The sequence below is a fragment of the Pseudoneobacillus rhizolycopersici genome, from assembly GCF_054786815.1.
Map to the genome: position 1 here is coordinate 115,343 of NZ_JBTOOE010000004.1, position 57,671 is coordinate 173,013.

The 57,671-nt window shown below is 45.2% G+C and carries 55 protein-coding genes (2 of these 55 running past the window's edge); 6 read left to right on the forward strand and 49 right to left on the reverse strand.

Annotation, left to right across the window (positions count from 1 at the left end; translation table 11 throughout):
• The 29 genes from ACX9YW_RS06280 to ACX9YW_RS06420 form a co-directional block, all read right to left on the reverse strand.
• Positions 1–405, reverse strand: partial view of a F0F1 ATP synthase subunit delta gene (locus tag ACX9YW_RS06280; protein ID WP_460343496.1) — the 5' portion only. It extends 132 nt beyond the left edge of the window; 405 of the gene's 537 nt are visible here — the first part of the coding sequence; it begins with the start codon at positions 403–405; its stop codon lies off the left edge, out of view.
• Entirely contained in the window at positions 402–932 is a 531-nt protein-coding gene (gene atpF, locus ACX9YW_RS06285; protein WP_460343499.1) for a F0F1 ATP synthase subunit B, read from the reverse strand. The genes ACX9YW_RS06280 and atpF overlap by 4 nt, the downstream gene beginning before the upstream one ends.
• A 139-nt stretch (positions 933–1,071) precedes the next feature.
• A complete protein-coding gene (gene atpE, locus ACX9YW_RS06290) occupies positions 1,072–1,284 on the reverse strand; it encodes a F0F1 ATP synthase subunit C (protein WP_053368380.1) in 213 nt (70 codons plus the stop codon).
• Positions 1,285–1,331: 47 nt separating this feature from the next.
• Positions 1,332–2,042 (reverse strand): F0F1 ATP synthase subunit A, encoded by a 711-nt coding sequence (gene atpB, locus ACX9YW_RS06295; RefSeq protein WP_460343503.1) that lies wholly within the window; start codon positions 2,040–2,042, stop codon positions 1,332–1,334.
• Between the two features lie 23 nt (positions 2,043–2,065).
• A complete protein-coding gene (locus tag ACX9YW_RS06300; RefSeq protein ID WP_460343505.1) occupies positions 2,066–2,440 on the reverse strand; it encodes an ATP synthase subunit I in 375 nt (124 codons plus the stop codon).
• Positions 2,441–2,446: 6 nt separating this feature from the next.
• Positions 2,447–2,665, reverse strand: coding sequence for an AtpZ/AtpI family protein (locus ACX9YW_RS06305; protein WP_460343508.1), 219 nt, complete (start codon positions 2,663–2,665; stop codon positions 2,447–2,449).
• A gap of 394 nt (positions 2,666–3,059) precedes the next feature.
• Entirely contained in the window at positions 3,060–5,330 is a 2,271-nt protein-coding gene (locus tag ACX9YW_RS06310; RefSeq protein ID WP_460343511.1) for a S8 family serine peptidase, read from the reverse strand.
• Positions 5,331–5,801: 471 nt separating this feature from the next.
• The gene (wecB, locus tag ACX9YW_RS06315) at positions 5,802–6,944 is read right to left on the reverse strand and encodes a non-hydrolyzing UDP-N-acetylglucosamine 2-epimerase (protein WP_460343514.1); all 1,143 of its coding nucleotides are present in this window, start codon (positions 6,942–6,944) and stop codon (positions 5,802–5,804) included.
• Between the two features lie 97 nt (positions 6,945–7,041).
• On the reverse strand, positions 7,042–7,671 hold the full coding sequence (gene upp, locus ACX9YW_RS06320; RefSeq protein ID WP_460343517.1) for a uracil phosphoribosyltransferase: 630 nt from the start codon (positions 7,669–7,671) through the stop codon (positions 7,042–7,044).
• Between the two features lie 323 nt (positions 7,672–7,994).
• The gene (gene glyA, locus ACX9YW_RS06325; protein ID WP_460343911.1) at positions 7,995–9,236 is read right to left on the reverse strand and encodes a serine hydroxymethyltransferase; all 1,242 of its coding nucleotides are present in this window, start codon (positions 9,234–9,236) and stop codon (positions 7,995–7,997) included.
• Between the two features lie 129 nt (positions 9,237–9,365).
• Positions 9,366–9,953 carry a TIGR01440 family protein gene (locus ACX9YW_RS06330; RefSeq protein WP_460343520.1) on the reverse strand — a complete coding sequence of 196 codons (588 nt, stop codon included), beginning with the start codon at positions 9,951–9,953 and terminating at the stop codon, positions 9,366–9,368.
• 13 nt (positions 9,954–9,966) lie between these two features.
• Complete coding sequence (rpiB, locus tag ACX9YW_RS06335; RefSeq protein ID WP_460343523.1) at positions 9,967–10,407, reverse strand: ribose 5-phosphate isomerase B; 441 nt, start codon at positions 10,405–10,407, stop codon at positions 9,967–9,969.
• 141 nt (positions 10,408–10,548) lie between these two features.
• On the reverse strand, positions 10,549–11,844 hold the full coding sequence (locus ACX9YW_RS06340; protein WP_460343526.1) for a methyl-accepting chemotaxis protein: 1,296 nt from the start codon (positions 11,842–11,844) through the stop codon (positions 10,549–10,551).
• A 32-nt stretch (positions 11,845–11,876) separates the two neighbouring features.
• The gene (locus tag ACX9YW_RS06345) at positions 11,877–12,311 is read right to left on the reverse strand and encodes a low molecular weight protein arginine phosphatase (RefSeq protein WP_460343529.1); all 435 of its coding nucleotides are present in this window, start codon (positions 12,309–12,311) and stop codon (positions 11,877–11,879) included.
• 202 nt (positions 12,312–12,513) lie between these two features.
• Complete coding sequence (locus ACX9YW_RS06350) at positions 12,514–13,062, reverse strand: manganese efflux pump MntP (protein ID WP_460343532.1); 549 nt, start codon at positions 13,060–13,062, stop codon at positions 12,514–12,516.
• 135 nt (positions 13,063–13,197) lie between these two features.
• Positions 13,198–14,244 carry an L-threonylcarbamoyladenylate synthase gene (locus tag ACX9YW_RS06355; RefSeq protein WP_460343535.1) on the reverse strand — a complete coding sequence of 349 codons (1,047 nt, stop codon included), beginning with the start codon at positions 14,242–14,244 and terminating at the stop codon, positions 13,198–13,200.
• A gap of 178 nt (positions 14,245–14,422) precedes the next feature.
• Positions 14,423–14,869, reverse strand: coding sequence for a GNAT family N-acetyltransferase (locus tag ACX9YW_RS06360; protein ID WP_460343539.1), 447 nt, complete (start codon positions 14,867–14,869; stop codon positions 14,423–14,425).
• A 235-nt stretch (positions 14,870–15,104) separates the two neighbouring features.
• A complete protein-coding gene (spoIIR, locus tag ACX9YW_RS06365; protein WP_460343542.1) occupies positions 15,105–15,926 on the reverse strand; it encodes a stage II sporulation protein R in 822 nt (273 codons plus the stop codon).
• A 336-nt stretch (positions 15,927–16,262) separates the two neighbouring features.
• Complete coding sequence (gene prmC, locus ACX9YW_RS06370; RefSeq protein WP_460343545.1) at positions 16,263–17,138, reverse strand: peptide chain release factor N(5)-glutamine methyltransferase; 876 nt, start codon at positions 17,136–17,138, stop codon at positions 16,263–16,265.
• Positions 17,131–18,204 (reverse strand): peptide chain release factor 1, encoded by a 1,074-nt coding sequence (gene prfA / locus ACX9YW_RS06375; RefSeq protein WP_460343548.1) that lies wholly within the window; start codon positions 18,202–18,204, stop codon positions 17,131–17,133. The genes prmC and prfA overlap by 8 nt, the downstream gene beginning before the upstream one ends.
• Positions 18,205–18,416: 212 nt before the next feature.
• A complete protein-coding gene (locus ACX9YW_RS06380) occupies positions 18,417–18,866 on the reverse strand; it encodes a hypothetical protein (RefSeq protein ID WP_460343551.1) in 450 nt (149 codons plus the stop codon).
• 103 nt (positions 18,867–18,969) lie between these two features.
• Positions 18,970–19,599, reverse strand: coding sequence for a thymidine kinase (locus ACX9YW_RS06385; RefSeq protein ID WP_460343554.1), 630 nt, complete (start codon positions 19,597–19,599; stop codon positions 18,970–18,972).
• Between the two features lie 321 nt (positions 19,600–19,920).
• A complete protein-coding gene (rpmE, locus tag ACX9YW_RS06390; RefSeq protein WP_460343557.1) occupies positions 19,921–20,121 on the reverse strand; it encodes a 50S ribosomal protein L31 in 201 nt (66 codons plus the stop codon).
• A gap of 320 nt (positions 20,122–20,441) precedes the next feature.
• Positions 20,442–21,707 (reverse strand): transcription termination factor Rho, encoded by a 1,266-nt coding sequence (gene rho, locus ACX9YW_RS06395; protein WP_460343914.1) that lies wholly within the window; start codon positions 21,705–21,707, stop codon positions 20,442–20,444.
• Between the two features lie 280 nt (positions 21,708–21,987).
• The gene (gene glpX, locus ACX9YW_RS06400; protein ID WP_460343560.1) at positions 21,988–22,950 is read right to left on the reverse strand and encodes a class II fructose-bisphosphatase; all 963 of its coding nucleotides are present in this window, start codon (positions 22,948–22,950) and stop codon (positions 21,988–21,990) included.
• Positions 22,951–23,028: 78 nt separating this feature from the next.
• Positions 23,029–24,318, reverse strand: a complete 1,290-nt coding sequence (gene murA / locus ACX9YW_RS06405) for a UDP-N-acetylglucosamine 1-carboxyvinyltransferase (protein WP_460343563.1) — start codon at positions 24,316–24,318, stop codon at positions 23,029–23,031.
• A gap of 236 nt (positions 24,319–24,554) precedes the next feature.
• Positions 24,555–25,205: a fructose-6-phosphate aldolase gene (gene fsa, locus ACX9YW_RS06410; protein WP_460343566.1), complete on the reverse strand. Its 651-nt coding sequence runs from the start codon at positions 25,203–25,205 to the stop codon at positions 24,555–24,557.
• A 128-nt stretch (positions 25,206–25,333) separates the two neighbouring features.
• Entirely contained in the window at positions 25,334–26,191 is an 858-nt protein-coding gene (locus tag ACX9YW_RS06415; protein ID WP_460343569.1) for a class II fructose-bisphosphate aldolase, read from the reverse strand.
• Between the two features lie 350 nt (positions 26,192–26,541).
• Positions 26,542–26,928: a response regulator gene (locus tag ACX9YW_RS06420; protein ID WP_460343917.1), complete on the reverse strand. Its 387-nt coding sequence runs from the start codon at positions 26,926–26,928 to the stop codon at positions 26,542–26,544.
• Between the two features lie 191 nt (positions 26,929–27,119).
• Here ACX9YW_RS06420 and ACX9YW_RS06425 point away from each other — a divergent pair, with 191 nt between their 5' ends.
• The gene (locus ACX9YW_RS06425; RefSeq protein ID WP_460343572.1) at positions 27,120–27,650 is read left to right on the forward strand and encodes a DUF2529 domain-containing protein; all 531 of its coding nucleotides are present in this window, start codon (positions 27,120–27,122) and stop codon (positions 27,648–27,650) included.
• A gap of 299 nt (positions 27,651–27,949) precedes the next feature.
• Here the strand turns inward: ACX9YW_RS06425 and pyrG are convergent, their stop codons facing one another.
• The 9 genes from pyrG to ACX9YW_RS06470 all read right to left on the reverse strand — a co-directional run bounded on the left by pyrG (position 27,950) and on the right by ACX9YW_RS06470 (position 42,171).
• A complete protein-coding gene (pyrG, locus tag ACX9YW_RS06430; RefSeq protein WP_460343575.1) occupies positions 27,950–29,551 on the reverse strand; it encodes a CTP synthase in 1,602 nt (533 codons plus the stop codon).
• A gap of 260 nt (positions 29,552–29,811) precedes the next feature.
• A complete protein-coding gene (rpoE, locus tag ACX9YW_RS06435; protein WP_460343578.1) occupies positions 29,812–30,411 on the reverse strand; it encodes a DNA-directed RNA polymerase subunit delta in 600 nt (199 codons plus the stop codon).
• Between the two features lie 446 nt (positions 30,412–30,857).
• Positions 30,858–34,121: a fused isobutyryl-CoA mutase/GTPase IcmF gene (icmF, locus tag ACX9YW_RS06440; RefSeq protein ID WP_460343581.1), complete on the reverse strand. Its 3,264-nt coding sequence runs from the start codon at positions 34,119–34,121 to the stop codon at positions 30,858–30,860.
• Between the two features lie 96 nt (positions 34,122–34,217).
• Complete coding sequence (locus ACX9YW_RS06445) at positions 34,218–34,838, reverse strand: TetR/AcrR family transcriptional regulator (protein ID WP_460343584.1); 621 nt, start codon at positions 34,836–34,838, stop codon at positions 34,218–34,220.
• 161 nt (positions 34,839–34,999) lie between these two features.
• Entirely contained in the window at positions 35,000–36,139 is a 1,140-nt protein-coding gene (locus ACX9YW_RS06450) for an acyl-CoA dehydrogenase (protein WP_460343587.1), read from the reverse strand.
• A gap of 192 nt (positions 36,140–36,331) precedes the next feature.
• Positions 36,332–37,462, reverse strand: a complete 1,131-nt coding sequence (locus ACX9YW_RS06455; RefSeq protein WP_460343590.1) for an acyl-CoA dehydrogenase — start codon at positions 37,460–37,462, stop codon at positions 36,332–36,334.
• Positions 37,463–37,552: 90 nt separating this feature from the next.
• Complete coding sequence (locus ACX9YW_RS06460) at positions 37,553–38,404, reverse strand: 3-hydroxybutyryl-CoA dehydrogenase (RefSeq protein ID WP_460343593.1); 852 nt, start codon at positions 38,402–38,404, stop codon at positions 37,553–37,555.
• A gap of 156 nt (positions 38,405–38,560) precedes the next feature.
• On the reverse strand, positions 38,561–39,748 hold the full coding sequence (locus ACX9YW_RS06465) for an acetyl-CoA C-acetyltransferase (RefSeq protein ID WP_460343596.1): 1,188 nt from the start codon (positions 39,746–39,748) through the stop codon (positions 38,561–38,563).
• Positions 39,749–40,071: 323 nt separating this feature from the next.
• Complete coding sequence (locus ACX9YW_RS06470; protein WP_460343599.1) at positions 40,072–42,171, reverse strand: (Fe-S)-binding protein; 2,100 nt, start codon at positions 42,169–42,171, stop codon at positions 40,072–40,074.
• A gap of 185 nt (positions 42,172–42,356) precedes the next feature.
• Here ACX9YW_RS06470 and cls point away from each other — a divergent pair, with 185 nt between their 5' ends.
• Positions 42,357–43,562 (forward strand): cardiolipin synthase, encoded by a 1,206-nt coding sequence (gene cls, locus ACX9YW_RS06475; RefSeq protein WP_460343602.1) that lies wholly within the window; start codon positions 42,357–42,359, stop codon positions 43,560–43,562.
• A 184-nt stretch (positions 43,563–43,746) separates the two neighbouring features.
• Here the strand turns inward: cls and speD are convergent, their stop codons facing one another.
• On the reverse strand, positions 43,747–44,127 hold the full coding sequence (gene speD, locus ACX9YW_RS06480; RefSeq protein WP_460343604.1) for an adenosylmethionine decarboxylase: 381 nt from the start codon (positions 44,125–44,127) through the stop codon (positions 43,747–43,749).
• A 244-nt stretch (positions 44,128–44,371) separates the two neighbouring features.
• Here speD and ACX9YW_RS06485 point away from each other — a divergent pair, with 244 nt between their 5' ends.
• Positions 44,372–45,373, forward strand: a complete 1,002-nt coding sequence (locus tag ACX9YW_RS06485) for a spermine/spermidine synthase domain-containing protein (RefSeq protein ID WP_460343607.1) — start codon at positions 44,372–44,374, stop codon at positions 45,371–45,373.
• A gap of 45 nt (positions 45,374–45,418) precedes the next feature.
• On the opposite strand, the gene argS is transcribed toward ACX9YW_RS06485, so the two are convergent.
• The 4 genes from argS to speE form a co-directional block, all read right to left on the reverse strand.
• Entirely contained in the window at positions 45,419–47,089 is a 1,671-nt protein-coding gene (gene argS / locus ACX9YW_RS06490; protein WP_460343920.1) for an arginine--tRNA ligase, read from the reverse strand.
• On the reverse strand, positions 47,086–47,520 hold the full coding sequence (locus tag ACX9YW_RS06495; protein ID WP_460343610.1) for a YwiB family protein: 435 nt from the start codon (positions 47,518–47,520) through the stop codon (positions 47,086–47,088). The genes argS and ACX9YW_RS06495 overlap by 4 nt, the downstream gene beginning before the upstream one ends.
• 103 nt (positions 47,521–47,623) lie before the next feature.
• Positions 47,624–48,496 carry an agmatinase gene (gene speB, locus ACX9YW_RS06500; RefSeq protein WP_460343922.1) on the reverse strand — a complete coding sequence of 291 codons (873 nt, stop codon included), beginning with the start codon at positions 48,494–48,496 and terminating at the stop codon, positions 47,624–47,626.
• A 209-nt stretch (positions 48,497–48,705) separates the two neighbouring features.
• Positions 48,706–49,533 (reverse strand): spermidine synthase, encoded by an 828-nt coding sequence (gene speE, locus ACX9YW_RS06505; RefSeq protein ID WP_460343613.1) that lies wholly within the window; start codon positions 49,531–49,533, stop codon positions 48,706–48,708.
• A gap of 339 nt (positions 49,534–49,872) precedes the next feature.
• Between speE and ACX9YW_RS06510 the strand changes: the two genes are divergently transcribed.
• On the forward strand, positions 49,873–51,936 hold the full coding sequence (locus tag ACX9YW_RS06510) for a transglycosylase domain-containing protein (RefSeq protein WP_460343616.1): 2,064 nt from the start codon (positions 49,873–49,875) through the stop codon (positions 51,934–51,936).
• 239 nt (positions 51,937–52,175) lie between these two features.
• Here ACX9YW_RS06510 and ACX9YW_RS06515 read toward each other — a convergent pair whose 3' ends face one another.
• On the reverse strand, positions 52,176–52,691 hold the full coding sequence (locus ACX9YW_RS06515) for a YwhD family protein (RefSeq protein WP_460343619.1): 516 nt from the start codon (positions 52,689–52,691) through the stop codon (positions 52,176–52,178).
• A gap of 19 nt (positions 52,692–52,710) precedes the next feature.
• Positions 52,711–53,313, reverse strand: a complete 603-nt coding sequence (locus ACX9YW_RS06520; protein WP_460343924.1) for a site-2 protease family protein — start codon at positions 53,311–53,313, stop codon at positions 52,711–52,713.
• Positions 53,314–53,562: 249 nt separating this feature from the next.
• On the opposite strand from ACX9YW_RS06520, the gene thmT reads away from it, so the two are divergent.
• Positions 53,563–53,751 carry a 2-hydroxymuconate tautomerase gene (gene thmT / locus ACX9YW_RS06525; RefSeq protein WP_460343622.1) on the forward strand — a complete coding sequence of 63 codons (189 nt, stop codon included), beginning with the start codon at positions 53,563–53,565 and terminating at the stop codon, positions 53,749–53,751.
• A 92-nt stretch (positions 53,752–53,843) separates the two neighbouring features.
• On the opposite strand, the gene ACX9YW_RS06530 is transcribed toward thmT, so the two are convergent.
• The 3 genes from ACX9YW_RS06530 to ACX9YW_RS06540 all read right to left on the reverse strand — a co-directional run bounded on the left by ACX9YW_RS06530 (position 53,844) and on the right by ACX9YW_RS06540 (position 56,017).
• On the reverse strand, positions 53,844–54,347 hold the full coding sequence (locus tag ACX9YW_RS06530; protein ID WP_460343625.1) for a YwgA family protein: 504 nt from the start codon (positions 54,345–54,347) through the stop codon (positions 53,844–53,846).
• 12 nt (positions 54,348–54,359) lie between these two features.
• Positions 54,360–55,667, reverse strand: a complete 1,308-nt coding sequence (locus ACX9YW_RS06535) for an HD domain-containing protein (protein ID WP_460343628.1) — start codon at positions 55,665–55,667, stop codon at positions 54,360–54,362.
• Positions 55,668–55,795: 128 nt separating this feature from the next.
• Positions 55,796–56,017: a YuzB family protein gene (locus ACX9YW_RS06540; protein WP_460343631.1), complete on the reverse strand. Its 222-nt coding sequence runs from the start codon at positions 56,015–56,017 to the stop codon at positions 55,796–55,798.
• A 279-nt stretch (positions 56,018–56,296) separates the two neighbouring features.
• Here ACX9YW_RS06540 and ACX9YW_RS06545 point away from each other — a divergent pair, with 279 nt between their 5' ends.
• Positions 56,297–57,040, forward strand: coding sequence for an RsfA family transcriptional regulator (locus ACX9YW_RS06545; RefSeq protein WP_460343634.1), 744 nt, complete (start codon positions 56,297–56,299; stop codon positions 57,038–57,040).
• Between the two features lie 163 nt (positions 57,041–57,203).
• Here the strand turns inward: ACX9YW_RS06545 and lipL are convergent, their stop codons facing one another.
• A protein-coding gene (gene lipL, locus ACX9YW_RS06550) for an octanoyl-[GcvH]:protein N-octanoyltransferase (RefSeq protein WP_460343637.1) crosses the window boundary here: on the reverse strand, positions 57,204–57,671 show its 3' portion. Its footprint extends 363 nt past the window's final position; only the last 468 of its 831 coding nucleotides appear in the window; the start codon falls outside the window, past its right edge — the gene reads right to left on this strand; the stop codon is at positions 57,204–57,206.

The window sequence follows — 57,671 nt, forward strand, 5'->3', positions numbered from 1 at the left end:
TTTACCAACCTTTACCGCAAAAGTTGCCGAAAGAGCTTCTTTCTCGTTATCCGTTAACGGACGAACGCTGTACACTTTCGCTTCGGCAATGCCGCGTTCTTCATTCGCTAACCCAATAAAGTAATCAGCCATGCCAGCAATTTGATCTTCACGGTGGCGGTCAATTAAAATCAATAACGTGTTTTGTACAAAAGGATTTACTTTTGAAAAAGCATCCTTTACGATTGTCTTCTTAGCTTCTTTGGAAACCTTCGGAGACTTTAATACTGCTTTTAAATCACCAGAGCCTGTGATTACATCTTTCACTACACGAAGTTCTTCTTCCATTTGGTCTAGAAGATTTTGTTCCTTCGAAATTTGGAAAAGGGCCAACGCATAGCGTTTTGCTACCGTATTATTACTCATCGGCCTTCTCCTGCCCCTTGAATATATTCATTGATCAATTTCTCTTGATCTGCTGCTGTCAATTCCTTTTCAATCACCTTAGAAGCGATTAAGACAGAAAGTGATGCAACCTGTTCGCGAATCGCGGCAACCGCTTGTTCTTTTTGTAGCTCGATTTCACGTTTTGCTGATTCTTTCACGCGCTCTGCTTCCACACGTGCTGCAGCCATGATTTCTTCGCGTTGAACATCGCCTTGTTTCTTCGCGTTTTCAATTAACTCTTGTGCTTCAGAACGAGCTTGCTTTAATAGTTCGCGTTGCTCTTCTAGAAGCTTGCTTGTTTCTTTACGGCTTTGTTCCGCCGCATTGATTTCGCCTGCTATATGATCTTCACGTTGCTTCATGATGCCCATTAATGGACCCCAAGCAAATTTCTTTAACAACGCTAACAAGATAATAAACATTACCAACTGGAACACAATGTCCCCGCCGTTAATTCCATTATGAACAGTCTCAGCTGCACCTAAAACGAATTGGCTTGTTAACACTTCAGGTTCACTCCTTTCAGAAGTCTTACCCTATTAAAAACTCGGGCAATATATGAACAGTGACAATTTTTATAAAAAGACATAAAGCAATGGCGAAGGTTCTCATGGAATGGAATTTACTTCGCCATGTTAAACGTTATTATTGACCTTGAACCATGAACGCGATAACAACCGCGATGATAGGAATCGCCTCAACTAACGCAACCCCGATGAACATTGTAGTTTGAAGCATACCGCGAGCTTCTGGTTGACGAGCGATACCTTCAACTGTTTTAGAAACGATAAGACCGTTACCAATACCTGCACCTAGTGCGGCTAAACCGATTGCAATTGCTGCTGCTAAAAGACCCATTACTATTTTCCTCCTTAAAATGTATAAAAATAATTTTATTTTTTATATTAATGGTCCTGGCTCACTTTATGGGCCAAATATACCATTGTTAACATCGTGAAAATGAAAGCTTGAATGGCGCCGACAAAGATTGAGAATCCTTGCCATACTAACGTTGGCAGTGCTGCCGCTAAATGTCCGCCTACTCCAGTTGCAAGACTTCCTGCTAAGAGGGTAAGGAGAATTTCTCCGGCAAAAATGTTTCCGTAAAGACGGAGACCTAATGTTAAAGTGTTTGCAAATTCTTCGATGATTTTTAATGGGAACATGAACCACATCGGCCTGAAGAAATCCTTGCTGTATTCAGCAAATCCCTTCATCTTGATGGCATAGAAATGGGAGAGTCCGACAACCATGGTCGCTAACGTTAATGTAATAGCTGGGTCGGCTGTTGGTGATTTCCACAATAAATTCCCATCAATTGTGATTGAAAACGGAAGACCTAACATGTTTGATACAAAGATGTACATCAATAAGGTAATCCCTAAAATATGGAATCTTCCACCTGTTTTCCAATCCATCGTACTATTGATGATCCCTTTGACGAAATCCATCACCCATTCAAAAAAGTTCTGGATACCCGTTGGTTTCATCGACAGGTTACGAGTTGCAAGAACGGCGATGATAAAAACAATTAAACTAGCCACTGTAATCATCAAAACGTTCCCTAGATTAAAAGTTAAGCCAAAATATTCCTTTAGATAAGCTCCGTGATGCAACAGTATTCACCTCTCTTCGTGCGCTATTTACGTAAATGAAAAGATTGTTTAAAAAAATCTATCATAATGACGATATAGGATGTCATTAATCCCAACACTGTACTGACGAGATTAAGGTTTTCCGGATACTCTAGCACGACAATCACTGCCACTGCTCCAGTGGCCAAACGTGAAAATGTCCCGAGTGAACGGACCTTTCTCCCTTGTAAAATGGCATTCTCGAATTTTCCGTAATACCGAACCATCAACCAATAATTAAACAGGCTTAGGCTTGTTCCAAAAATAAGCCCTAAAAAGACGGCTTTATGATCGGTGTAACCCCAGCCGAGAACATAAACCGCTAAAAGTAAAAATATGTACCTGCGTCCGCGGGCATACATTGCCTTAAATTCTGGCATGGTCTGTTAATCTCCCGAAAATTGTTGAATTAATCGAAGCATGGCATAAATCCCGGTACCTAGTCCCAGCATAAGCCCAATAATTAAAAAAAGAGGCTCCGTAGCAAATTGCCGATCCAGCCACCTACCGGCAAATATGCCAAATAGAATCGAACCAACTAGCTGAGCGGTAATTGCGGACATCAGGACCATCGCTTTATATGGGCGGCGATTGTTTGACTTCATCTCCACACACCCTAACCAAAAAAAAATGAGAAAATGGGCTTTGAGGTAACTATAGATAATGATTATGCAAACGTGGGAAATATGGTTGCACAGGATATGAAAACCCTAACATTTTACGCCCTAAGTAAGCATACAATAGGGAAATGTCAATGTCAATCCATTTGCCGTGAAAAAGTTCACAATGTAGACATAGACTATTTCCCAACCAAATACTATTTCCCTATACCAAAACTACCAGTTTCAATTGTAAAGTTTTTGTAAATTTTATTTCAGAAACGTTTCTGGTGGTGCTTGTTTTGGTGCTTGTTTTGGTGCTTGTTTTGGTGCTTTTTTTGGAGCACTCTTTGGTGCCTCCTCTTTGGTGCCTGTCACCAACCTACTAATTTTTGTAAATTCATTTCAATAACATTTCCTTTTCTTCTTTTTGAATTTCGATGATTCGCTCTTCCATGTCTTCTTGTCCTGCTTTTTTGGCGAAGACTTTTAGGATATATGTGCCGCTGTTTGGCAGTTTGTCTAAAGTGATTTCTTTTTCCAGCATGCCCTTTTTCACATTTCGTGCCCAATCGAGATAGCCAATGAAACGATAATCATCTGGCGAAAAGACCGCAATGCCAAACTCCTCGGCCCCACCCGGCAAGTACACCTGGTAACGCATGACCCCTGCCTTATCACCGCGCGCCATTTCAAACCCCATCACCCGCGGATAATCCGGCTCCTCGAGCACATAAATATACGGAAGTTTAATCGTTTTCGAGCCTGCCTCAATATTTAGGAAGCCATCTTGAATCTTCTCGTCGGTAAACTGAGTCGGGTCGACTTCGAGTTCGATTGGAACCGAACGTTCTTCGTTTGGCCCCAGCGAAAAACTGAGCGGCAATCGCCAATTCATGCCCCTAACCTTGTTTGGTATGTCAAACGAGTACTTGATTGTTTTATGGCTTACGTTTTTAAACGACAGTTTCGCCAGATGGGTGTGATTGCGGTCTTTCAGCTGAAATTTACCAAACTGCAAAGAACTTGGCTGGACAAGTGATTCGGCTTGAATCGCCTCGACAATCCGCAAGCGCCCCGCCCCTTGCTCGTATGTACGGTAGGGAGTACCGTTTGCCGTTTCAAGCGGTAGCGCATAATTCATGAGCGCCGCTTTTATTTGCACTGGTGTCCAATCGGGATGGGCCTGTTTCATTAACGCCGCTACCCCCGCGACATGCGGCGCCGCCATGCTCGTGCCTTGGAGCGACAAATACCCACCCGGCACCGTGCTCTGAATTGCCACCCCAGGTGCTAGAATGTCCGGTTTGATTTCCCATGTGCGCGTGACTGGTCCCCTAGAGCTAAAGTCGGCAAGCACATCCTGCTCTGTTTCTTCTATCATTCGGATCAGGCTGTGGCCGTTATCCAACTGGCTCTTTAACATCTGACCATCTTTTTTTGAAATCGACGCGACCGGCAAGCCCACATCAAACTGGAGATTCCCAATAAACTCTCCGCTCGTATTATTAAAAATAATCAAGCCAACTGCCCCGGCTTTCTGCGCGTTGATCGCTTTTTCGGTAAACGTTAGTTGCCCCCGTTCGACGAGCGCAATTTTCCCCTTGACGTTGGTAAGCTCGTTGGGCTTGCCGATACCGCCAAAAGCAAGTAGCTGCGAGCGGTCTTTCACCCATTTTTCAGCCCCAACCATTGGCTCGAGTCGAATTTTTTGCCGACTTCCTTCTATTAATATATACGGAATTTTCAGAATAGGAGTAGAAGCTCCAACTGATATCGCTTTCGAGGCTGTCCCGGGTGAGCCAACCGTCCATTTGTCTGGGCCCGAATTACCCGAGGATGTAACAGCAACGATGCCTTTTTCCGTGAGCTTGTTTAGTGCCATGCTGATTGGTAGATCTGGTCCGTTAATCGAATTGCCGAGCGAAAGATTGACGATATCGACCTTGTCTTTGGCCGCCTTCTCAATTGCCGCGAGCACCTGCTCAGTTGTACCGCTACCACCCGGACCAAGTGCTCTGTAGGCACGGATTTTCGCTTCCGGTGCGACGCCCTTCATTTTCCCATTGGCGGCAATGACCCCGGCAACATGAGTACCGTGCAAGGTCGGCTGCCCTTGGCTCGCCATCGTTTCCATGGGATCCTTGTCGTTGTCGACGAGGTCGTGTCCGCCAAGATAATTTTCGGCTATGTCTGGGTGTTGGTGGTCAAGCCCGGTATCAATCACACCAATTGTAACGCCCCTTCCGGTTAAGCGCCGATTTTGTGCGTCGAACAAGCCTCGAGCCTGATCCGTGCCGATAAGCTTGAAATTTTGGTGACGCTCTTTTTGAAACGGTTGTACGGCTGATTCGGGTGCTGATTCTACCTGATAGGTTTGCACTTGGGAAACTTCTATGATTTGATGTTGGTGCTGGCTCCATAGTTTTTCGATTTCTTGTGGTGAGCCTTTGACTGAAAAGCCATTTAGGACTTCAGTGAATCTGTATCTGAACTGCAATTTTGGGTGAGATTTCAATATTTCTGTGGCTGACTGGCCATTTTTTAATAAAATAATCGCCACTTCCTCCTTTTCTTGCGGTATCGGCGGATGTGTCAGCCGTTTTTCACCATCAGTGGTCGTTTGGGTTGCGAAAATGAGGAGTGCTGTTAAAAATAGTGCCCGTTTCAAGTGAAATCCCCCTCTTTTTTCCTTCAGTTTGTGATTCGAGAGGGTGGAGTATGCAAGTTGAAAGGATTTTTGTAGGCTGAAGATTGGATATCGAACGATTTTGGGCGGATATCAAACTTTTTGGAGTGAATATCAAACTCTTTTAGGCAAATATCAAACGGTTTTAACCAAATATCAAACTTTTTCACAAATCTGTCACAATTCAGGACCGAATTACCTAGTCGATTCACACCAAAGTGTATCGAGCGTACCACCGACGCCCGTTGCAGAAATAGTATTTACCTCTTTCCCTAACATATTTACCTCTCTTCACCAGTTATTTTCCTTTTCACAGCAGATATTTACCTCTTTTCCCGAAATATTTACTTTTTTCACAAATCTGTCACCATTCAGCTTGCTATTTTTCATAAAACCCGCAAGACAAAAACAAGACCCGATCCAATTTCGGATCGAGCCCTGCCCCAACTTATTTTACAAATATTCTTCCGGACGTTCCTCAAGCTGCTTAAAGTAGTAGCGAATGGCCTCGCCAATTCGCTTGGACGCATGACCGTCGCCATACGGGTTTGCAGCGTGGGCCATTTTTTCATAAGCATTGCGGTCGGTCAACAGTTCGGTTGCCATCGAATAAATCGTTTCCTCATCGACGCCGGCCAGTTTCAAGGTTCCTGCGGCAATTCCTTCTGGACGTTCAGTCGTGTCGCGAAGCACGAGGACCGGAACACCAAGTGAAGGTGCCTCCTCTTGCACGCCGCCGGAATCAGTTAAAATCAAATAGGCACGTGCGGCAAAGTTATGGAAATCGATGACGTCTAGCGGCTCGATTAAATGGATCCGTGGGTCGTCGCCAAGAACTTCCCCTGCAATTTCACGCACGACAGGGTTTAAATGAACCGGATAAATCACCTGTACATCCGGTTGCTCCTCCACAATACGCTTAATCGCACGGAACATATTGCGCATTGGCTCGCCTAAATTTTCGCGGCGATGTGCCGTTAAAAGAATCAGGCGGTCAGAGCCAATTTTATCAAGCACATCATGTTGGTACTCGTCCTTCACCGTTGTTTTCAGCGCATCAATCGCTGTGTTCCCGGTGATGAAAATATCCTCGTTTTTCTTGTTTTCTCTTAGCAAATTTTCCGCTGACATCGCAGTCGGCGCAAAATGGAGGTCAGCAATTACGCCTGTTAGCTGGCGGTTCATCTCTTCAGGGAACGGCGAGTATTTATTCCAAGTCCGCAGTCCCGCTTCGACATGACCAACCACAATTTGATTATAATAGGCGGCTAAGCTTGCGACGAAGGTCGTTGCCGTATCACCGTGAACGAGCACGATGTCTGGCTTGACGTCCTTCATTACCTTATCAAGGCCTTCTAAGCCGCGTGTCACCACGTCGATAAGTGTTTGGCGGTCTTTCATGATGTTGAGGTCGTAATCCGGTGTGATTTCAAAGATGTTTAGTACTTGGTCGAGCATTTGTCGGTGCTGTGCCGTTACCGTAACAATCGATTCGAAATGCTCAGGGTGTTTGTTTAATTCCAACACTAGCGGCGCCATTTTGATGGCCTCCGGTCTCGTCCCGAAAATCGTCATGACTTTAATAGGTCTTTCCAATTTTAACACCTTCTTTATGTACTTTTGCAGCAAGGCACCATCCTTTTGCGGGAATGGTGCCTTGGTTTTTTATAAAATTGTTCCGATATTGCTTAAATTATTTCGTGCCGAACAGTCTGTCACCAGCATCGCCAAGACCCGGAACAATGTAGCCATGGTCATTTAGCTTTTCATCAAGAGCCGCAATATAAATATCGACGTCAGGATGGTTGGCTCGAACGGCGGCAACGCCTTCTGGTGCTGCAATTAAACACATGAATTTAATATGCTTCGCACCGCGATTTTTCAACGAATTGATCGCTTCAACCGCTGAACCACCTGTTGCCAGCATTGGATCTACGACGATAAAATCTCTCTCCTCCACATCGGAAGGAAGTTTCACATAATATTCGACAGGCTTTAGTGTTTGCGGGTCGCGGTAGAGCCCGATGTGACCGACCTTTGCCGCCGGGATTAGTTTAAGGATTCCATCGACCATCCCGATTCCCGCACGTAAGATTGGGATGATGCCGATTTTTTTACCTGAAAGCACCTTTGATTTCGTTTCGTTTACTGGTGTTTCGATGGTAATGTCTTCAAGCGACATATCTCGAGTAATTTCAAAAGCCATTAACGTCGCCACTTCATCAACAAGCTCGCGGAACTCCTTCGTCCCCGTGTGCTTATCGCGGATGTAAGTCAACTTATGCTGAATCAGTGGATGATCAAAAACATAAACCTTTGCCACAGTCATCGCCCCTTTTCTTTAAAATAGCATCAAAATTAGAATCTCTGACACCGCACCAAACTATGTATTCGTCTAATTCTACAAAAAAACCCAACCAACTTCAACTATAAACAGGCAAACCCAAACAAGAAAACTTTACCACATTAAAGCGTATGCATACTCTTAAAACCACTTTAACACTTTAAAGCATGTGGGGACTGTCCCCACTCACTTCACCGCGTTAAAGCACTGCGGGACAGTCCCCACATGCTTTAAAGTGGTGAAGGATGTGTGGATATTAAGAAAGGGCTTGCTCTTTTGTTGGAGCAAGCCCTTTTTAAATATTATTTTTCTGGGTATAGCACGAATTTGCTTGTTAGTTCGGCTACGCGTTTGCGTGATTTTTCTAGGTTAGCATCGTTTTCGTGATCTTTCAATGTGTCAGCGATGATGGATGCGATTTCGTCCATTTCTTCTAAGCCAAAGCCACGAGTGGTGACAGCTGCTGTTCCGATGCGGATTCCACTAGTAACGAACGGGCTTGCCGGGTCGAATGGAATCGTGTTTTTATTAACCGTGATTCCAACTTCATCAAGTACTTTCTCAGCCACTTTACCCGTTAAATCCAAGCTGCGTGTGTCGATTAACAATAAGTGATTGTCGGTACCGCCAGAAACAAGGTTGATGCCTTCTTTTTTAAGACCTTCTGCTAAACGGGCAGCGTTGGCAACAATTTTACTTGCGTAATCTTTAAAGTCGTCCTGTAATGCTTCACCAAATGCAACCGCTTTGGCAGCGATGACATGCATTAAAGGTCCGCCTTGGATTCCCGGGAACACGGACTTATCGATGGCTTTTGCAAATTCTTCGCGACAAAGAATTAAGCCGCCACGAGGCCCGCGAAGCGTTTTATGCGTCGTTGATGTGACGAAATCAGCGTATGGAACTGGATTCATATGTAAGCCGGCCGCTACAAGTCCTGCGATATGCGCCATATCAACCATTAAGTACGCGCCAACCTCATCGGCGATTTCACGGAATTTCGCAAAATCAATCGCACGCGGGTACGCACTTGCACCGGCAACAATCAATTTCGGCTTGTGCTGGAGCGCTTTTTCACGAACATCTTCATAATTAATGAGGTGTGTCTCTGCGTCAACACCATATTCAACAAAGTTATATTGGATACCACTAAAGTTAACCGGGCTACCGTGCGTTAAGTGGCCACCATGAGATAAATTCATGCCTAAAACCGTGTCACCAGTCTTAAGGATCGTGAAGTAAACCGCCATGTTCGCCTGCGCGCCTGAATGCGGCTGTACGTTGGCATGCTCAGCACCAAAGATTTTCTTTGCGCGGTCTCTTGCTAAATCTTCCGTCACGTCAACAAATTCGCAACCGCCATAATAGCGGCGACCTGGATAGCCTTCCGCGTATTTGTTGGTTAAAACAGAGCCTTGGGCCTCCATAACCGCTTCACTAACAAAGTTTTCCGATGCGATTAATTCGATATTCCCACGTTGTCTACCTAATTCCTTTTGAATCGAAGCAAAAACCTCTGGATCCTTTGTTTCTAAGTGCTTCATCATGTATCCCCCTTTTACTTTCGAAAAAAATATGTACTATTTGAAAAATTGCCAATCCTATCTTAACATGAAACCGCTTTTAAAAGAAGGATGTTTGTCACCGATTCTTCCACTACCCGCCTTGCCTGTCTATGAACACTGATTATTTTGCGAATTTTTTTCATAAACCGACCTTGCTCCGCCAATCAACTTCGGACGCGATTTCGCCAATGTAACATGGGCCTCGCCAACCGCTTTCACCGACGTCCGCACTGGAACGGCCACATGCTTTAGATGCATGCCAATCAGCGTATCGCCGATGTCAATCCCGGCATCCGCCTTGATAAATTCGACCACCGCAGGATCTGCGAAGTGCTCGTACGCATAAGTCGCCATCGCTCCTCCAGCAGTCCGAGCCGGCACGACCGACACTTCCTCGAGGCTTTTTTCTTCTAAAATAGATCTTTCGACCACGAGCGCTCGGTTGAGGTGCTCGCAGCATTGAAACGCGAGTCCGACACCCGTTTCCTGCTGAAACCACTTTAGCTTTTCGAAAATCATTTCCGCGACTTCAAAGGTTCCGGCTGTGCCGATTTTTTGACCTATGACCTCACTCGTGCTACACCCGACAACGAGAATATTTTTACTAGACAAGGAGGTTTGCTGATGGAATTCCTCGAGAATCGTCTGTAAAGCCTGTTCCCAAACTTTGAGTGTTTCCGATTCCGTGTGCGCCAATTTCACTCACCCCTTACTGGTTTTCGTAGCTAGTGATTTTGTTGACGCGGTTCTCATGGCGTCCGCCCTGAAATTCGGTGGTAAGCCATATTTTCGCGATATCACGCGCCAGACCTGCCCCAATGACACGCTCACCCATTGCCAGCATATTCGTATCATTATGCTCGCGGGTCGCACGTGCACTAAACGTATCATGCGCTAGGGCACAGCGAATTCCCTTGACCTTGTTTGCGGCAATGCTCATGCCAATCCCGGTCCCGCAAATCAAGATACCGCGGTCAAATTCCCCGGAAGCGACCTTATTAGCAACAGGAAGCGCATAGTCCGGATAGTCGACGGACGTCTCACATTCACAGCCAAAGTCCTCAAACTCAATGCCCATTTCCGTTAATAATGACGCGATTTCCTTGCGAATATTGATACCACCATGATCGGATGCAATAGCTACCTTCATCTTAAAAATGCCCCCTTCAATTTTTACGAATCTTTTATTATTGTGTCATAGTCGATTAAAAAATAAAAGTCTGCAACAGTTAATGAAACCTTGCTCGAATTCTAAAAAAACTGCACTCGCGCTCGGAGTGCAGTTTTTTTATTAAACTTGAAAATTAGTAATAGTTGCTTTTAATTTATCTGCTTGTTCCTTTAATTCGCGAGCACGATGTTCCACACTTTCAATTAAAGCTGATTGTTCAGATGTGGAAACCGCCGCTTCCTTTGTACCTACAGAGGTTTGTCTTGCAATCGCGGCAACCTCCTGGGATTGTATCGATGTTTGCTTTACACTTTCCATTTGTTGATCAACTAAAGATGTAATTTTAGTTACACTACCCGCCATTTGATGAACCGTTTCGGTCATTTTCTCCATCACACTATTGGCTTTAGCACCTTTAAGGGATTCTCTATTTGCCTGTTCGACCTGAAGCATAATTAGCTTCACTACTTTAGTTACATCCGATTGGATATTGGTGATTAATTCAGAGATATCCTGAGCAGCTTTAGCGCTTTCATCCGCAAGATTCCGAACTTCATTCGCAACAACCGCAAAGCCTTTTCCTTGTTCACCTGCTCTTACTGCTTCTATTGATGCATTTAATGCCAGCAAATTTGTTTGAGCGGCCATCGCTCCAACTAATTGAATAATCTCATCTACTTTTGCAGCATTGGCCTCTAAACTCTTTACCATATCTAATGATTGCTGACTTTCCGCTGCTACCTCGGAAATACCCGAGACTAATGAATGAATAGCATCATGGGACTGCCGTAAATCAGCCATCATATCATTGGAGATCCTCTCAGCAGACCGCGAATTTTCTTGAACCTCACTTGCTAAATATACAACTTCGTTTAAAAATTCCACTGTATCCTGAACTGCAACTGCAGATTGGCTGGCCCCAATAGCTATTTCATTAATGGTTCTCCCCACCGATTCAGCTGCTTTTGAGGCAGTGGCCGATTCCTGTGAAATTAAAATAACCTTTTTGTTTGTTTCGACAAAATTTTCTTCGATTTGTTGAACCATCTCTCTTAGATTTGCAAGCATGTGATTAAAAGCTATTCCTAAAGCACGAATTTCATCATCAGACCCTGAGGGCTCCACGTCTTCACCAATTTCACCGTTTGCAGCTTTTAAAGCGACTCTTTCAAGTTTCTGAAGTGGTTTAATAATGAATCCAGCCGCAAAAAAGGCTAGAATTCCCGACCAAATAATACCTAGTACTAATACGATTACGGTAAAAAACGTTTCTTTAAAGGGTAAGGATTTTTCTATCATCGGATAAATAACATACAAAAATAAGGCACTTGTCGCATACGTTATGATGGCTAAAACTGAAGTGAATAAGACAAGTTTTTTTCTTAAACCGAACTTGTAGCGTTTTTGATTACCCATTTTTTCTCCTCCGGCTGGTCATTTGTCTCTCTTTAAATAAGTCTACTAATTATTTTATCGACCAACTCGTTTAAAACTTTATATGTTTTTTGATAAATTTCTAAATTCCCACCGTATGGATCGATAATATCCTTTTCCCCTTCACCTACATAGCCTGTTAATGTGTATGTCTTTTCCTGAGCGCTTGGAAAGTTTTGTACCACTGCTACTTTATGTGACTCCGTCATTGTTAAAATATGTGTCGCCCAGTCTATATCTTCTTGACGTAAAAATTTTGAAACATGTTCCTTCTCAATTTGATGATTTGCCAACACAGTCTTTGCATGTGGGGAAGCTGCCAATCCGTCCATTGCATAAACACCAGCAGACCTTACCTCCACATCTTTTATCTGCTTACTCCGCAAAATCGCCTCTGCCATCGGACTGCGACACGTATTACCCGTACAAACAAACAAAATCCGCACCATACAACCAACCCCCTTCCTATCCACCCATTATAACCCAACCCCACCCAACCTTACACTTCAACGCTTTAAAGCATGTGGGGACTGTCCCCACGTTCATTAAAGCATTAAAGCGTTAACGCACTTGAGTACCTTAAAGATATTTACACTTCACCGCGTTAAAGCGAAGCGGGACTGTCCCCACATGTTTTAAAGCGTTAATGGGTTAAAGGAGGAGTTTGAGGCCGAAGGCGAGGAGGATGCTGCCGCCGAGGGCTTCTCCGTAGTGTCCGAGCCAGCCTTGGACTTTCCTGCCGATGAGGAGGCCTACCCAGGTGGTCACCGTAGCCGCTATCCCAAAGCAAAGTAGCACCAGCACCGTTTTTGCCTGGTAAATCCCCAAGGTTAACCCAACCGAAAAGCTATCCAAACTGACACTGAACGCAAATACCATTAATCCAAAGCCAACAGGCGTAATGATTTGGCTATCCTCGCTTTTGAAGCTGTTCCAAATCATTTGCACCCCCAGCAGAATCAGCAACCCACCACCAATATATGTCGCCAATGTCCCGAATTGTTCGGACAAAAATTTCCCCGCAATGATCCCTAAAAGCGGCATCCAGACATGGAAAAGACCAATGGTAATCCCAATTTTAAAAATCTGCCGTAACCGAAGCTTATACATCCCCATCCCGAGACCGATGGAAAAGGCATCCATCCCTAGCGCAAACGCCATTAAAGTAAGTGTTAATAACTCTCCCGCAACTGCTGTCATTTCTCCCATTCGCCCCCTTGGACTTGCTACTTCAAGATATGCACGTCCACATCGCTTTAGAAGAAAAAATTCCAACCCCAACCAACTCCACCAAAAAAGGCCCTCGAAAAACCGAAGGACCCCTACACAAAACGACTATTCACTTATGACCCGATGCCCGGCCGCCTTGTCCAACCGATTCATAATCGCCTGGCCAACACCCTCATTCGGGAACATTTCGCTAAAAATAACATCCACATTGGCTTCATTAAAAGTCCGAAGTGTCCCGTAAAGCGCCCCCGCTACCGACTCCAGATTGCCACGGCGACCACAAGCCAACACGACATCCGCAGAGGCAAACTCAGCCAGCCGTTCCTCGGTGGTCAGCACCCCAACGCGGAGCCCTTCTGCCTTTTTCGCCGCGATCAATTCCTGCCAAAACGGCAACGATCCCTGTACCAAAAACAACGGCGCATCTGGCGCATAATGCTGGTATTTCATCCCCGGCGATTTCGGTGCCTCCGCCAAATTCGTCAACGCCGCATCGAGCCGTACTTGTCCAATTACCGCCTCAATCTGTGCCTGTGTCACCCCGCCCGGCCGCAAGATGATTGGTACCTCTTCCGTACAATCAATCACGGTTGATTCCACTCCAACCCCAGTGGCTCCACCGTCCAAAATACCGCTCACCCGACCCTCCAAATCCTCCAGCACATGTTGGCCTGTTGTTGGACTTGGCTTTCCAGAACGATTCGCACTTGGTGCCGCAATCGGCAACCGGCATGCCTCTAAGACCGCCAACGCAACGGGATGGTCTGGTATCCGCACACCCACTGTCTCAAGACCGGCCGTAGCTTTTTCCGACAGTACCCCCGCCTTTTTTTGAAAAATAATCGTCAACGGACCAGGCCAGAATGCATCCATTAGCTTTTCTGCCTTCACCGGCACCGATTCGACAAACGCCGATATCTGTTCCTTGTGGGCAATGTGGATAATCAGTGGATTATCGCTCGGCCGTCCTTTGGCTGCAAAAATTTTACCAACAGCCTCGTCGTTCTCAGCATTGCCACCTAATCCATATACCGTCTCCGTCGGGAATGCCACGACTTCATTTTTTCGTAAAAGTTCAGCCGCCTGTTGAATCTGTGGATAATCTCTTAATTTACCCACAAACTTATCCACTATCCAATAATTTGTATTCATCGATTATTCACCTTTTATTCGCAAAAATGAAACGACAGAAATCTACAATTTCCGTATCATTTCGCCGATTTTTCTTTTGCAAGTATAAAAGAAAATAAATGCGAACACAAGTTTTTATCCACATTTTGTGGACAATTCGGGCAATTCCGTGGATAACTTTGCAGAACTATCCACAAAATCACATGGTTATTTTCAAAAATACCGAGTTATCCACAATTAAGATATTTTTAATATGCTGGGACTTGTAGAGATCGGCCGGTAATTCCTCCTCCGAAACTGTGGAAAACCCTAACATTTTAAAAAACGGCACCGAAGTTGCTTTATTTGTCGCCAAATACAAGCTAGTCATTTTCTTCTCTTTGGTTAATCGTAAAATTTGTTCAAATAGCAAAAGGATTTCATTTTCTTTCATCCCCGCCGTTACCACTAGCGAACGCAGCAGTCCATTTTCGCCAAACGGCTCCACTCCCAATGTCGCTCGCAATCTACCAGATTCATCTTCCATTAATAGAAAGTAGTCTATCGTTTCCTGGACGCCCTCTGTACCGAGATGTGCTTTCTCCAAAAAATTCACAAGCTGTGGCAAATCCTGCGCTGTAGCCAACCGAATCATCGCCGTTTCCATTTTTTCCACCTCATCTAATCTTTTTATTCTATGAATATGAATTAGTAGAAAAAGTAGAACCAATTTTCATAAAAATGGTGGTGTGAGCGAAGCTGAATCAAACTGAATCTCTGTAACCTATCTTTTTCTTAAAATTGAACTAGTTCGGTGCAAATTATGACCTATGTCCACGCGAAAAAACGACGGAGGGGGGGCCGTCGTTTTTTTCCAATATATAAGAGAGTTGTTTGCGTAATTAGAAAATCTTTAACCACAATTCTTTCAAGAAAAATTTCACTTCGACTCTTTGCTCTTCTTCAGCGACAAAGACAGGATCCTTTTCAACTAACTGTTCTGTTTGAACCGGTTCAACCTGAGCAAGCGGCTTCTCCACCTGAACTCTATCATCCACCTTTTTTTCCGGAATGACGATTGGTTCCTCTTTTTCAGAGATGACTGCGGTTTCTACTTTTTCAGGAATAACTGCCGGCTCCACGTTTTCAACTGAAGCCTCTGAGGTCGGAGCTACTTCCTTGGCACTTGCCACCGCTGGCCCTTCAAAACCATCGCTTACAGCAACCCCATTTGAAAAATCGAGGAAACATAATGGCGGAAATAACACGCACCACCAGTTGGCACCTTTGCCTTTGCCGAGCGTGATGAGGATGGCTTCATACTCGCCGGCCGGGTATAAAAATTGTCCATATAATTTCGTTGGGAACTGCACCTTGCCAAACTCGACATGGACCGTTTGCGTTGAGCCTTCTCTTTTTACAACCGCTTCGGCAATCGCTTGTATTTCTGGTTGCTTCTCTTGGAGTAAGCCGCGTGCCTCGCGAATGGAGGTTAGCTCCTGCACCCAAGTTGTGATGTTGGCATTGACTTCGTCACGTACTTTGCGCTTTAACGCTTGATCGGCTTCGCTGTCGCTGTTTGCTAGAATCCGTAGGCGAATCGCCTCTTTTGGGATGACAACCGCCTCGTTTGCGGTTACCTCGTTTTTCGGTATATATAAACTTAAAATCGTTCCTATCGCCAAAACTAATATATAGGCCAATCCTAGTGATTTTTTCATCATCGTTTGCCACCGTCCCTTTCCTATCCTCATTGTGGACAGAAATGCGGAATCTTAAACTAGCAATTAAAAAAAATCTAGGAAACTATTTTTTTAGCGTTGGGGACGGGGGAAAGTTACATTTTTGGAGTTTTGCGGACATAGGTGCCGCTATTTGAGGAAATTGCTAACCTTTTCGGAGTTTTGTGGACATAGGTTCCGCTATCGGCTAAAAATCATCGCAAAATGAGCGACTATTTCGATCCTAACGGAATGTACCTCTTAAAATAGGCCATTTTTACAAAAATAAGTATGTCCACACAAAAAAAAAGCCGCCCTTCTCAACGGGCAGCTCCATTACTAGTAACCAATTTCAGCAAATACCATCCGGTCCTTGCCGTTAATATCGTTCACGACTTCAACCTTGGCCCCAGGAAAAGCCTCGCTCAGCATCTCTGCCACGGTTTCGCCTTGCCCGGCACCGACTTCAAAGCCAACGAGGGCACGCTCTGCAAGCACCTGTGGCAGTTCAACCATAAATCGGCGGTACAAATCTAGCCCGTCCTCCCCCGCAAATAACGCCGAGGATGGCTCATGATCTTTTACAACGACTGACATCCATGATCGGTCGCCCTCGGGGATATATGGCGGATTCGAAAGGATGATATCGAACCTCCGACCACTGCTGATAAACGGCTCAAGCAAATCACCGTGTACGAATTCGACATCAGCCCCAAGCTTGTCGGCATTGGCATGAGCCATCTCGATTGCCGACTCGGAAAGGTCTGACAAAGTGACCCGCAACCCCTTTGGTCCCTCAAGTTTCATCGTCACCCCGATGGCGCCACTGCCGGTTCCAACGTCTAACAATTGAAGCGGCTCACCTAACTCGAGTGGGAACATTCGCCGAATCCGTTCTAAAGCGCCAAACACGAGCTCTTCCGTTTCTGGCCGCGGGATTAACACGGCAGGCGAAACGGCAAAGCGGCGCCCATAAAATTCTTCAAATCCTAGCAAATATTGAATCGGTACACCTTCATCGCCATGCAACAACACGAACCGCTGGAATCTGGACCAGACTTCAGGCGCGAGCTCTTCCTGCATATTGGCAAACAACTGGGCCCGACTCCAACCAGTCAATTCGCGCAACAAAAGTTCTCCCGCATTTTCGTCCCGACCTAGTGGCGTTAAAAAAGAAGAAGCCCATGTAAGGGCCTCGTGAACTTTTTTAGACATCTGATGCAGCTTCCAGCCTACTTGATTGGTCCTCGACGATTAAAGCGTCAATAATTTCATCAAGCTTGCCTTCAATGATTTGGTCCAATTTTTGAATCGTTAAACCGATGCGGTGGTCGGTCACACGGTTTTGCGGGAAATTGTAGGTACGAATCCGTTCGGAACGATCTCCGGTACCAACCGCAGATTTGCGGACTTGGTCGTATTCAGCTCTCGCCTCTTGCTGGAATTTATCGTAGACGCGGGCACGCAATACTTTCATCGCTTTGTCTTTATTTTTATGCTGTGATTTTTCATCCTGACATGATACAACGATACCAGTTGGGATATGCGTTAATCTTACTGCAGACATCGTCGTGTTAACGGACTGTCCACCGGCGCCGCTTGATGCGAATGTATCAAAACGGATGTCCTTGTCGTGGATCTCCACCTCGACCTCTTCTGCTTCCGGTAAGCAGGCAACCGTTGCCGTTGACGTATGAATACGTCCACCCGATTCTGTTTCCGGAACACGCTGAACGCGGTGTGCACCGTTTTCGAATTTAAGTTTCGAATAGGCACCCGTTCCATTGATCATAAAAATAATTTCCTTAAAGCCACCGAGACCAGTTGGGTTTGAATCCATGATATCAATTTTCCAACCCTGGGATTCTGCGAAACGGCTATACATACGATAAAGCGTACCGGCAAAAAGAGCCGCCTCTTCGCCACCAGCAGCGCCGCGAATCTCCATGATCACACTCTTGTCATCGTTCGGATCCTTCGGAATTAAAAGGATTTTCAAACGGCCTTCCAACTCTTCGATGCGGTCTTTTAGCTCGCTGACTTCTTCTTTCACCATTTCGCGCATGTCAGAATCAAGCTTTTCATCGAGCATCGCAAGCGCTTCGGTTAGTTGCCCTTTCGCTTCCTTGTACTCGCGGTAGGCTTGCACCGTTTCACTTATATCTGATTGCTCTTTGGAGTATTCACGCAGTTTGTTTGCGTTATTTATAATTTCCGGATCACTTAACAGCTCATTCAACTTCTCATAGCGGTCTTCAACCGCTTGTAAACGATCAAACAACGTCCTTCACCTCAATCTTATAGGCATAACATTATAATTATAGTATAGGCGAAAACCAAGGTCAAAAACAAATTACAAAAAGAACAGCACTTTAACACTTTAAAGCATGTATTTTTTTTAAAACACTAAAACACTTCAACGCTTTAAAGCATGTGGGGACTGTCCCCACATGCTTTAAAGTGTTAAAGTGTTTGGCCTCGGACTGCTGTTGTTTAGCGGTTTCCGATGTTGATGTTGATGGTGTAGGTTGGGAGGGCTGCTGTTATTTTTTTCTCGAGTTGAGCGGCTGCTTTTTGTTGTTGGCTCCGTGACATGTCACGTCTAGGATAGACGGTGATGTTCATCGTACTGCCGTTTCGTGTAATTCCCCCCACTTCAAAGCGGTTGTCGGCTCTAGCCATCGATCTAACCCGATCGACAGCATATCCTAGATTGTTCACATGCGTTGCCGTATCAGAACTCAAATTTAAGAAATTCGGATTCTGTTCGGTCACCGCATCACGGTCGACATCGTTTGTTTCCGGGTTATTAGAACGGACATTTAAAAGGTTCCCATTTTTTCCGCCGTGGTTACCAACATTTTCATTCCCTAAATAATTATTACAACCAGCCGCAAATACGGCCATTAATAGGATTATCGCTACTAAAAAACGCTTTTTCACTTATTCCACCTCCATTTTTAATTTCTCCTAAACCACTCGCTTCAACACATAAAAAAACTGCCAATCTTCAACTAGAATGGCAGTTTTTTCGTATAAAAATGATTTAATTAGAGCTAACCGTTTCAACCGCTGCAGAATCGCTCACTAGCGAACTGGGAGTTCTAGGCACTTCATGGTGGTGGCGACAGCGCGGTTCGTATGCTTCCGAAGCCCCGACAAGAATGATTGGGTCATGGTAGGATGCTGGACGACCGTTAATTAAGCGCTGCGTACGGCTCGCCGGCGAACCGCAAACTGCACAAACAGCTTGAAGCTTCGTGACAAGCTCAGCAATCGCCATAATATTTGGCATCGGGCCAAATGGCTCGCCCCGGAAATCCTGATCCAATCCAGCCGCAATCACACGATGACCACTGTCGGCTAGCTGTTGCACCACATTGGTAATTTCGGCATCGAAAAATTGCACCTCATCAATGGCAATCACATCGACATCCGCATCAATATATTGGAAAATATCCGTCGAACGGGCAATCGGAATCGCGATAAAGGAAGTTCCGTTATGAGAAACAATCGCTTCATTCGCATATCGATTATCCAATTGTGGCTTAAAGACAACTATTTTCTGCTTAGCAAACTGCGTCCGGCGCACTCGGCGAATCAACTCCTCCGACTTGCCCGAAAACATACTTCCGCAGATTACCTCAACCCAACCGCTTTGCTTCATCACATACATGTAAACGGCCTCTCCTTTCTTGCTAAAAAAATATCTATATTCATTAGTTTGTGTCGTTAAGTATCCATTTGTCTCGGCTTTTTTACAAATTGGTCAAATATCTTATGCTCTATAAGTAGTGTCTGGCTCCAGCGCCCAGCGTCTAGTGGACTTCACCCTCCTTTCCTACGATAAGTCAACATCGCATCGCAAACTACACGATTCGTGTTTCCTTTATCTCAGTCAGAAGGGCTGAAGTCCATACGCCGCTAAACGGGCGCTTCCGCCTTTCTAAATAAAAAACAGGCAAGTAGCAAACTCCACTTGCCTGTTCGTTCATTATTACTTCATGCCGTATTTTTTGTTGAACTTGTCTACACGTCCACCAGCTTCAGCGAACTTTTGACGTCCTGTATAGAAAGGATGGCACTCTGAGCAAGTTTCTACTTTAAGTTCCTTTTTAACAGAACCAGATTCAAACGTGTTTCCACAAGCACAAGTCACCATTGCTTTGTTATAGTTAGGATGAATTCCTGCTTTCATTCTTTTCATCTCCTTTACGCCCTGAATCTTTCGAAACAGAGTTATATATTGGTACAAAAGTTGTACCATTTATTAAAAACACACTGCTAACATTATAGCAAGCGACTTTTCATTTTGCAAGAATCTGTTTTTAAATGGAAAGTTTTTATAATAATGTGCTGCACTCGAATGTTGATTGGATCAGAAGGCGCTTCGCTTTCCGCGGGGCGTCAGGTGAGCCTCCTCGTCGCTTCGCGCCTGTGGGGTCTCACCTTTGCCGCTAATCCCGCAGGAGTCTTCGCGCCTTCTGCTCCAATCAACTAGTGCTTTGTAAAATGATTCTATCGTTGTTTCGCTTTTAGTTCTTCGCCAATTGCTGCGAAGAATTCTTCGTTTGATTTGGTTGTTCTTAGCTTGCGTAAGAATTTTTCCGCGAAGTCTGGTGAGTCGGACATTGATTTGCGGATGGCCCATAGCTTGTCCAAATGCATTTTCGGAATGAGCAATTCTTCTTTCCTTGTACCTGAACGGCGGATGTCAAGCGCAGGGAAAATTCGGCGCTCGGCAAGGGCACGGTCTAGGTGAAGTTCCATGTTTCCGGTTCCTTTGAATTCCTCGTAAATGACGTCATCCATCCGTGAGCCGGTATCGACTAGAGCCGTTGCTAAAATCGTTAAGCTGCCACCCTCTTCAATATTACGGGCCGCCCCAAAGAAACGCTTCGGACGGTGGAACGCCGCCGGGTCAATCCCCCCTGATAACGTACGACCACTTGGCGGAATAACCAAGTTATAGGCACGAGCCAGACGCGTAATCGAATCCATCAAAATCACGACATCGCGTTTATGCTCGACCAGGCGCATTGCCCGCTCCAACACAAGCTCAGCGACTTTAATATGATTCTCCGGCACCTCGTCAAAAGTGGAGGACACAACATCACCGGCAACCGAACGCTCGATGTCGGTTACTTCTTCTGGACGCTCGTCAATTAATAGCACAATCAATTCAGCTTCCGGATGATTCGTGGTGATCGCATTAGCGATCTCTTTGATTAGCATCGTTTTACCTGCCTTAGGTGGCGCGACAATCAATCCACGCTGACCAAACCCAACAGGTGCGATTAAATCCATAATTCGGGTAGAAATATGTTTTGGAGTTGTCTCTAACAGCATTTGGCGATCTGGGTATAACGGTGTAAGCGCCGGGAAGTGTACACGTTCCTTGGCCGATTCCGGATCGTCACCGTTCACAGCTTCAACATGTAATAAACCGAAATAACGCTCATTCTCCTTAGGCGGGCGAACCTTCCCCGAAACCTTGTCCCCATTTCGTAGGTCGAATCGGCGAATTTGCGAAGCAGAAATATATATATCTTCCGAGCTTGGCGAATAATTTATCGGTCTTAGGAAACCAAATCCTTCTGACTGAATAATTTCAAGAACGCCTTCCATAAAAAAGTAGCCTTGCTGCTCGGCTCTAGCTTTTAAAATGGCGAAAATTAATTCTTTTTTCGTTAATTTGCTGTAATAGGAAATCTTGTACGTTCTGGCAAGCTCGTACAATTCCTTCAGCTTCATGTTTTCCAAACTGGAAATGTTCAAATTAATATCCATCATGACACCACTCTTTATTTATTATCAGTGAAAAAAACTTCACAATTTTTTCGCAGTATTTCCCCTATATAAGTGTTTGAAAAATAGGAAAGAGCATACTTGAAGATTCGCTTGAAGTGTAAGAAGAGAAATTCAACATGCAGGTAATTTAATTTTACCTTGTCTATAGCCTAATAGGCAACAAATTTTTGGAAAATTAGCGTTGGAAGGTAAGGTTAGAGCTCCTAACCTGTCATAAAAGGTTAGGAGCTTTTCTTGAAGATTGGCTTTCTATCTACTTCACTATAAAATTTGGTTTCATTTTCAAGCTATGACGACCGTCAATAAAACGAACTGTGCCGGATTTCGCGCGCATAACAACCGAATGGGTAGAACCATAAGAGCCTTTAAACTGAACACCCTTTAACAATTCACCATCCGTCACACCCGTTGCGGCAAAAATCGCATCGTCACCTTTGACGAGATCTTCCATCCGCAGGACACGGCTTACATCAATCCCCATTCTCTTACAGCGTTCTGCTTCTGCATCGTTTTGTGGCAATAGTTTCCCTTGGAGTTCCCCGCCAAGGCATTTTAACGCAACGGCAGCAATAACGCCTTCCGGTGCCCCACCTGAGCCAAACAAAATATCGACACCGGTAAAATCAAATGCCGTATTAATTGCACCGGCAACATCGCCGTCATTAATCAGCTTAATACGGGCACCTGCTTCGCGTAGTTGGGCAATAATATGAGCATGGCGTTCACGATTCAATACCGTTGCCACCACATCTTCAATGTTTTTATTTTTCGCACGGGCAACCGCCTTCAAATTATCTAACACCGATGCATTAATATCGATTTGTCCAACCGCTTCCGGACCGACAGCAATTTTATCCATATACATATCAGGCGCATGCAGCAAATTGCCATGATCCGCAACTGCCAACACCGCTAACGCATTCCAGCCGCCCGATGCGACGATATTCGTACCCTCTAACGGGTCTACCGCGACATCAAGACGAGGGCCGTAACCGGTTCCAAGTTTTTCGCCAATATATAGCATTGGCGCTTCGTCCATCTCGCCTTCCCCAATGACAACGGTTCCCTTCATTGGCACCGTGTCAAACACGTCGCGCATTGCCGACGTTGCTGCACCATCCGCCTCGTCCTTTAAACCGCGACCCATCCAGCGTGCTGACGCCAACGCCGCCGCCTCCGTAACCCGAACAAGCTCCATCGATAAGCTTCTCTCCATGTTGTCCCTTCCCCTTTTAAAAAACTTATTAAAAGCCAACACCCAATGGTGCCAGCTTTATAAACTATACTTTTTCAATTACGCATTTTTTAATTGCTCAATTTCCTCATCTGTTAAGCTTTCGCGCCAAATCGTTGCGCCAAGGCCATTTAATTTTTCGACTAAATTACTATAGCCACGGTCGATATGCTCTAACCCCGTTACTTCGGTAATTCCTTCCGCCATTAAGCCAGCAATCACTAACGCAGCACCAGCCCGTAGGTCACTCGCCTTTACCTTTGCACCTTGCAGTTGTACCGGTCCATTAATAATCGCTGAACGGCCTTCAACTTTAATTTGCGCATTCATGCGGCGCAATTCGTCGATATGCTTGAAACGCGCTCCATAAATCGTATCGGTGACCACACTTGCATTCTCCGCGTTTGTTAAAAGTGTCGTCATTGGCTGCTGCAGATCGGTTGGAAAACCTGGATAAACGAGCGTCTTAATGTCCACCGCCTTTAACGGATTCGGTGCTGAGCCCACAAACACTTGGTCATCATTCACATCAATCGGCACACCCATCTCTCGCAGTTTGGCAATCAAGCTTTCTAGGTGATGGGAAATCACATTGTCTATGAGAATTCCTTTTCCGGCAGCCGCCGCTAGAATCATATACGTTCCCGCTTCAATCCGGTCAGGAATAATCGTATGACGACAGCCGTGCAGCTGGTCGACCCCGTCAATGCGGATGATATCGGTTCCAGCTCCTTTAATTTTCGCACCCATATTGGATAAAAGCGTAGCCACATCAATAATTTCCGGCTCTTTCGCCGCATTCTCAATAATCGTCCGACCCTTTGCTCGTACCGCTGCCAGCATGATATTAATGGTCGCCCCAACGCTGACAACGTCCAAATAAATCCGGGCACCGCGCAGTTCATCGGCACGCAAATAAATCGCGCCCTGCTCGTTGGTTACCGTAGCGCCTAACGCCTCAAAACCTTTGATGTGCTGGTCAATCGGCCGCGGTCCGAGATGGCAGCCGCCTGGTAAACCGATGACCGCTTTTTTAAAGCGACCGAGCATTGCCCCCATTAAATAGTAGGAAGCGCGCAGCTTTTTCACTTTCCCATTTGGTAATGGCATTGAAATCATCGAGGATGGATCGACGGTCATTTCATGGTTCGAAAACTGAACAGTTCCACCGATTTCCTCAAGAAGCGCTTTTAAAATTTGTACATCCGAAATATCAGGCAAGCCCTCAATCGTCACAGGTGAATCGGCTAAAATCGTCGCCGGAATGAGCGCAACGGCACTATTTTTGGCGCCGCTGATTCGAACTGTTCCTCTTAAAGGATAACCGCCTGCAATTTTAAGCTTTTCCATAGTCGACTCCTTTCTAAAGCCATACTGCAAGTTGGTGAATATTACCAAATCATTTAGACAAAAACCGACAGTCTTTTAATTAGTTTACACCAAAAAAAACTTTTCATGTATGAAAAGGAAATTTTTTTTAAAATAAGCCTATTGACCTAGAGACAAGGGCAGGACGTGGTGATAGGTCACTTGTCCCACCCATGCACTTGGTGGTTTGAGAGACGAGGGAGCTCCCTCTTCCAGCATTATTTTTCGGTCCGTGTGCTCCAGTCTTTCAAGAACGCTTCAATACCAGCATCTGTTAACGGATGCTTGAACATTTGCATAATCACCTTGTACGGGCAAGTGGCAATATGCGCTCCACGTAAAGCTGCATCGGTAACATGCTGTGGATGGCGGATGGATGCGGCGATGATTTCTGTTTCAATGCCATGCACGGCAAAAATTTCAGCAATCGTCGAAATCAAATCCATTCCATTGTGGCCGATATCATCTAATCTTCCCAAGAACGGTGACACATACGTTGCCCCGCTTCGTGCGGCTAATAGCGCTTGGTTAGCACTGAAAATTAGCGTTACATTCGTTTTAATACCCTCTTTGGCTAGGACATTAACTGCCTTTAAGCCATCTGGCGTCATCGGCAGTTTCACGGTAATATCAGGATGAATCGCCGCTAATTCGCGTCCTTCTTTAATCATCCCTTCCGCGTCAAGGGCAATTACCTCACCGCTGACGGAACCGCCGACTAATTCAGCAATTTCCTTTAGACGATCGTGGAAGCTGATATTCTTTTCCTTTGCCACTAGCGAAGGGTTTGTTGTTACTCCAGCTAAAATGCCTAACGCATGGGCCTCGCGGATTTCGTCAATGTTTGCTGTATCGATGAAAAATTTCATGATGTTTTCCTCCTAATTATTTGTATATACGACAAATTTCGTCAAACTCCACTTTACGAACGGAAAACCGCCCTTCTCGAAAAGGCGGTTTCTCCCAAAAATGTGATATTTGATCTTTTGCTTGAATGTTACGCCTTGCCAGAAGAACCGAATTCGCGCATTTTGCCAATTACTGTTTCTTTAATGGCATCGCGAGCTGGACCTAAATATTTGCGTGGGTCGTATTCGTTTGGCTTTTCTGCTAACACTTGGCGTACGACCTTCGCTGAGGCAATTTGATTTTCTGTGTTGACATTAATTTTAGCCGTACCTAACGAAATCGACTTCTGAATATCCTTTGTTGGAATTCCTGTTCCACCGTGAAGTACAAGCGGCACACCAGTGATCTTTTGAATTTCTTCCATCTCAGCAAAGCCTAATTTCGGTTCGCCCTTGTAAGGTCCGTGAACGGAACCTAACGCCGGTGCTAAGCAATCGATACCAGTACGTTTCACAAGCTCCTCACATTCTTGAGGGTTTGCGTAGATAACGCCTTCGGCAACGACATCATCCTCTTGTCCACCAACTGTACCAAGCTCAGCTTCTACGGACACACCGCGAGCATGGGCATACTCTACCACTTTCGTTGTCGTTTCGATGTTTTGCTCAAATGGATCGTGAGACGCATCAATCATGACAGACGTAAAGCCTGCATCAATCGCTTCCTTACATTTGTCAAAACTTGAGCCATGGTCTAAATGAATCGCCACTGGCACAGAAATTTTATAATCATGCATTAATCCTTCAACCATTTTCACTACGGTCGTGAAACCGCCCATGTAACGAGCAGCCCCTTCGGAAACACCCAGGATCACTGGTGACTTTTCCGCTTCGGCCGCTTGAAGGATAGCTTGCGTAAACTCAAGGTTATTTAAGTTAAATTGCCCGACTGCATACTTCTCTGCATTCGCTTTTTTCAGCATTTCTGTCATTGAAACTAAAGGCATTCTTCTTCCTCCTTTAATACGCTTCTTTCTAGCAAGACCTACAGGTTAGCTTTCCCTTATGTACATTATCACTATACAGTCATTACTAAAAAAACAGCCATTTGAAATCCACTAGTATCATATCAAAAACAGTAAACAATTGCCAACAATGGCCAAGCAGTTTTTAAAAATGTCACAATGAAAGCGGAACCAACCGTTTTACACACTTTAGCACTTTAAAGCATGTGGGGACAGTCCCCGATCGCTTTAAAGTGTTAAAGTGTTAATGTGCTTAAAAATATATACATGTTTTAAAGCGCTAAAGTGGCAGTTTGATTGCATGAAAAAAGTGCAAGATGGGTGTCTTGCACTTAGGATTTGATTGGTAGGTGCTCGCGGACGGCAGCACGGATGTCGTCAATGTCGAACGGTTTCGCAAAGTGGGTTCTCGCTCCTAAATCCTTTGCTTCTTGAATCATGTCCAATTCCCCGTATGCGGTCATGATAATGACGCGGATTTCCGGGTCGATTAATTTCATTCGCTTTAGAATTTCAATGCCATCCATTCCGGGAATTTTCATATCCAAGAGCACTAAGTCAGGCGAATGCTGCTTAACCGTTTCGAGCGCTTGTGGCCCGTTGGCGGCTTGAAAGGTTTGATACCCTTCTTTTTGAAACACTTCATTTAGTAAAATTCTAATCCCAAATTGATCATCAACAATTAAAATTTTCTCTTTCAAACATACCGCCCCTATCATTGCTTTAATTTTCAAAATTTTTCCGTAATCATTGCTTAATTAATTCGCTTTTCCTTTCCGTTTTCCCTTCTTTTCTAGCGAAGATATTCCGACAAATTCCTCTATATTTTGATAATTTCCGCGAAAGTATTATAATGTACAATGATATACGGTCAAAGCCTTTTGTGAAAGGGGCTTTTCGGAGGGATTTTATGTTAAAAATGTTCGCCACCCAACTATCTGGCTTATTTAAACGAATTCAAGAAAAAGAAGAGTTTGCTTTCGAAGATGCGGCACGCTTAATTGCCCAGGGGGCTGTCAGCGAAGGTTCGATTTATCTATACGGTGTTAAGGAGATGGAGGCTGTTGTGTTGGAGGCAACGGTTGGTGCAGAACCACTTCGCCACGCGAAACCGTTTCCCGCTGACATTTCTGGGATTTTGGACTCAGATCGAGTGCTGATTATTTCCCGACTTTCAACCGATCCGGAGGCGCTTGCCTGTGCGCAGCAGCTGCGCGATGCGGGCATCCCGTTTGTCGCGATGGCCACGAAGGTCGAGTCGGATGCAGAAGATTTATTCGATTTTGCCGACGTTTCGCTCAATTTGCAGCTGAATAAAGGCCTTTTACCTGATGAAACCGGAAATCGTTTCGGTTTTCCGACAGCCATTGCCGGATTATTTACCTATTACGGTCTCAAATTCACGTTTGACGAAATATTAGCGGAATATGATGAAGAATGAACCCCTTTTTGAAGGGGTTTTTCTTGTTTTTGAACCTTTTTGAGTCGATATCAAACTTTTTTCGGCAGATATCAAACTTTTTCACAAATTTGTCATATTTGGTCAATCTCTTCAAAAGGATATTTACCTTTCTAGTTAACATATTTACCTTTTCAGAAACATATTTACCTTTTCTGGTTAGATATTTACCTCTTTGGAGCATTTATTTACCTTTTTCACAATTTCGTCACAATTTCCCATCCGTCCACTCACCACGCCACTAAAAAAAGCCACTCCCCCGCGGGAATGGCTCATAAAATCTACAAATGACGTTTCAACGATGCTTCCACGAAGTCGCGGAACAACGGCTGCGGACGATTTGGTCGTGACAAGAACTCCGGATGGAATTGGGAAGCCACGAACCATGGGTGGTCGCCAAGCTCAATTGTCTCGACTAGGCGGCCGTCCGGGCTTGTGCCGGAGAAAATGAAGCCCTTCGCTTCCATCATTTCGCGATATTCATTATTGAACTCATAACGATGACGGTGGCGTTCGTAAACCACTTCTTCACCATAAGCAGCGAACACCTTTGTTCCAGCGACAAGCTTACATGGCTGTTTGCCAAGGCGTAGCGTGCCACCTAAATCCTCAATGTCTTTTTGCTCTGGCAGCAAGTCGATGATTGGGTACGGCGTGTTCGGATCAAGTTCTGAAGAATGAGCGCCCTTTAAGCCTAGCACGTTGCGGGCAAACTCAACTGTTGCCAGCTGCATGCCAAGGCAAATGCCAAGGAACGGAACCTTTTGTTCACGGGCATATTGGGTTGCTAAAATTTTACCCTCCACACCACGGTCGCCGAAACCACCTGGTACAAGGATTCCATCTGCATCGCCCAAAAGCTCTGCCACATTCGCAGCTGTCACTTCTTCAGCGTTGACCCACTTGATTTCAATGTCGGAGTCAAAGGCAAAACCGGCATGCTTTAACGCCTCAACGACAGAAATATAAGCATCTTGCAACTCGACGTATTTTCCGACAAGAGCAATTCGCGTTTTGTTTGTTAAATTTCTTACTTTGTCTAAAAGTGCTTTCCATTCCGTCATTTCGGCTGGTTGGCAACCAAGCTTTAAGTGGTCGCAGACGATTTGGTCGAAATTCTGGTCTTGTAAAATAAGTGGAATCGCGTAAAGCGTATCGGCATCCGGCGATTCGATAACGGCGTTCATATCGATATCACAGAAAAGCGCCAACTTGTCTTTCATGTCCTGAGAAATCGGCATTTCCGTACGGACGACCACGACGTTTGGCTGAATTCCAAGGCTACGCAGCTCTTTCACACTGTGCTGAGTCGGCTTCGTTTTCATTTCACCGGCCGCTTTTAAATAAGGAATCAGCGTACAGTGAACATACATCACATTGTCACGGCCTATATCGCTTTTAATTTGGCGAATCGCTTCAAGGAACGGCAATGACTCAATGTCGCCGACTGTTCCGCCAACTTCGGTGATGACAACGTCTGCTTGAGTTTCGCGGCCAGCCCGGAACACTTTATCTTTAATTTCATTGGTAATATGCGGAATCACCTGAACCGTAGCACCAAGGTAGTCTCCGCGGCGTTCCTTTTTCAAGACTGTGGAATAAATTTTTCCTGTGGTCAAGTTACTAAACTTATTTAAATTAATATCAATAAAACGTTCATAGTGACCTAAGTCAAGATCTGTTTCCGCGCCGTCGTCTGTGACAAACACTTCCCCATGCTGATAGGGGCTCATTGTCCCTGGGTCGACGTTAATGTATGGGTCGAATTTCTGAATGGTGACCTTCAGGCCGCGATTTTTTAATAATCTTCCTAGTGATGCAGCGATGATTCCTTTTCCAAGTGATGAAACCACACCGCCTGTGACGAAAATGTACTTTGTCATGAAAATCCCCCTCTTTATTCTGTAAATTGATTTCTTCTTAAGGTTTCCAAAATCGAACCCGTTATGAAGGGGGTCTTTTTCTTTTGGTAAAATGGCTGCCAACTGGCGTTTTTTTTACCAAATAAAAATAAAAAACGCCCCCGGTCAGGGAGCGTTAAAATTAACGTTTCATAGCTGTCCTTTTTAAAGGAGCCCAAAAAAGATTCTACCTTCCTCGAATTTAAAAGTCAAGGGTAGAGTTTCGAAAAAAGTTTTCGTTATTAGAGGTCTTCATCCTCATCTTCTAATGCGAGGTCATCATCTTCTTCGTCCTCTTCTTCCAGCTCATCGTCGACTTCGTCCAATTCATCGAAGACTTCTTCGTCATCCTCGAGAATCTCTTCATCTTCGAAATCCTCTTCCACTTCGTCTTCGTCAAGGTCGTCTAAGAGATCATCTTCATCTTCAAGAAGGTCTTCGTCTTCGAATTCATCGAAGTCTTCCTCGAACAGATCCTCTTCGTCATCGAAGCCATCTGCATCGATATCATCCTCGTCACCTTTAAGCTTCTTCTTCTTGCCTTTTTTCGGTTTGATATCAGTAATTGTATCTTCTTCTGATTTTTCAACTTTATACCAGGTGCGAAGACCCCAACGGTTATCCCCTAAGCAGAGGAATCGGCCGTCAATATTCATATCTGTATAAAATTGGGAAATTTTTGCTCTAACTTCACTTTCACTCATACCGGTAGCAGCAATAATTTGGTTCATAAGATCCATGAATGCTACGGTTTCTTTATTATTACCTTCTATGATGACATACGCCATATCAATCAATGACATATCTTCTAGCTGTTCTTTCGTGAATTGCGCAAGACTCAAATTCAGCACTTCCTTTCTCATCACACAATAGGGCACTTACCCACCGAATTCATACTCTTCATTATAAACAAATCTTATAGGTTTATGCCAGTTTTTACTTAATGCTTTTATCCTTTATTACCGTTTCTTCAGCATCCTAAAACCGAGGACGAAAAAAACAATCGATAAAATGAAAAACGAGATGGCGCCTAATTGTTTTTCGTAGAGGAAAATCATCCCCAAAATCGATCCTAAAGCGACCATAAAAAGTAAAAACCGCCCCAATATTCTCATAAATCGCACCGCACCCTAGCCGTCAAAATTAACCAACTAACCTATCCAACTATGATTATAAAACAAAACAAATGAAATGCCACCTAGTTAAAGGAAAAAAAACACTTTAGCGCTTTAAAGCGTGTGGGGACTGTCCCCACTTGCTTTAAAGTGCTAAAGCGCTACATCTTTTTTTACATGTTTCTGCGGTATTGTCCGCCGACTTGGTAGAGGGCGCGTGTGATTTGGCCGAGGCTGGCGACTTTGACGGTTTCCATCAGTTCAGCAAAGATGTTGCCGCCGCTAACGGCTGCTTGCTTCAGGCGAACCAATGCTGCCTCTGTTTCTGCCGCATTGCGAGCCTGGAAATCTCGCAGATTCTGGATCTGCAATTCCTTTTCTTCCTGGGTTGCCCTCGCCACTTCCATCGAGTCAATCTCCTCTTCAGAAGGCGGGTTCGGATTCAAATACGTGTTCACCCCGATGATCGGTAGCTCACCTGTATGCTTCTTCATTTCATAGTGCATCGACTCGTCTTGGATTTTTCCGCGTTGGTACTGTGTTTCCATTGAACCAAGTACGCCGCCGCGATCATCCATCCGTTCGAATTCTTGCAGCACCATTTCTTCCACTAGATCCGTTAACTCCTCGACAATAAACGAACCTTGCAGTGGATTTTCGTTCTTCGTTAAGCCATGCTCTTTTGTAATAATCATCTGAATCGCCATCGCCCGACGAACCGATTCTTCCGTTGGTGTCGTAATCGCTTCATCATACGCGTTCGTATGGAGCGAGTTGCAGTTATCATGCAGCGCCATTAACGCCTGCAGCGTCGTCCGGATATCGTTGAAATCGATTTCTTGGGCATGCAGTGAGCGACCCGATGTTTGGATATGGTACTTCAACTTTTGCGAGCGCTCATTAGCACCATACTTATCACGCATAACCGTCGCCCAAATCCGACGCGCCACGCGACCAATCACTGTGTACTCCGGATCCAACCCGTTCGAGAAGAAGAACGACAGATTCGGCGCAAAATCATCGATATTCATGCCGCGGCTTAAATAGTACTCGACATAGGTGAAACCATTCGCCAACGTAAACGCCAATTGCGAAATCGGATTCGCACCCGCTTCAGCAATGTGGTACCCGGAAATCGACACCGAGTAATAATTACGCACCTGATTATCGATAAAATACTGCTGAATATCTCCCATCATCCGCAAAGCAAATTCGGTTGAGAAAATACACGTATTTTGGCCTTGGTCTTCTTTTAAAATATCCGCCTGAACCGTACCGCGCACCGTCTTCAGCGTGTAATCCTTAACCGCCGTAAATTCCTCCAGCGTCAGCATCCGACCAAGTTCGGCTTCCTTCTTTTCCACCTGCTGCTCAATCGCCGTATTCATGAACATCGCCAAGATAATTGGCGCCGGACCGTTAATCGTCATTGAAACAGACGTTGACGGATGGCATAGGTCAAAGCCCGCATAAAGCTTTTTCATATCGTCCAACGTACAAATGCTGACGCCGCTTTCGCCGACTTTCCCGTAAATGTCTGGACGGTAGTCTGGGTCTTCCCCATATAACGTAACCGAGTCAAACGCCGTGCTTAAACGCTTCGCCGCATCATCTTTGGACAAGTAATGGAAACGACGGTTCGTCCGCTCTGGCGTTCCTTCACCGGCAAACTGACGCTTCGGATCCTCTCCCTCACGCTTGAACGGGAACACGCCTGCTGTGTACGGGAATTCGCCCGGAACGTTTTCACGGTACACCCAACGGATAATTTCGCCGTAATCCTTGTACTTCGGTAAGGCCACCTTCGGAATATCAAGGCCAGACAAGCTCTTCGACTTCAAAGCGGTGATAATTTCTTTATCGCGGATGCGCGTCACAAACTGGTCGGCTGCGTACATTGCCTTCTTCGCTTCCCAGCCTTGTAAAACGTTTGCCGTCTCAGCTGTCAATTTGCCCTCTGTCTCGGTTTTTATTTTACCAAGAGCTTCGGCAATCTCTAATCTGTCCTTAACCGCTTCAATAGCACCTTCTAATTGGAACAGCTTGCGTGCATAGCCAACTTGCTCTTCCGCTTTCTTATGGTAACCGCGAACCGTCTCAGAGATTTCACGTAAGTAGTAGCGACGATCGTTTGGAATAATAATGTTTTGCTTTTCGACACGAGCATTTTTAGAAAAAGAAGTCTGCCATTCTGTACCGGTTTTCTCGTTAATCTCCTCGACCAATGCCGCGAATAAGGCATTCGTGCCTGGATCATTAAATTGGCTGGCAATCGTGCCATACACCGGCATGTCGTGAAGTTCTTTTTCAAAAAGCATCCGTGAACGTTGGTATTGCTTCTGTACCTGGCGCTGTGCATCCTCAGAGCCTTTGCGTTCGAACTTATTGATCACCACAAGATCAGCAAAATCGAGCATATCGATTTTTTCAAGCTGTGATGGCGCTCCGAATTCGCTCGTCATCACATACATGGACACGTCGCAAATTTCGGTAATTTCTGCATCCCCTTGACCGATTCCGCTCGTTTCCACAACGATAAGGTCAAAGCCGGCTGCCTTGACGACGCTAATTGCGTCCTTAATCGCTAACGACAGCTCACTTTTTGAATTACGCGTTGCTAGGCTGCGCATATAAACGCGCGGATTGAAGATCGCGTTCATGCGGATGCGGTCACCTAGTAGCGCTCCGCCCGTTTTTTGTTTCGTCGGGTCAACCGAGAGGATGGCCACTTTTTTCACTGGAATTTCGTTAAGGAAACGGCGAATCAATTCATCGGTGAGTGAACTTTTACCCGCACCGCCTGTACCGGTAATGCCGACCACCGGAACTTTCTGCGTTAACGATTTGACCTTTTCCATCACGGTTTCAACCGCTGCGGCTGACTCATGATCACGGTCAACCTGGTGCTCGGCCAACGTAATCAGCTTGGCGATTGTGTTCACATCATCTGTCGTCAGGCTCGTTAATTCCTGCGGCACTGTTTCTGGTGTGATGGTTGCGAAGTCACACTCCTCAATCATCATGTCAATCATGCCTTGCAGGCCATGCTGGCGACCGTCCTCAGGTGAAAAAATCCGCGCAATCCCGTATTCATGAAGCTCCTTCATTTCGCGTGGTAAAATAACTCCGCCACCACCGCCATAAATACGGATGTGAGCGGCACCTCTTTCTTTTAATAAGTCGTACATATATTTAAAGTATTCCACATGCCCGCCTTGATACGAGGAAATCGCAATCCCTTGTGCGTCCTCTTGAATCGCAGCATTCACAACCTCTTCAACCGAACGGTTATGGCCGAGGTGAATGACCTCCGCTCCGCTCGCCTGAAGGATGCGGCGCATAATATTAATCGAAGCATCATGTCCGTCGAACAGGCTTGACGCCGTTACAAAACGGATGTGATGCTTCGGCTTGTAAGAAGTTTTCGCTGTACTCATGCCTTTCAAAGCCCCCCTTGTTTGTTTCGTATTAAAAATCTCCCTGTGACTTCCATTTTGAACCGGAGCCGATATGGCTGCCTAAATCGGGTTTACCTATCCCTTGATCCCCGCAAAAAGTAATTCCGTTTGCAGCTCGATGTACTCATCAAGCGTGTACATTTTTTGCAGCGCCCAGCGGCGAAATCCCCACATTTGTCCTTGGACAAAGATGTTATGGGCGAGCATTCGAACTTGGTTTTCTGTTAACGTTAGCGCGCCGTTCTCTACGCAGCGGCTGATAATCGTCTCGAACATTCCGACCATTTCCAGCTCCTTGCGCAACACATAGGGCAGCGCGTCTTTGGATAGCGATTTGACCTCTTGGTACATGACGAGAACCTCATCCTGCATTTCGTCGACAATGCGGAAATAATGAGAGATCGCTAACCTTAGGCTATCTAGCGTGCCGCGCGTTTGATCAAGGTCGCTTTGCAGACGGTCACGGACTTCGTCATAGATGCTATCGCACACAAGATACAGGACGTCTTCTTTCGTGCGAATATATTCATAGAGTGTACCGATGCTAAAACCGGAAGCCCGTGCGATTTCTCTTGTGGTCGTCCGGTGAAAGCCTTTTTCGATAAAGAGGGTGACCGCGCCTTTGATCATTTCAGAGCGTCGTTTTTTCACCAACCGTTCATCCTTGACGGACGCCTGTACTTCGCGTTTTTTCATCTTTTTTACCCCTTTGATTTTCGGGGGAGACTGGCTGATTTTTTTATAAAAGGCTGTGTTCATTAGACTTGTTGATTTCCGCTCCAGATGCTTAAAAATAGATCTACTTCACACAGCCTAAAATACTTCTGCCATTCCCCCGTTGTCGTGAATGTTCCAGCTTATTTCGTTAACATCCGCCCGATGACTAGACGTTGGATTTCTTGAGTACCTTCGTAAATTTGCGTGATTTTCGCATCGCGCATGTAACGTTCAACCGGATAGTCCTTCGTGTAGCCGTATCCGCCAAACACTTGAACCGCTTCGGTTGTTACTTTCATCGCTGTGTCGCCAGCGAAAAGCTTCGACATGGCGGACTCCAATCCATAGGATAGACCCTCGGACTCGCGCCATGCCGCTTGGTAGGTTAATAGTCTTGCAGCTTCTACACTTGTTGCCATGTCAGCCAGTTTGAAGGATATTCCTTGATTAGCGGCAATCGGTTTACCAAACTGAACGCGTTCCTTCGCGTAGTCAACCGCTGCGTCTAATGCGCCTTGTGCGATCCCAACTGCTTGAGCAGCAATTCCATTACGGCCGCCATCTAAAGTCATCATTGCAATTTTGAAGCCATCCCCCTCTTCGCCAAGGCGGTTAGCAACTGGAATCTTGCAATCTTCGAACATAATTTCCGTTGTAGGTGAAGAACGAATACCGAGCTTCTTCTCTTTTTTCCCGACAGAGAAACCAGGGAAATCCTTTTCCACGATAAAGGCCGTTGTTCCTCTTTGCTTCGAAGTTGGATCCGTTAGCGCGAAGACGACATAAATATCGGCAATACCGCCGTTGGTGATAAAAATTTTGCTGCCATTTAGGACATAGTGATCGCCTTCTAGACGGGCTGTTGTTCTCATCCCACCTGCGTCAGAACCACTGCCCGGCTCCGTTAAGCCGTAAGCACCGATTTTCGAACCTTCCGCCATTGGGCGAAGGTATTTTTGCTTTTGCTCTTCTGTACCAAATTTGTAAACTGGCCAGCCGGCAAGCGATGTGTGTGCAGAAAGGGTAACCCCTGTTGAAGCACAGACGCGGGAAAGCTCCTCAACCGCAATACAGTAAGCAAGGTAATCAGAACCAATTCCGCCGTACTCCTCTGGCCAAGGAATCCCCGTTAAACCAAGCTCGGCCATTTTATCAAAAATCTCTCGATCAAAACGCTCCTCCTCGTCGCGCTCTGCCGCCGTAGGCGCCACCTCATTACGGGCAAAATCACGCACCATCTTCCGAATCATCTCATGCTCTTCCGTCAACTGAAAATACATCTACCTGCTCCTCCTTTAACACTTTAAAGCATGTGGGGACAGTCCCGCACTGCTTTAACGCGGTGAAGTGTGTGGGGACTGTCCCCGAGTTTTTTAAAGCGCTAAAGCGTTAATGCGCTTTAGTGTTTTAAAAAATACACATGCTTTAACGCGGTAAAGTGTTTGTGTGTGTTTTTGTTTTTGTTTTTGTTGTTATAGTGTTTTGCTGATTACGATACGTTGAATTTCGCTGGTGCCTTCGTAGATTTCGGTTACTTTAGCGTCGCGGAAATAGCGCTCGACTGGGTAGTCTTCAGTGTAGCCATAACCGCCAAAAACTTGGATGGCTTCGGTTGCCACTTCTACCGCTGTACGAGAAGCGAATAGCTTGGCCATTGATGCTTCCTTGCCGCATTTTAAGCCGCGATTGCGCATATCCGCTGCCCGATAAACTAGTAATCTAGCAGCCTCTACGCTGGTAGCCATATCTGCTAATTTAAAAGAAATCCCTTGCTGGGCAGCGATTGGCTTACCAAATTGAACGCGCTCGCGAGCATAGCCTCGAGCTGCTTCCAATGCCGCCTCAGCAATTCCTAGAGCCTGCGCAGCAATCCCAATTCGACCGGCATCCAGATTGGCCATCGCAATTTTAAAGCCGCCGCCCTCTTCACCTAATACATTCTCCACCGGCACACGCATATCCTCGAACGTTAGTTGAACCGTTCTTGAGCCATGTAGCCCCATTTTGTGCTCATCTTTTCCAATAACTAAACCAGGTGTATCTTTTTCAACGATAAAGGCCGTAACACCCTTCGACCCGGCTGCCGAGTTCGTCGAAGCAAATACGATATAAACATCCGCCTCGCCACCGTTTGTAATAAACACCTTCGCGCCGTTAAGCACATACTCATCACCGCGACGCTCCGCCCTTGTTTTTAAACTGCCGGCATCTGACCCGGCGCTCGGCTCAGTTAAACAGAATGCCCCCAAGTATTCACCACTAGCTAAGCGAGGTATATATTTCTGTTTTTGCTCCTCTGTTCCAAAGTAAAGAATCGGGTTCGTGCCGACCGACGTATGGACGGATAAAATAACTCCTATTGTCGCACTTACCTTAGATAGCTCGTTAATGGCAATGATGTAGGACATGAAGTCCATTTCCACTCCACCGTAGGCTTCCGGTACCGGAATCCCCATCAAGCCGAGCTCACCCATTTTTTTTACTATCTCACGCGGAAATTGGCCTTGCTCCATTTTTTCAACAAACGGCGCGATTTCAGCCGCGGCGAAATCACGGACCATTTTTCGCATCATTTCTTGTTCTTCCGTAAAACGGAGATCCATCTATGAAAACCTCCTTATGTTAAAATGTCATCCGCAGTGCGAAGTGGCCACGCTCGAACATAGCCAGCCCCGGCCGACCTATCACCAAACTTAGCTATATTGGTAGAAGCCGCGACCGCTCTTTTTCCCTAACCAGCCTGCTTTTACATACTTGCGAAGCAGTGGGCATGGTCGGTATTTTGAATCGCCAAAGCCCTCGTAAAGCGTTTCCATAATGTATAAACAAGTATCTAAGCCGATAAAATCAGCCAACGTCAGTGGACCCATTGGGTGATTCATCCCGAGTTTCATGACTTCGTCAATCGCTTCTTTCGTAGCAACGCCTTCATAAAGCGTGTAAATCGCTTCGTTGATCATCGGCATCAGAATGCGGTTGGAAACAAACCCTGGGAAGTCATTCACTTCCACCGGAACCTTCTTCAACGATTTCGTCATATCCTCAATCGCTTGATAGACTTCGTCTGAAGTCGCTAACCCTCTGATAATTTCAACCAATTTCATCACTGGAACTGGATTCATGAAATGCATGCCAATTACTTTTTCCGGACGCTTTGTTGCGGCAGCAATTTCGGTAATCGGTAGGGATGAAGTATTTGTTGCTAAAATGGCTCCCTTTGGCGTAATTTCATCAAGCTGCGCAAACAGCTTCGTCTTGATTTCCATATTCTCAACAGCTGCTTCAATCACAAGATCAACGTCACGGGCATCGCCCATTTCTGTAGACGGTGTTAATCGGTCTAAAATCGTGTTCATTTCGTCAGTCGTCATGCGCTCCTTCTCAACTTGACGAGACAAATTCTTCTTAATCACATGCAGACCGCGATCGACAAATTCATCTTTCAAATCATTTAAAATAACCTCATATCCTGCTTGGGCACAAACCTGAGCAATCCCCGAACCCATCTGCCCAGCCCCAATTACCATAACCTTCTGAATCAACATCACAAATCCCCCTTCATCATCACTCTACTCGAACTTTAACGCTTTAAAGGATGTGGGGACAGTCCCCGAGTTTTTTAACGCGCTAAAGCGGTAATGCGCTTCAGTGCGTTAAAAAACATACACGCTTTAAAGCGCTAAAGCGCTCGCTCTCTTCGTTTATTTTTTTGGTACTTCAATCATGATGGCGTCGCCTTGGCCTCCGCCGCTACAGATTGCCGCTACGCCAATTCCGCCGCCACGACGGCGTAATTCATACATTAATGTGAGGATAATGCGCGCACCGCTAGCTCCGATCGGATGTCCTAACGCAATCGCACCCCCGTTTACGTTCACCTTTTCAGGGTCTAATCCCGCGATTTTTTCACTCGCCAACGACACAGCCGCAAATGCCTCATTGATTTCAAATAGGTCAATTTCTTCAACCGTTTTGCCGGTCTTTTTCAAAAGCTCGTTAATGACAAGCCCAGGTGTCTTAGGAAAATCCTTTGCTTCAACACCAACTGCAGCATGGCCCAGAATGTAGGCAAACGGTTCTTTCCCTTCCTTCGTTGCCCGTTCTTCGCTCATTAACACGAACGCAGCCGCACCATCGTTTACCCCCGGAGCATTTCCTGCAGTAATCGTGCCGTCTGATCCAAATACAGGTGGTAATTTAGCAAGTTTTTCATAGGATGTATCCTTGCGAGGTGCCTCATCGTTCGCAATCACAACCGGCTCGCCGCGTTTTTGCGGAATGCTAACCGGAATGATTTCTTCTGCAAACAATCCACCCTCAATCGCCGCAACTGCTCTTTCATGGCTTCTTAACGACCATTGGTCCTGTTGTTCACGTGACAACTCTAATTCCGTGGCTGTGCTGTTTCCATATGTCCCCATGTGAACACCGGTAAAACTACAGGTTAAACCGTCATGAATCATCAAATCCTTCACGGAAGCATCCCCCATCCGGAATCCCCACCGAGCCTTTTGCATGATATATGGCGCATTACTCATCGATTCCATTCCACCCGCGACAATCACTTCTTCGTCTCCTAAACGAATCAACTGATCGGCTAAAGTGACTGCCCGCATCCCAGAGGCACAAACCTTATTGATTGTTTCCGTCTTCACACTCCATGGAAGGTCTGCATGTCTTGCTGCCTGGCGTGATGGAATTTGACCTTGACCACCTTGAAGGACCGTACCGAGAATCAGCTCATCAACCTGATCTGCAGCAACGCCAGCTCGTGCCAATGCCTCCTTCACAGCAATCCCGCCAAGTTCAGATGCTGTTAACTGACTTAGCCCACCGCCAAATTTTCCGAAAGGTGTTCTAGCCCCTGCAATAATGACCGTTTTGCCCATCTAAACCGCTCCTTTATGAAAATAGTTAATCGTGGATTTCTTCGTTGTAGTAGTAATCTATGATGTGGTACAAGCGACTGACCGAACGCTCGCTCAAGAAAGGAAGAAAAATTTTTAAATTGAAAGCGCTTTTACTAATATTTTACTAGATAAATAGAAAAAAAAGAAATATTTTACACAAAATTCCTTATACTCACTTTAGCGCTTTAAAGCACAGCGGGACTGTCCCCAAGTTTTTTAAAGCGCTAAAGCGTTAATGCGCTTTAGTGCTTTAAAAAATACACATACTTTAAAGCACTAAAGTGTTTTTGTTTTGCTATATTTTAGGCTGTTTGTTGTTCGCCGATGACGGATTTTTCGAGGATTTCGGCGATGTCGTAGGTGCTCACCTTTTCTTCGACTTCCTTGGCTTTGGTACCATCTGATAGCATTGTTAGGCAGTATGGACAGCCTGAGCTAATCATCGTCGGGCTAACAGCCAAAGCTTGCTCGGTACGAGTTACGTTGATACGGTTTCCGGTATGCTCTTCCATCCACATCAACCCACCGCCGGCGCCGCAGCACATCCCTGTTTCGCGGTTGCGCTCCATTTCCACTAGCTTCACGCCCGGAATCGCCTTTAAGATCTCACGTGGCGGGTCGTACACTTCGTTGTATCGTCCTAAATAACAAGAATCATGGAACGTAATCGTCTCATTCACCGCAAACTGTGGAACTAATCGACCCTCTTCCACCAGCTGTGCCAACACTTCGGTATGGTGGAACACTTCCGCCTTTAGCCCAAAGTCTGGATACTCATTTTTAAAGGTATTGTAAGCATGCGGATCAATCGTCACAATCTTCGTCACGCCCGCATCCTCAAACTCCTCAATATTTTTCGTTGCAAACTCTTGGAACAAGAACTCATTCCCTAGTCGACGCGGCGTATCCCCAGAGTTTTTCTCTTTATTCCCTAGGATGGCAAACTTCACGCCTGCTTCATTCATCAACTTCGCGAATGATAAGGCAATCTTCTGGCTGCGATTGTCGTAAGAACCCATCGAACCAACCCAGAATAAATATTCGAACTCCTCGCCAGCTTTCTTCAATTCCTTCACCGTCGGAATGAAGACATCCTCGCGAGCCTCACGCCAGTCTTCACGCTGTTTCCGGTTTAAGCCCCACGGATTGCCTTGGCGCTCGATATTTGTCATCGCCCGCTGCGCATCCCCATCCATCTTTCCTTCGGTTAAAACTAAATAACGGCGTAAATCAATAATTTTATCAACATGCTCGTTCATCACCGGACATTGGTCCTCACAGTTCCGACAAGTCGTACAAGCCCAAATTTCTTCTTCGGTAATAACCTCACCGATCAAGCTCGGACTATACGCCAACCCAGCAGCCGATTCTTCGACCCCAGCTCCTGTTGCTGCCAACGCAATCTGATTCCCCTTCGTGCCACTAAACGCAAACGTCGGCACCCAAGGCTGCTTCCGCGTCACCGCTGCCCCATGATTCGTTAAATGATCACGCATTTTCACAATTAAGTCCATCGGTGACAGCATTTTCCCCGTCCCCGTAGCCGGACACATACTCGTACAGCGACCACACTCCACGCAAGCATACAGGTCAATCAATTGGTGTTGCGTAAAGTCTTCAATTTTACCGACGCCAAAGCTCTCCTGTGACTCGTCTTCAAAATCAATTTTTGCCAACTTCCCCGGTTTTTCCAAACGGTTAAAATAAACATTCGCTGGCCCTGCAATTAAGTGAGCATGCTTCGATTGTGGCACATACACTAAGAACGCTAATAAAAACAATAAATGAATCCACCAAGCAACATAGAAAACGACAATCGAAGCCGTTTCGCCAATGCCAGCAAATGCACCGGCAATCAATGAAGCAATTGGCTCTGTCCAAGTTCCCTCATGACCGTGCCAAATCATACCCATTCCGTTGCCAACCAACACTGACAACATCAAGCCACCGATAAACAGCAGCACGAGGCCATTTTTAAAACCGCGCTTTAAGCGGACCAATTTTTCCATGTATCGGCGGTAGAACGCCCATACGACCGCGACCAAAATCATCATCGTCACGATTTCTTGAAAAAACGTAAAGCCAGCATACAACGGCCCTAACGGCAAATGCGAGCCAGGCTTAAGCCCCTTCCAAATAAAATCAATGGCGCCAAACTGAACAAGGATAAATCCATAAAAAAACATAACGTGAATAATTCCGCTCTTCTTATCCTTTAACAGCTTCTTCTGGCCGAAAACGTTCACCCAAATCTTCTCTAAACGTTCCTTCACCTTATGATCAAACTCAACCTTTTTTCCGAGCTTGATAAATTGAATTCTCGTTTTCACCACATACAAGAACAAACTAACTGCGTAAGCGGTTACAATTAAGAACGCAATGAAGTTCACCCATAACAACATGGCCGTGCCTCCCCTTTTAAAAATATTCCCCATTCATTTAATATTTTTAAACAATTAAATCTTCTGAATCTTATTCCTACTTTTAATTATATGGTGAATGAGCATTCAGTCAACCATTTCTTTTCAAATATTTTAGCGACAAATGTAAATACTAGTAAGTACTAAAAACAAGGGGGTCGATTCTGATGAATATTACCTTCAGTATCTTTGGAATTATTTATCTCATCATTTTCTGGTTGATAATCGACTATTACCTTGGTCGAAGGCGCCATTTGAAAACCTTCTCTCCACCCGCAACCCCGACACGGCTTAGCCATGTGGAGATATTCAATAATGGCGAAATCTTATTTGCTGATTTTTTTCATGAAATCGCAAAGGCAACGAAACATATCCATATTTCCTTTTATATTGCTAAAAAAGATGCCATCAGCAGACAGTTTTTCAAACTATTAATTACGAAAGCTCAGGAAGGTGTCGAGGTCCGACTACTCCTAGACGCGCTCGGAAGTCTTAAGGCCGACCGCCAATTGATTCGCCAACTGAAAGAAGCAGGCGGTGAATTTGCTTTTTCCCATAAACCCAAACTGCCCTACTTGTTTTACAGCTTGCAAGTCCGCAATCATCGCAAAATCACGGTAATCGATGGGGCGATTGGCTACCTTGGCGGCTACAATATTGGCAATGAATACGTTAATCGCGACCCTAAGCTGACTCCTTGGCGAGACTATCATTTAAAAATTGCCGGGCAAGGGGTAGCGGACATCCAAAAAGAATTTTTGCTGAACTGGCAAGAAGCGACGAAACATGATCTACAGGAGGACTACCGTTATTTTCCAAACCCGCCATCCGGGCCCGTTGAGCACAGAATAGTCCCAACTGAGGCCGTGCGTCTAGAACCTGACTTCATCCGATTTATCGCATCGGCTAAAACATCCGTCACCATTGGTACCCCCTATTTCATCCCAACACCGAGATTACTTCGGGCTCTACTTATGGCGGCGAAACGAGGGGTTACCGTAAAAATCCTTGTCCCAAAAATGAGCGACCATATTTTAGTGAAGGAAGCCTCCTTCCCGTTCTTCCGGATATTATTACTTGAAAAAAACGTTGAAGTGTACCAATTTTTAAACGGTTTTTATCATGCCAAAATTATTATCATCGATGACGAATTTTGCGACATCGGCACTGCCAATTTTGACAAGCGTAGTTTCTATTTAAATTATGAAATCAACTGCTATTTGTATGATCAAAATTTTATCAGCAAGTTCAAAGAAATGATTGCACAGGATTTTAAGAATTCTAAGCCCCTTACCCTAGAAGAGCTCAACCAACCAAATCTATGGCGCAGCACGAAAGAAAAAGTAGCCAGTGCCTTTTCATTATTTTTATAAGGCTATTTTCGCATACATTGTTGTTTTCGTAAAAGTTCTTTCAACCGTATAAAATATTGATTCGTGGGCATCTTTTCGTAAAAAAGTATGAGAAAATCGCCTGGAGACTTTGCAAATGAACTTCATAATGCACGTAAGCAACAAAGTTTACGAAAAGAGCCTTTTATAAAGAAAGGTGCCCATGTTAGGCACCTTCTTCTGTAATCTCCAATTTTCCCGTTCCACGGACAATCTTGCAGGAATAAACGGTTTGCGGTTCCAAGATGGACAACAAATAGCGAACCGCCACCTCCGGGTCCACACACTTGCCACAAGTATAGCCGTCGATGGCAGCAAAGCCCTTTTCCGGATAAGTATGAATCGACAAATGACTTTCTGATAGTAAAATTAACACCGTCACACCGCACGGTTGAAACGCCTCAAACTCCATCCCTAAAATCTTTGCTCCACATTTTTCGGCAGCCCGACACATATGCTCTTTCAAAAACTCAAGATCATTAATTCGATTGAACTCTACGCCCCACACATCGGCAAGAATATGCCGACCAAATGTCTGATATTCCACCTTTTGGCCCCCCTTCGACTTTTCGTTTTAATAGAATATGGCTTGATAGGTCGAATGTTGTCCTAATGATAGTAAAATCCACGACTAAACCGGGGGGATTACACTCTATCAAGGGAATCTATCTAATAGAGGTACCTGCCTAATGGAGTTGAAATAAACTTGGGGGAGCTGGGTATTTATACAGGCCTTTTCTTCGTTCTGTAATAGAATATCTTAAATGTTTAGATTTAGAGGAGGAAGGAAGATGGAAATGGGTTACTCCCCATCACGGATTTGGCTATCGGATCGGCTTCAGAATGAGGCAAAACCGGCTCATCACCATCCGGTGAGGAAACAGGAAAAGATGACGCAGCCGACTACTATGGACCCGTATGGAAACTCATCATGGGACAGAATTTCTTTAAAAATGGTCAAAAGCGGTAAACACAAAAATTTATATCAAGGCAAAAGTCCCTATCAACAAATTGATGTTGTTTCAACTCAAGACATTCGTATGTATTTAAACGGTCAGCTTCAATTTAGTTCCGTTGATGAGCGAATTTATCACGAAGCATTCGTGCACGTGCCGATGTCGCTTGCAAGTGAGCGTAAGCGTGTGCTCATCGTAGGTGGCGGTGATGGCCTTGCCTTGCGCGAGGTGTTGAAATATAAGGATGTGAAAAGTGTTGATCTGGTCGATATTGACGACGAGGTGCTGGATGTAGCGAGAAATGTTCCGGAAATGGTCGAGTTGAACCAGCGTTCGATGTACGACCATCGCGTTCAAGTTCATGCGATGGATGCGCTCGTTTTTTTGAAAAAAAATCTCAAAACCTATGATGTGATTATCGTCGATTTTCCGGATCCTTCAGAGGCTGTGCTGGCTAACCTTTACACGGTGGAAGTATTTAAAACTTTATATCGCTGTTTAAATGATCGCGGATTCCTAGTTTGCCAATCCTTCTCGCTTGATGAATCGCCAACCGTTTATTGGAGCATCGGCCGGACTATGGAGGCAGCTGGCTTTCATACAAAAGGCTACCACACGATCATCCCTTCCTTTGACGATTGGGGCTTCCACTTAGGGGCTAAGCGAGCGATTCCTAACCAGATTCCAGCGTGCAAGGTTTACAACCGGACACTGCCGAAGAACTTATCGGATTTATTTCACTTCCATCCGGAGGTTTTAGAGTACAGGGCAGATGCGGTCGTGAATAGCAAGGACCATTTGCAATTACACCATATTTATCGAGATGAAGTCATTTAAAAACAAATGGATGGTGCCTCTAACGAAGCTCCATCCATTTTTTCATTACATTTTTTCTGGTGCTGAAACCCCAATTAATGCAAGGGCATTTTTTAAGGTAATTTGCACTGCCTTTACAAGCGCTAGACGAGCCTTCGTGCGCTCCGGATTTTCACCATCGAGCACCTTGTCAGCGTTGTAGAAGCTATGGAAAGCGGATGCTAATTCAAAGATATAGTTGGTGATTCGGTGTGGCATGCGTTTCTGCGCCGCTTCACCAACCGCCAGCGGGAATTCACCGATTTTCTTTAACACATCGATTTCCTTTTCCGTTTCAATCAGGCTAAAATTGGCGTCACGATCGAACGTGAATCCTTGCTCTTCCCCGGAGCGGAGAATGCTCGAAATCCGTGCATGCGCGTACTGAGCATAATAAACCGGATTTTCGTTTGATTGCGACACGGCCAAGTCAAGGTCAAAGTCCATATGCGTATCCGCACTGCGCATTGCAAAGAAGTAACGCACTGCATCTAAGCCGACTTCTTCCACAAGGTCACGCATCGTCACCGCTTTTCCTGTCCGCTTGCTCATCTTCATTTTTTCACCGTTCTTATAAAGATGAACGAGCTGGATGATTTCCACTTCAAGTGCATCGCGACCATAGCCTAGCGCCTCGATTGCTGCCTTCATCCGCGGAATATAGCCGTGGTGGTCAGCACCCCAAATATTGATTAGCTTTTGGAAGCCACGCTCTAGCTTATCCTTGTGGTAAGCAATGTCCGGAGTAAGGTACGTGTAACTGCCGTCTTGCTTGATTAACACACGGTTTTTGTCATCGCCCAGCTCTGTGGAACGGAACCATGTCGCCCCGTCCTCTTCGTAGAGATGACCGTTTTCGCGAAGGGCTGCTAAGGCAGTATCAATTTTACCATTGTGATAAAGGGATGTTTCCGAATACCAAACATCGAAGCCGACACGGAAATCTTCGAGATCCTGCTTCAGTTTCGCCATTTCGTACTTAAGTCCATAGTCACGGAAAAAGTCAAAGCGCTCTTGTTCATCGACTTCGACATATTTGTTGCCGAATTCCTCCGCAAGTTTCTTACCGATTCCGATAATATCCTCGCCATGGTAGCCGTCTTCCGGCATCGGCTTATCGAGGCCGAGCGCTTGGAAATAACGAGCCTCGACAGAACGCGCTAGATTATTGATTTGGTTTCCGGCATCATTAATGTAATACTCGCGGCTCACGTCGTAACCAGCTTTTTCCAGAATATTACATAGCGAATCGCCAACGGCAGCGCCGCGGGCATGTCCTAGATGCAGGTCGCCTGTCGGGTTCGCCGAAACAAACTCGACTTGGATTTTTTGATTTTGACCAACCGTTGTTTCACCATATTTGCTGTCAAATTCAATGACAGTTGGGATTAGGTCGGTTAAGTAGTGATTATTCATGTAAAAATTAATAAAGCCAGGGCCCGCGATTTCGACCTTTTCAATCGAAGCCTGCTGCGTATCTAGGTTTTCGATCAATTGCTCAGCAATTAATTTTGGCGCTTTTTTTGCGACACGTGACAACTGCATCGCCATGTTTGTTGAATAGTCGCCATGGGCTTTATCCTTCGGCGTTTCGAGAATGACATCAGGAATTTGCTCTTCTGACGCAAGCCCGGCTTTGATGACAGCCGCCTTAATTTCTTGCTTTAGCTTGTTTTGCATTTGCTCAACAATATTCATTGAGGGGTTTCCTCCTCCTTTTGATAACTGATTTCCATATGATAGGTACCTGCTTGATCTTCTTGTAGCCAAAAATCGTACTCGAGATCAAGACTTCCTCGTGATGGGTTAGTTTGGTGGTGCTGAAGTTTTCGCGTCTTAGTCATCGTGTCCATGGTGCCATATGGGGTTTCATAATGACCCTTCATCCGTCGATTGATCCCGAACGCAAGGCGCATATTGACCGCACCACTTCGAAGTATAAGCGCTTCCGTTTCCGTAAACTTCACCGATGTTTTTATCTTGCCAACGTCCATAACCTCTTCATAAAGAAGATAATAAGCAGCCCCTTTTCGAAAAAATCGACCAAACGTCACCAGCTCAAAAGACTCCCGCTCCCCATCAGCTTGGGAAATCGTCGTCCGCACCGAAATACGCACCGGCATCTCCATAATCAAACCTCCCCCATCATCATACACAAACACTTTAACGCTTTAAAGTACTCGGGGACTGTCCCCACATGCTTTAAAGCGCTAAAGCGTTAGCTTCACTATGTTATTTTACCCAGCCAAGGAGCATTTCGCGGATGAGTTTACTTGCTGTGTTAGCCGTTTGTTCGGAATTGTCGTAGATTGGTGCGACTTCAACGAGGTCGGCGCCGACTACTTTCACGTTAGAGCGAGCAATTTCGTGAATCGATGCGAGTAATTCTTTTGAAGTGATCCCACCTGCGTCAACAGTTCCTGTTCCAGGAGCGTGTGCCGGGTCTAATACGTCGATATCAATCGTGACGTAGACCGGTCGTCCAGCCAACTTAGGCAGGATCTCCTTTAACGGCTGATGAACGTCAAATTTAGATATATGCATACCAACGCTCTTGGCCCATTCAAACTCTTCCTTCATTCCAGAGCGAATCCCGAAGGAATATACGTTGCTAGGTCCAATGAGCTCAGCAATTTTACGAATCGGCGTCGAATGGGAAAGTGGCTCACCTTCATAGTTTTCACGTAAATCGGTATGGGCGTCCATATGGATAATTGCGAGATCTGGATATTTTTTAAAAACAGCTTTCATGACAGGCCAAGAAACTAAATGCTCGCCACCCATACCAAGTGGGAACTTGCCATCTGCTAGCAACTTGTGAACAAATTCTTCAATCAAGTCCAAGCTGCGCTGTGCATTTCCGAACGGTAGTGGAATATCGCCGGCATCGAAATATTTGACATCCTCTAACTCACGATCTAAATAGGCGCTGTACTCTTCAAGGCCGATTGAAACTTCACGAATACGCGCCGGGCCAAAACGGGAACCAGGACGGTAACTTACCGTCCAATCCATCGGCATTCCATAAAGAACGGCTTGGCTTTCTTCGTAGTTAGGGTAACTTTTAATAAAAACATTGCCAGAATAAGCTTCGTCAAAACGCATCTTCAAAATCCCTCGCTTCTAATATTTTTAGTTGTAATAAAATGGATTGTTGATTTTCGCTGCAGGCACTCGCACTAGCCTTCCGCTGCAATCAATAGATACTAAAAAACATTTATCTTTAAAACAGCATAAATTCTTAATGACGAAAAGCGGAGTCACTTTTTAAAAAGTGACTCCTAAGTCTAGATGGTGACAGGCACCACAATTTTTTACTCCACTAAATCTTTTACAAATTTCGGTAGCACGAATGCTGCTTTATGAAGCTCTTTCGTGTAATACTTCGTGTCAATTTCATGGAAGCGCTCGTCGCTAACTTCCAATGGATTGTAAACTTTAGAACCGATTGTGAATGCCCACATGCCACTTGGGTATGTTGGGATATTTGCGATATACAGCTTGGTAATATTGAAAATCTCTTTTACATCCTTTTGGACTTGGCGGATCAAATCAGCCTTAAACCAAGGGTTGTCCGATTGTGCAACGAAAATTCCGTCTTCCTTTAATGCTTTCGCAATTCCGGCATAAAATCCTTTTGTAAAAAGATTGACAGCAGGTCCAACCGGTTCAGTTGAGTCAACCATGATTACGTCATACTCATTTTCGCTTTTTGCGATATGCATGAAGCCATCGTCCACCTGCACATCCACGCGTGGATCGTCTAATTTTCCTGCAATCTCAGGTAAGAATTTCTTTGAATACTCGATTACCTTGCCATCGATATCTACTAATGTAGCTTTCTTCACGCTAGGATGCTTGAGCACTTCACGGATAACCCCGCCATCGCCACCGCCAACAACTAGAACGTTTTCCGGATTCGGGTGCGTGAATAACGGAACGTGAGCTACCATCTCGTGGTAAACGAACTCATCTTTGATGGAAGTCATAACCATGCCATCAAGTAATAGCATGTTACCCCATTCTTCTGTTTCTACCATTTCTAACATTTGAAAATCTGTTTGCTCTGTATGTAAAGTTTGTTTCACCTTCATTGTGATACCAAAGTTATCTGTTTGTTTCTCTGTAAACCAAAGACCCATTCTTCATCTTCCTTTCCTACTAAAAGTATTTGATTTATTTCTTCATTCTACCATCTTCCATACTATTTCCCTAAACTTGCAAATACATAACGAAGAAAAGTATAAATGAACCCAACAAAAAAGCAAGAAAAATTTTTCTCCACCGGAAAACGTTTAAAACCCTACCAAAAATTTCATACTAGTTAATAGACAAATTCTAGAGAAACGGAAAAATACTTTAACACTTTAAAGCGCCGGGGGACAGTCCCCCAGCACTTCACCGCGTTAAAGCGTGTGGGGACTGTCCCCACATACTTCACCGCGTTAAAGGGTCTTGTTGATAAAGGGGGGAGTTTGTTTATGGAGTTGATGACGGATCAGCGGTTTCGGAGGACGATGAAGGTTTTGCGGGCGCTGTTTTTTATTAGTTTAATTGGGTTGGCGCTTTCGATTTTACTTTTTGTTGGTGTGTTGATTTACGCGAAAATTCTAGGTCCGCCTGAGTTGGCTGTTCCGCAATCAACCTTGTACTATTCTACCGATGGCGAGGTCATCGGCGAAAGCAACAACGGGCAGAAACGCTACTGGGTTTCTATTGACAAAATCGCAGCTCCACTCAAGGAAGCGGCCGTTGCAATTGAGGACCAAAAATTCTACCAACATAATGGTTTTGATTATAAGCGAATTGCTGGTGCCATCCTTGCCGACATCCGCGCTCTGGCCAAAGTCCAAGGTGCGAGCACTATCTCGCAACAATATGCGCGAAATCTTTACCTCGAACATGATAAAACTTGGAAGCGGAAACTCATGGAAGCCTTCTACACGATTCGCCTCGAAATGAATTACTCTAAGGAGCAAATTCTCGAAGGCTATTTAAATACGATTTATTATGGGCATGGAGCTTATGGTGTTCAAGCGGCCAGCCAGTACTTTTTTGGCAAAAATGCCGACCAGCTGAATCTTGCTGAGAGCACGATGCTTGCCGGGGTTCCAAAAGGTCCTAGCATCTATTCACCACTCAACTCAGAAGAAAAAGCAAAATTTCGTCAAAAAATCATTCTCCATACAATGGTCGAGCAGAAGCTCATAACCAAAACAGAAGCAGAAGCTGCGGCAGCGGAGAAACTCACCTATATCGGAAAATACCCGCATGCTCGAAAGGAAATCGCTCCTTACTATCAAGATGCGGTTCGCAACTCACTTAAAAATCAACTTGGAATTGACGAACGCACGATTGAGCTAGGTGGCCTAAAAGTTTTTACCACCCTCGACCTGAAACAACAGGAGGTGGCCGAGCAAACAATCGCCAACCTCATTTCGAACGATTCAGAAATTGAAGTCGGGCTGGTAGCGATGAATCCAAAAGACGGTCACGTTAAAGCGATGGTTGGTGGGCGCGATTATGAAAAAAGCCCCTTTAACCGAGCGATTCAGGCTGTACGTCAGCCCGGTTCAACGATTAAACCGCTTTTATACTATGCCGCTCTCGAGGAAGGATTCACCCCGTCCACGATGATGCGCAGTGAGCCGACCACGTTTAAATTTCCGGATGGAAGACCGGATTATTCACCGCATAATTTTAATAGTAATTATGCCAACGCCGAAATTCCACTCACTCAAGCTCTTGCGGTTTCTGACAATGTCATTGCCGTAAAGACCCATCTTTTCCTTGGAGAAGAGGTTTTGGTAGAAACCGCCAAGCGCTTTGGCATTCAGTCGAAAATGGCGAAACTCCCTTCCCTTGCGCTTGGAACATCAGGGGTTCGCGTCTTAGAAATGGCAAATGCCTATAGTCATTTTGCTAATGGTGGTAAAAAAGTTCAGCCAGTCTTCATCACTCGGGTCGAAAACCGCCATGGTGATGTAATTTATGAAAATAAACCGCAAAACGAAACCGTCCTGAATCCGAAGCAAGCCTTTGTGATGACGCAAATGATGAGTGGGATTTTTGACCCTAAGCTTAACGGTTATACCAGTGTCACCGGGAGCACGGTCATTAAGCACATGACCAGACCATATGCTGGAAAATCGGGGACAACCGAAACTGACAGCTGGATGGTTGGCTACACGCCGCAGCTCGTTTCGGCGATTTGGACCGGTTATGACGTTGGAAAACCAATTGATCTAACCGTGGAAAAAATGTACGCAAAAAATATTTGGATTCACTTTATGGAAAATGCCTTAAAGGACGAACCTATTAAACATTTCAAACAGCCAAAAGATGGAGTCGTCGGTGTGTACCTGAACCCTGCCAATGGCAAGCTCGCTTCTCCTGATTGCCCGGTCAAGCGCTACACTTACTTTGTCGCCGGTACCGAACCAACGGACTATTGCACCGACCACCTAAGCCATACCATCATCAAAGAAAAACCAAAAACCAAACCAAAGAAAAAACCATGGTACAAAAAAATCTGGGGACTTTAACACATTAACGCATTAATAAATGTGGGGACTGTCCCGCCCTGCTTTAACGCGTTAAAGTGGAGCGGGACTGTCCCCACACGCTTTAACGCGTTAAAGGAAAATGAAAAACCTCGGAGGTTCGCCTCCGAGGTTTTTCGTGTCCTAGTTTTACATGTACGCTTTTTGTCCATGCTGTCTTAAGTTTACTTTTTTTTGCACGAATCATCAAGCCTTTATATTTTTCTAAAAAAACTTTTTTTCTACTCGACTCCTAGTGCTTTCTTTAGTTCATCAGGAGAATTTGCCCAAATCTCTTCATTATGACCCTTTAGGAACTCGCCAAGCACCTTTTTCGAAACTTCATCCATATGGTCTACGATAATTTTCCGCTTAATGGACTTATCTAAATAGTTCACATGCTCTGGTAGCGATTTGTAGCCGCGGCGCGATTCCCGATTGACCGTCATCTCACAGGCGGTTACGCCAGCATAATACGGCCCCTCCACTCTCCGATCAATCGTTACCCAAACGATCCAATACGCCTTGCCGACACCGCCTGGAATGTCCTCTTTTTTCGGTAAAAACTTAATCCCTTTCTCGACATCACTGCGGGCATGCATCGCGCCTATTTCAATCGAAGCCGTCCCCGCCTCCACATCGACAATCACCGGTGACACATTATTTAAACTCAACGCTCCAACCCCGAATCCACCGTGGCCATCCGTCGAATCATTTTTAATAATATTAAAGCCGACCTTCTTCTTTTTTTCCTCCACTCAAAAAAACTCCTTTCAACTATAATCCAAAAATCCCCGAAAAGAATCCATTCAAACCTCTCCACACAATCGGAATCACCGTTTGAAAGACCGGACGAATCGTATATTGGTCCAAAGGCGTCAACACGAGAATTAAAAAAATCAGCGAGCCATACACCTCATATTGCGTCATTTTGGCACGGACATGACGAGGTGATAAATCTTCAATAATCCGATAGCCATCCAACGGCGGCAGCGGCAATAGATTAAACACAAACAACACTAAATTTAACCAAATAAACACATCTAAAAACCCGTAAAGCCCTGTCAAAAACTGACCCGTCACACCAAAGGCGGCAACCCCATGAGCTACCAAAAAACCAATACTGGCTAATAAAAGATTGCTAACCGGCCCCGCCACTGACACCAAAATCCCTGCCAAGCGCGGATTTTTAAAGAAAAAGCGATTGACCGGAACAGGGCGTGCCCACCCGAACCCGGCAATAAAAATCAATATCGTTCCAATCGGGTCAAGATGCTTCAACGGATTTAACGTCAAACGGCCCTGTTTCGCTGCCGTATCATCGCCAAATTTATACGCAACGTAAGCATGTGCAAACTCATGCACTGAGAACGCAATCATTAAGGTAATTGCAACAAATGGTATTTCCTTTATAGAGTATGCTAAAAAATCCACTCATCCACCCCTCTTCTTCCTAGCCAAAGCGCTAATCTACTTACTAAGATTATACATAAAAGTGACTACAATGGAAAATGTTGCGAAGTCACCTCAGCTTAGCCCTTGATTTCTTTCCGAAGATATGGAAGACTACTAAATGAATGAACGCTGCACAAACACGCAAAATTTCAAGCAAAAGGAGAATCTACTACGATGCCATATGTAACAGTTAAAATGCTAGCAGGCCGTACGGAAGAGCAAAAAAAGGCGCTTGTTGAAAAAGTAACCGCTGCCGTCAGCGAAACAACCGGCGCACCCGCCGAAAAAGTCGTCGTCTTCATCGACGAAATGACGAAAAACCACTATGCCGTTGCTGGAAAACGCCTAAGCGACGAGGAATAACCTATTTCCCAAGCCTTAAGCCAACCAAAACAAAAGCTAAGCCCCACACGAAGGGCTTAGCTTTTTCTAATCTAGCGGTTTTCCCAAGGCATTCACTGCACTTTTTCCTTCAACGCATCAATATAAGCATACGCCTCATCTATCTCATCTTCCGTGTACTTCTGCTTGCTTTTCAAAGTAAAAATTTTCTCAGCCACTTCCGCACGAGTCAAACCTTCAAAATACAGCACCGTCGACACAAGCTCAAGGAATCTAGCATTTTGCTCATTCATATCCAATAGGCAATCTGTTAAACATGGCATATCAATCTCATTTAAACTCAAAAACTCTTTACCGGTTTCAGTCAACGAATAGCGATACTGATAATAGCCGCCCTTCTTCTCCCAAATCTCCTCGATAAAACCCAAATTACTTAGCTCCTCCACGCGCAGCGTCAGCTCCTCCGAGTAAGGGCCGTAAAAGTGAAACTGGAACCGCTCCGAGAACGGAAACGACAGCTTTTTGGCAATATAAATCATCTTTTGAAGCTTCTTTCGCCCGGTAATCTCCCCGGTCGCAAGAATCGCATACATCAGTTTGGCGTGATCCTTTAGCACAATCGTCATCTCCTACTTCAAATCTATCTCCAATAAATCCAAAATTTGTTTCTTCGTATTTTTCTTCGTCGAATGGTCCATTAGGAAATCGCCTGGAAAATACAGCTTATGGTCGGTTCTTCTTTTACCCGAAATCGCATCGACAATCTCAGACTCGCGGGAAAGCTCGCGAATATCGCCATTTTTCATCACAAGCTGGATGGGCAGTCTTTCCTCTTCTTCACCCGGCCGGTAAAAATCATACGGCAAATCGGATGAGGAATCGACCACCAAATAATAATCCGGATCAATTCCGCACTTTTTAAATAATAAGGCCAACTGAGCTAATTTTTTATATTCTTTTGCTGGGTCAAATTCCACATACTGGAACAAATTACGATTCATAAAGCGCCGGCAAAGGTCACTTAAGATGGCGTCCTCTTCCTCCTGCCACATCTGGAAATAATAGAGAATCACCGCTTCATCCAGCTTTAAATAATCCTCCAAGCTCGTCTCTTCCTCAAACAAAGAATAGAAATGGATTGGATGTTGTTTGAAAGAATAATATTTTTCATGCAGCTCTTTCGCTCTATGTAAAATTTTGGTCAAAATCACTTCAGCACTGCGACTGACCGGGTGAAAATACACCTGCCAATACATTTGATAACGGCTCATAATATAATCCTCGACCGCATGCATGCCACTCTGCTTAATGACAACCTGCTCCTCGCGCGGACGCATCACCCGCAAAATCCGCTCCATATCAAAATGTCCATAGCTAACCCCGGTATAATACGCGTCACGCTGCAAATAATCCATCCGATCGGCATCAATTTGACTCGAAATCAAGCTGACGACCTGCTTATTCGGGTACGTCTTCCCAATCACCTCGGCGACCTTTTTCGGAAAATCAGCACCGACCCGCGCTAGCACCGCGTTTACCTCCGTGTTGCCCAAAATAATCGCCTGCGTGAAATGCTCATGATCCAAATCAAAAACCTTCTCGAAACTATGGGAAAACGGCCCATGTCCCAAATCATGGAGCAACCCGGCACATAATGCCACGAGACGCTCACCCTCATTCCACTCCGGTCGTCCCTCAAAAACATCATCGACAATCCGCCTAATAATCTCATAAACACCAAGTGAATGATTAAAACGACTATGCTCAGCGCCATGAAAGGTGAGATACGTTGTCCCCAGCTGCTTAATCCGGCGCAGGCGCTGAAACTCTCTTGTCCCAACAAGATCCCAAATCACCCGGTCGCGAACATGGACATAGCGATGCACAGGATCCTTAAAAACCTTTTCTTCACTAAGCTTTTCCGTGCCGTATCCCATCCTAACCCCTCTTTCACAAGTCGCTTTTTTCAATGTCTAATTCTAGCGCCCAGAGCCCTATCGTCTTGGGCTTTTCTTTTTATTATAACAAAAAAAACCACCCTCTATCGGTGATTTTTCGTGTCTACCTACTTTAATTTTTTCTCTACCTTATCCATCAGTTCATCCTCAGTCATCGCCGCGACCGGACGATTATTGACGAAGGCAAAGGTTTTTTTCCGCCCAGGACCGCAGTAAGATTGGCAGCCAATCTCAATTTTTGCATCCGGATCCATTTTCTGCAGTTTCGGTATAAGTGTTTTTAAATTGACCGCCATGCAGTCATCGCAAACACGGAATTCGTTTGCCATTTTGATTACAACCCTTTCGGTAAAAAATATTCATCGTGCCACTTGCACGTTCGCTCGTGAAATATTCTGCTATGCGTATTTTACCGTTTCTTTCCCACTAATGCAACATGATGGGGCTGACCATAGCAATCTTAAAAAATTCTATCGCTATCTAGTATAAAACAACGGAATGTTGGTGATGATGAAACTATAGTCAAAGAAACCTTTTGAAATTAGCAATTTATCAATAGGGCTTTCTTTCAAGTTATTAAAAAAACGATGCAATAGGAGTTGAATTTCATGAAAGTAAGACAAGATGCATGGACTGAAGAAGATGATTTATTACTAGCCGAAACGGTGTTAAGGCATGTTCGCGAGGGCAGCACACAGCTGAATGCCTTCGAAGAAGTGGGCGACAAGCTAAACCGCACCTCCGCAGCCTGTGGATTCCGTTGGAATGCCGTTGTGCGCCACCGCTATGAAAAGGCACTTCAACTTTCCAAAAAGCAACGCAAGCAAAAGAATCGTATCCTCGGCAAGGAGCAAGGCGGCAAGAAGAAACTATTATATACGCCTCCTGTTACTCCGCTAGAAGAGTTAGAGATAGAAATCGGCGAGATGAATATGGTAGAGGCCGAGGAAGTCAGCACTCCAGATGAAACGCCAACATCGGCACCAGCACCAGTACCAGCACCAACGCCAGCCGCTCGAGCATACGTAAGAGCCGATTCTTCAGCACTCACGATGGACATGGTGATTCAATACTTACAAACCGTTGGCCAATCTAGCTTGCAAAAGGACGCCTTAAAAATCGAGAATCAAAGATTATCGCTTGAAAATGCAACCTTACAAAAGCGCAACGCCGAACTGGAGGCAAAAGTTAAGCAATTAGAAGAACAATCCGACATCGTCCAAGAAGATTACGAAACACTTATGAAAATCATGAACCGTGCTAGAAAACTAGTCCTGTTCGAAGAAGAAGAGCGTCCAGCCACCAAATTCAAAATGGACCGCAACGGCAACTTGGAAAAAGTAGCTGAGTAGTGAAGGATGGCTCATTTTGCCCTGACAAATCAAGGGTGGCTATCGAGCGAATCTAGATAATTTTCCTAGAAAAATAGAGGTATTTTCGGAGAGAGAAACTTTGCAACATCCTTTAACAAAGGGCCTGCCCAATCCTATGACGATTGGACAGGCCCTTCATGCGTTATTCCAGCCCGAGCATATTGGCATTGCGCAAGACGACCCGCTCGAAATAATAATCAAACCGCACTAGTTCCTCAGGGGTCAAACCTCCGGCGAAAATCCGGCTACTATGCTCCTTCAAGGTCGTCAACAACCGTAGCATCACATCAGAGATTGTCATTTCAACCGCTAACAATTCCGAAAGCGAGGCCATTACCTGCGGATCAATCTCCGGGTAGTGAAATTTTGTTTGTTCATCACCTTTTGCTAGTTGGTAAAATTTTCGTATCAACGCCGCACGTTCTGAGCCACTCCCGGCTACACATAAATAGATTTGCACCGCTACGCCATTACGCAAGCGCCGCTGGGAAATGCCGGCGAATTTTTTACCGTCGATACTTAAATCATAGCCTCCCGGACAATAGGAACCTACTATTTCGCGCGCTTCAATCGTAACTGGAAAATCAGCAAACATTTCCTTCACACATTT

Bases quoted from the DNA above. Each gene is read 5' to 3' on its own strand.
- ACX9YW_RS06465 (WP_460343596.1), bottom strand. From the start codon at position 39,748: ATGGGCAAAACGGTCATTATTGCAGGGGCTAGAACACCTTTCGGAAAA.
- ACX9YW_RS06360 (WP_460343539.1), bottom strand. From the start codon at position 14,869: ATGGAAACGGCGATGATTCGGTTGGCTACAGCGCAGGATTTGCCACAG.
- ACX9YW_RS06345 (WP_460343529.1), bottom strand. From the start codon at position 12,311: ATGGTGCGGATTTTGTTTGTTTGTACGGGTAATACGTGTCGCAGTCCG.
- cls (WP_460343602.1), top strand. From the start codon at position 42,357: ATGAATATTACCTTCAGTATCTTTGGAATTATTTATCTCATCATTTTC.
- ACX9YW_RS06385 (WP_460343554.1), bottom strand. From the start codon at position 19,599: ATGTATGTGATGAAGCAAAGCGGTTGGGTTGAGGTAATCTGCGGAAGT.
- argS (WP_460343920.1), bottom strand. From the start codon at position 47,089: ATGAATATTGTTGAGCAAATGCAAAACAAGCTAAAGCAAGAAATTAAG.
- ACX9YW_RS06305 (WP_460343508.1), bottom strand. From the start codon at position 2,665: ATGAAGTCAAACAATCGCCGCCCATATAAAGCGATGGTCCTGATGTCC.
- glpX (WP_460343560.1), bottom strand. From the start codon at position 22,950: ATGGAGAGAAGCTTATCGATGGAGCTTGTTCGGGTTACGGAGGCGGCG.
- fsa (WP_460343566.1), bottom strand. From the start codon at position 25,205: ATGAAATTTTTCATCGATACAGCAAACATTGACGAAATCCGCGAGGCC.
- atpE (WP_053368380.1), bottom strand. From the start codon at position 1,284: ATGGGTCTTTTAGCAGCAGCAATTGCAATCGGTTTAGCCGCACTAGGT.
- ACX9YW_RS06540 (WP_460343631.1), bottom strand. From the start codon at position 56,017: ATGGCAAACGAATTCCGTGTTTGCGATGACTGCATGGCGGTCAATTTA.
- ACX9YW_RS06470 (WP_460343599.1), bottom strand. From the start codon at position 42,171: ATGTTGTTATGGGTGAACTTCATTGCGTTCTTAATTGTAACCGCTTAC.
- ACX9YW_RS06495 (WP_460343610.1), bottom strand. From the start codon at position 47,520: ATGGAGATGCCGGTGCGTATTTCGGTGCGGACGACGATTTCCCAAGCT.
- ACX9YW_RS06455 (WP_460343590.1), bottom strand. From the start codon at position 37,462: ATGGATCTCCGTTTTACGGAAGAACAAGAAATGATGCGAAAAATGGTC.
- speB (WP_460343922.1), bottom strand. From the start codon at position 48,496: ATGCGTTTTGACGAAGCTTATTCTGGCAATGTTTTTATTAAAAGTTAC.
- thmT (WP_460343622.1), top strand. From the start codon at position 53,563: ATGCCATATGTAACAGTTAAAATGCTAGCAGGCCGTACGGAAGAGCAA.
- ACX9YW_RS06300 (WP_460343505.1), bottom strand. From the start codon at position 2,440: ATGCCAGAATTTAAGGCAATGTATGCCCGCGGACGCAGGTACATATTT.
- spoIIR (WP_460343542.1), bottom strand. From the start codon at position 15,926: ATGATGAAAAAATCACTAGGATTGGCCTATATATTAGTTTTGGCGATA.
- ACX9YW_RS06485 (WP_460343607.1), top strand. From the start codon at position 44,372: ATGGAAATGGGTTACTCCCCATCACGGATTTGGCTATCGGATCGGCTT.
- rpiB (WP_460343523.1), bottom strand. From the start codon at position 10,407: ATGAAGGTAGCTATTGCATCCGATCATGGTGGTATCAATATTCGCAAG.
- murA (WP_460343563.1), bottom strand. From the start codon at position 24,318: ATGGAAAAGCTTAAAATTGCAGGCGGTTATCCTTTAAGAGGAACAGTT.
- ACX9YW_RS06510 (WP_460343616.1), top strand. From the start codon at position 49,873: ATGGAGTTGATGACGGATCAGCGGTTTCGGAGGACGATGAAGGTTTTG.
- ACX9YW_RS06445 (WP_460343584.1), bottom strand. From the start codon at position 34,838: ATGAAAAAACGCGAAGTACAGGCGTCCGTCAAGGATGAACGGTTGGTG.
- ACX9YW_RS06520 (WP_460343924.1), bottom strand. From the start codon at position 53,313: ATGATTGCGTTCTCAGTGCATGAGTTTGCACATGCTTACGTTGCGTAT.
- rpmE (WP_460343557.1), bottom strand. From the start codon at position 20,121: ATGAAAGCAGGAATTCATCCTAACTATAACAAAGCAATGGTGACTTGT.
- ACX9YW_RS06450 (WP_460343587.1), bottom strand. From the start codon at position 36,139: ATGTATTTTCAGTTGACGGAAGAGCATGAGATGATTCGGAAGATGGTG.
- ACX9YW_RS06340 (WP_460343526.1), bottom strand. From the start codon at position 11,844: ATGGGTAATCAAAAACGCTACAAGTTCGGTTTAAGAAAAAAACTTGTC.
- speE (WP_460343613.1), bottom strand. From the start codon at position 49,533: ATGGGTCTTTGGTTTACAGAGAAACAAACAGATAACTTTGGTATCACA.
- pyrG (WP_460343575.1), bottom strand. From the start codon at position 29,551: ATGACAAAGTACATTTTCGTCACAGGCGGTGTGGTTTCATCACTTGGA.
- ACX9YW_RS06415 (WP_460343569.1), bottom strand. From the start codon at position 26,191: ATGCCTTTAGTTTCAATGACAGAAATGCTGAAAAAAGCGAATGCAGAG.
- ACX9YW_RS06350 (WP_460343532.1), bottom strand. From the start codon at position 13,062: ATGACAGCAGTTGCGGGAGAGTTATTAACACTTACTTTAATGGCGTTT.
- ACX9YW_RS06425 (WP_460343572.1), top strand. From the start codon at position 27,120: ATGTTAAAAATGTTCGCCACCCAACTATCTGGCTTATTTAAACGAATT.
- ACX9YW_RS06535 (WP_460343628.1), bottom strand. From the start codon at position 55,667: ATGGGATACGGCACGGAAAAGCTTAGTGAAGAAAAGGTTTTTAAGGAT.
- prmC (WP_460343545.1), bottom strand. From the start codon at position 17,138: ATGTCTAAAAAAGTTCACGAGGCCCTTACATGGGCTTCTTCTTTTTTA.
- ACX9YW_RS06420 (WP_460343917.1), bottom strand. From the start codon at position 26,928: ATGATAGGGGCGGTATGTTTGAAAGAGAAAATTTTAATTGTTGATGAT.
- icmF (WP_460343581.1), bottom strand. From the start codon at position 34,121: ATGAGTACAGCGAAAACTTCTTACAAGCCGAAGCATCACATCCGTTTT.
- ACX9YW_RS06545 (WP_460343634.1), top strand. From the start codon at position 56,297: ATGAAAGTAAGACAAGATGCATGGACTGAAGAAGATGATTTATTACTA.
- glyA (WP_460343911.1), bottom strand. From the start codon at position 9,236: ATGAAGCACTTAGAAACAAAGGATCCAGAGGTTTTTGCTTCGATTCAA.
- ACX9YW_RS06355 (WP_460343535.1), bottom strand. From the start codon at position 14,244: ATGAATACAAATTATTGGATAGTGGATAAGTTTGTGGGTAAATTAAGA.
- ACX9YW_RS06460 (WP_460343593.1), bottom strand. From the start codon at position 38,404: ATGTTGATTCAGAAGGTTATGGTAATTGGGGCTGGGCAGATGGGTTCG.